Here is a 56959-nt window from a genome sequence, read left to right as displayed (position 1 = left end):
GCACATCCCGCAAGGACGGCCACGACGACGAGACTGGCAAGCAATTTCACGGTTGTCCCCCACGCTTTGGACCTGCGTTATCGGCAGCAATGGCGAATGATTTACCCCTCCTGGGCAAATTCACGCAGCGGCAAGGCAGACAGCCTTTCCTCGCGACGGCGAACTGGTTTAAGCACCTACTGCGCACGTTCGCCAAACCTTATTCGTACGACGTGTGCGCGTTCATCGCCTACCGCCGTCAACCGCTTTCCTTAGACGTTTGCGCAGCGGCACATCCATGCCGCTCACGAACGCGCAAATTATGGTTCCTTCATAGTGGATTTATTTTCCATTAAACTGGAACGCATGGACGTCACCGAACTCATTGCGGCCCGCGTGCGCGAACTTCGCGCGGCGCACGGCCTTTCACTCGACGCGCTCGCCGAACTGAGCGGCGTCAGCCGCTCGAACATATCGCTGATCGAGCGCGGCGAAAGCAGTCCCACGGCGGTGGTGCTCGACAAGCTGGCCACGGCGTTCGGCGTCACGCTTGCGTCGTTGTTCGAAGAAAGCGCGGCTACGCAGGACGAACCGTCGCCCGTCTCACGCGCACGCGCGCAGACGGTATGGACCGATCCCGGCTCCGGCTACGTGCGCCGCCATTTGTCGCCGGCTATGCGTTCGCCCATTCAACTCGTCGAGGTGCACTTTCCGGCCGGCAAACGCGTGGCGTACGACACGGGGGCACGCGAAGTCGAGATCAATCAGCAGGTGTGGGTGATCGAAGGGGCGATGGAAATCACGCTGGGCGAAGAGCGCTGGCGTCTTGAAGCGGGTGACTGCCTCGCGATGCGGGTGGATTGGCCCACGGTGTTTCGCAACCCTACGCGCAAGCCCGCACGCTACCTCGTGGCGCTGACCACGCTTGCCTCCATGCCCACACGGAGAAACGGATGAGCGCGAACGTAACGGTGATGCGAGTCGGGGCCAACGAAAGCGCGGCATGCGTCGAGGCGCTGGCCGATGTGTTGATCGACTGCGTGGCGGGCGGGGCGTCGGTGAGTTTCATGTGGCCGCTGTCTCGCGACAAGGCCATCGCGTTCTGGCGCGACGTGGCCGAAGGCGTGGCGCGCAACGAGCGCGTGTTGCTCGTGGCGCAAGGCGAGGACGGCGAGATCGTCGGTACGGTGCAGTTGATTCTCGCGCAGCCCGAGAATCAGCCGCATCGTGCCGACGTGGCGAAGATGCTCGTGCATCGCAAGGCGCGCCGCCGCGGCGTTGCGCAACAGTTGATGGCCGCCGTGGACCATGCGGCGCGCGAAGCGGGCAAGACGGTGCTTGTGCTCGACACCGTGACCGGCGGCGATGCCGAGCGCCTCTATCAGCGCGCCGGATGGGAGCGCGTGGGAACGGTGCCGAACTACGCGCTCATGCCCGACGGCACGTTCTGTGCGACGACGTTCTATCACAAGCAGCTTTGAACGCCCGTTGTGCGCGGTACACGCACAACCAGGCAACCAGGCAGCGGCACGCACGTCGTCAGTCCACGGGCACCTGCGCCACGTTCACGGCCACGTTGATGCCCGCGTTTCGATCATGGTTGCGATACACCGCGGCGCAGGCCACCAGCACGAGCATTACGCAGAACTCCGCGACGAGACTCGCCGTTGCGGCATCGAGATACAGGCCGGAATGGTGGAGCGTCTGCGCGAACACAGCACCCAGGGCCGCAGAGCCCAGCCCGAACGACGCTTGTTGCACCGTGGCCAGCATGGCACTGCCGGCGCCCGCCTGTTCGTGCGGCACGTCTGTGAGCGAGATGCGGTAATAGCTGCTCACGATGAACGCCTGGCCGGCACCGATCAGCATCGTGGCCGGTGCGAGATTCAGAATGCCCGGGTGAGGCCACACCTCATGCAGTGTCGCGATCAGTGCGAGCAGGCCCGGCATCTGGATCGCGCAGCCCAGCATCAACGTCTGAGTGCGTCCGAACTTTGTGACGGCCCGTGCGGTGAAGAGCGACGCGACGAAGTACGAGCCGCCCAGCATGATCAGCGTATTGCCCGAGTGAACCGGCGAGAGCCCCGCGCCCGCCTGGAGCGTGAGCGCGAGCACGAACATGAAGCCGCTCCAGCACGAGAAGAACAGGATCGCGACGACAAGGCCAAAGCGCACGCTAGGCAGGCGCAACAGCGTGGGCGGCAGCAGCGGCGATATTCCGCGGCGTTCCTGGACCAGCTCCGTCTTCCACAGCAGCACGATGAGCGGCACCGCCGCGACGAGCAGCGCGATGCACGGCGCTGACCAGTGCAGCGAAGGGCCCATCGAAAGCGGCAGCAGGATGGCGAGAATCACCAGCGCGAGCAGCAGCGTGGCGGGACGGTCGATACCTGCGGCGTGATCGCGGCGTGTTTCCGGAATCCACCGCGAGCACGCGAGAATGGCCGCACACACCGGCAGGTTGATGAGAAACACGCTGCGCCAGCCGCTGCCCGCAATGTTGGCCGACACGAGAAAGCCGCCCAGCACCTGCCCCACGATGAACGCGAGCCCGCCGATGGCGCCGTAGAACCCGATGGCGCGCGAATGGGCGTGGCCTTTGAGGCTCACGTGGATGGTGGCGAGAATCTGCGGCACGAGCAGCGCTGCAGCCACGCCTTGCAACGCGCGCGCCGCGAGCAGCAGCGCCATCGAATTGGCGAGCCCGCACAGCAGCGACGAAATGCCGAACAGCAGCACGCCGATGTTGAAAATGCGTCGCCGGCCGAAGTTGTCGCCCAGCCTGCCGCCCATCGCGAGGCACACGGCGAACGCCACGCCGTAGGCGGCCACCATGAGTTCGAGCCCGGTTTCGGTGGCATGCAGCGAATGGGCAACGGCGTCGAGCGCCACGTTGACGATCGAAAAATCGATTTGCGGAAGCAGCTGGCCAGCCAGCAGCACGAATAGTCCAAGCTGGCTGAGCTTGGGGTGAGGATTCTGCGCGGTCATCGAAAGCCTTCCTTCAATGCGTTTGGAAAGCTAGTATGGAGAGCGTTTTAGACTGGTACCAGAGTTTGTTTAGACTGGTATAAGTTGTGTCAGGCTACGATGGAGCGACCTCGAATGAATGCCACGCCGGAACTGTTCCTCGCCGATTCGCCGGACGAGGGCGATATCGTCGATACGAACCGCCTGCTGCAGCTGGCCGGCTTCCTGCGGGCCCGGCGCGAGAGTCTGGACCCCGCGCGGCTCGGGCTGCCGCGCATCGGCCGGCGCCGCACGCCGGGTCTGCGCCGCGAGGAGGTGGCGCAGCTCGCGGGCATCGGCATTACCTGGTACACGAAGCTCGAGCAGGGGCGCCCGATTCGCGTATCCGCGAAGGTGCTGGACGCTGTAGCGGCCGCCCTGCAGTGCAGCGAGACCGAAACGCGCCATCTCTTCACGCTTGCTGGCGTGACGCGGCCGGCCTCGGTGACCACGAAGCCGTCCTGCGAAAGGCTTTCGGAGGCGTGGCAGCGCGTGCTCGATCAGATGAACCCGTTTCCGGCGGTGATTCAAAGCGCGCGGTTCGACATTATCGGTTTCAACGCGGGATATTGCAGGCTCGTCGGCATCGATCTCGCGACCATCCCGCCTGAAGATCGCAACTGCCTTTACCTCGCGTTGACGCACCCGACGTGGCGCGCGTGCCTCGGTGACTGCGACGAAGCGCTCGACCGCATGGTGGCGCTCTTTCGCGCCGCGATGGCCGAGCACATGCAGGACCCGGCCTGGGAAAGGCAGTTGCAGCGCTACATGAATGTGTCCGCGGAGTTTCGCGAGTTGTGGCCGCGCCATCAGGTAGTCGGCATCGAGAACCACGTGAAGCGGTTCCGTCATGCCTCGGTGGGCGTGTACAGCATGCAGCAGACCAACTGGTGGTCCGCGGCGCAGAACGGCGTGCGCCTGCTCGTCTACATGCCCGCAGACGAAGAGAGCGAGCGGCTCTGGAGGCAACTTTCCGCGTCGTAGTTGTCCAACTGGACACGCGGCAACGTTCGCGAACATTCAATCAACAATTACTCGTCGGAGGAAAGCACCCATGCCCATGCGTCGACGTCAGTTCATCACGGGTTCCAGCGCCATGCTGGCAACAGGCGCCCTTGCACTGGCCGGCTGCACCACCACGCCGCCAGGCACCGGCAACACGCAGGCCGACAACACCGAGAAGCGTGCCAACATCAACGCAGGCGTGGACGCCACATTGGCACGCCTCTACAGCACGGTCCACGGTTCGCAGGAGTTGGTCGCGAAGTCGCGCGGCGTGCTGGTGTTTCCGTCGGTCATCGCGGCCGGCTTCTGGTTCGGCGCACAGTACGGCGAAGGCGCGCTGCGCGTGGGCGACCAGACCACGGGCTACTACAGCACGCTGGGCGGTTCGTTCGGATTGCAGATCGGCGCGCAGTCGAAGGCACTCGTCTTCGCGTTCATGACGCAGGAAGCGCTGGACAGCTTCCTCAAGAGCCAGGGCTGGTCGGCGGGTGCGGATGCAACGGTTGCGCTCGCGAAGATCGGCGCCAACGGCAATCTGGACACATCGACGGCCATGAGCCCCGTTGAAGCGTTCGTGCTCACCAATGCGGGTTTGATGGCGGGCATCTCGCTTGAAGGGACGAAGGTGTCGCGACTCATGATCTGAGCGCGCCGCTCGATCGTCGAAGTCAAGCAAGCCAGTGCAGGTTAGCGCCTGCACTGGCTTTTTTGTGTGCAGAGCTTCTGCCAACGCAGAGGCAATACGGATCACGAAATAACTTGTAAGAGAATGTAATTGAAAGTCCCGCTTCATCCACGGGACGTAATGGCCATGCAGATTGGCACCTCGGTCGGAGATGTTCCCAATAGTTCTACCAATAACGAACGAGGTGACGAATGGAACGGACATGGAAGCGCTCTGCGGTAGCCGCGGCCAGCGCGATAGCCCTTGGGCTCGCGGGCATGCAATCCGCTCATGCTGCTCAGGACGAGCAGCATGAGCACCACGAAGCGAGGCAGGTGAAGCACGTGCTTCTCATCAGCTTCGACGGTCTACACCAGCAGGACGTGGCCCGCTGCGTTGCCGGCAATACCTGCCCGAACCTCGCGTTGCTCGCTCAGTCAGGCGTGACGTACACCAACGCTCACACGCCGGGCCTTTCCGATTCGTTTCCTGGCCTCGCCGCGCTCGTGACCGGTGGTTCGCCGAAGACCGCGGGCCTCTTCTACGACGTCTCCTACGACCGCACGCTCTACGCGCCCTCGGACACGCAATGCCAGGGCAAGCAAGGCTGGAACGTCGTGTTCGATGAAACGACGGGCATCGATGCCGAGAATGGCGGCGCGCTCGTTCACCTCGATGGCGGCGGTGCCTTCAATCCGCAGGCTATTCCGAACGCGAAGATCAACGGTGTGTGCACGCCCGTGTATCCGCACAACTACGTCAAGACGAACACCGTGTTCGAGGTGGTGAAGCAGCACGTTCGTGGCGCGCGAACCGCATGGGCAGACAAGCACGCGTGGGGCTACGACTGGCTGAACGGTCCGTCGGGCAACGGCGTGGATGACCTGGCTCGCACGGAAATCAATTCCATCGACCCCGCCACCGGTTCCGATTACACCGACACCTACAAGCACACCGAGCAGTTCGACGACTTCCACGTGGCCGCGCTCATCAACGAGATCGACGGCAAGGACTCCACGGGCAAGACGAATGCGTCCGTCCCCACGCTGTTCGGCACGAACTTCCAGACGCTCAGCGTTGCGCAGAAGGCGGTAGTCGCCAAGGGCGGCGGGTATCTGGACGCGAGCTTCACGCCGGGCCCGCAGGTGGCGGACGCCGTGGCGTACCTCGACAAGTCGCTGGGCCGCATTGTCGATGAACTGAAGCAGCGCAACCTCTATTCGTCGACGCTCGTCATTGTGACGGCCAAGCACGGCCAGTCGCCTACGGATCACACGAAGCTCGTGAAGAACGGCGACACGCTGACGGCGCTGCTCGAAGCCAACAACTATCTGGACCCGAACGGCAACTTCGGCCAGGCCAACACGAAGACCGGCAACCTCAATGACGGAAGCGGTCTGGTGGGCACGGGCTTCGTGCAGACCGACGACGTGGGCCTCGTCTGGCTGCGCGACCCGAGCCAGCTGAACGCCGTGGTGAAAACGCTCCAGGACAACCTGAGCTGCAACGCGCCCGGCATCTGCGCGGACGGTCCGCAGGCGTACATCCTGTACGGACAGAGCGTGAAGGCGAAGTTCGGCGACCCGTCGCTGGGCCGCACGCCGGACATCGTCGTGCAACCGAATCCGGGCGTGATCTACACGTCGAGCAAGAAGAAGGACGAAGAGCACGGCGGCAACGCGCCCGACGACAGCCACCTGGGCCTCGTCGTGTCATTCCCGGGTCTGCACCACGCCGGCCGCACGAATCCGGACTACGTGCTGACCACGCAGGTGGCGCCGACGATTCTGCGCGCGCTCGACGTCGATCCGGATCTGCTGCACGCGGTGGCTGCGGAAGGCACGCGGGCGCTGCCGGGGCTTGGGCTGGGTCGCGAAGAGTAAGAGGATTGCGGCGAGGCGGCGGACGGGCCCGGCTCGTCTGCCGCGAGGCGACGCGACGTAGCGATCAGCGCCGCCCGTCCATCGCGGCGGCCGGGGTGCGATACGAACGCCGGCCGCCCGACGATTCGGCGAACTGCCAGGCGAAGAGCCCCGGCACGTAGATGAGCAGGTCGCGCACGCGCCGCGCGCCGGCCAGCGCGAGCGAGGTGGCCGGGTCCAGCCCGAAGGCCGAGCCGATCAGCACGAATCCCCCTTCCTGCACGCCCAGTGCGCCCGGCACGAAGAACGCGGCGCTGCTCACGGCCTGAATCAGCGATTCGATCACTACCGCTTCAAGGAAGCTGATGTTCGCGCCGAGGAAGTGCACCGCAATCCAGATTTCGAGCGCGGTGCCGAGGCATTGCAGCGTCTGCCAGAAGAACACGTAGCGCAGCACCACGCCGTGCCGCCGCCAGACGAGCTTGATGGCGCGGTCGATATGCGCCGAACTTCCGGCGAGCGCCGTGAGCTGTCCGCTGGCCACACGGTTGAGCAGCTGCGAAAGACGCTCGAAGGGATTCGCGTGCTGCACGAGCGCGAACAGCAGGAGCACCGGGGCGAGCGCAAGCGTGCCCCAGAACAGGTTCGTGGCCAGATGGAGCGAGTCGCCCACGGTGTGCGCCACCAGATAGCCGATGGCGGCGATCGTGAACAGCAACTGGCTGATGAGCGTGAGCTGCATGTCGACCACGAGGCTCGCCATCGCCGTGGATGCGCGCAGACCGCGCTGGCGCAGCAGCCGGAACGACGTGATCTCGCCGCCAATGCGCGCCACCGGCAACATGCCGTTCACCGATTCGCGAATCCAGACGAGTTGCAGCATGCGCGCGAAGCTGGGACGGTTGGCGCCGCGGATCAGCGTTTGCCAGTCGCGTGCGTTGGCGAGCATCGGCAGCACGTGCACGATCGCGGCGAGCACGAGGCCTGGGCCTGCCGCGCGCATTAGCGCCAGTACGGCGCCGGGGTTGTCACGCCAGAAAAGCCAAAGGGAAATAACGAGTCCGGCAAATGCCGCGATGCGGCCGAGGTGTTTCTTCATGCCGCATCCGTGGGCAGTAATTCAGTCATTCGGTGTTTCCATCAGCCGGGCGTTGCGTCGGCCTGTCGGGCGGGGCTCATTGCGGGTTCACTGCGGGCTCATTTGTCCTGAACCGGGTAGAGCAGGCCTTTGCCGTCCACCTCGAAGCTGACGCCCCGCCATATCACGCGTGTCGAGCCGAAACTCGCCACAAAAATGGCAAACGAGAGGATATCCCACAGCGGCAGCAGCCAGAGATCGCGGCAGGGTTGCCGCAAGGTGCGGTCCGCCTGGAGCTTCAGCGCGAAACGCACCACGAGCGCCGCCGCCACGAGTGCCCACGACCACGCCGCCCCGCCCGCCAGCGCAAGCGCAACAAGCGCGAACGGCAGCGGATGCGTGAGCGCCGAGCCGAGGTGTCCCGCAGGGTCCACGGCGCGGATCGTGCGACTCCAGCGCAGTTCGTGCGAGACGAGCCGCCCGAACGTGGTTTCGGCACAGGCATGCGTGACGGCAACGGGCGGAATCGCTACGGTCTGGCCCGTGGCGCGTACCGCTTCGCCGATCGCGTGGTCTTCGGCCAGATGGTGCGCGAACGGCAGGTAGCCGCCGATCGCCTCGAGCGTGTCGCGCCGCATCGCAATGGTCTGGCCGAAACAGGGCTTCGCGAGACCCAGCGCGAGCCCCACCACTACGCCCGGCAGGAACTGGTAGTTGGTGGCGTTCGCCGACAAACGTGGCCAGAAGCCGGGGTCCGGCTCGCCGCGATAGGCGCACGTCACGAGCCCGACGCCGGGCCGCTGCAACTCGCCCACCACGTCGCGCAGGTAATGGGTGTTCACGCCGACGTCGCTGTCCGCGAACACCAGCACGTCGTGCCGCGCGTGCGGGAGCATGTTCACCGTGTTGCTGATCTTGCGATTCGGCCCGTAGAGCCGCGAATCGATCACGACGCCAATGTCGGCCTGCGGATGCAGCGCGCGCAACGCTTCCACCGTTTTGAGCGCCGGGTCGTTGCGGTCATGCACGCCGAACAGGAATTGCACCGGCGCCGGATAGTCCTGCGCGCAGAAGCCTTCCAGATTTTCGAGCAGCGCATATTCATGCCCGTGCAGCGGCTTCACCACCGTGACAGGCGGGTAATGCGTGGGCGCGGCCCGGGGTCTCGCGAAGAAACGCGGCAGCAGCACGGTGGCCGCAATCGTGTAGCAGACGGCAAAGGCGGCGCACAGGCCGCAGGCGTAGCCGATCCACGTCAACGTGCTGGAAAGCGCGTGCGCGGCGCCTTCCGTCGCAATGAGCGCACTCACGGCGATCAACCCCGCCGGGCCGAGGAGCCAGAGCAGGCTCGGCGAAAACGGCCATACCGGTTGGCGTTTCTGGGCGGGCTCTAGTTCCATCCGCTGTTCCCAAGGAGAGGGTTGGGTAAATCCCATGTCCCGGCACGCCACGAGAAAGCAATGGGCGGCAACGCGGGACGCAGGGCGAGGCGGTATTCAGCCATCCGTACTGCGACGCCAATATGAATCTTCATGCGGTTCGCGATGGGCGCCGGGCGGCCGGAGGCAGAACGTGCGAGCAATCGGCACGCCATCTTACCGCGTAATGCAGGGGAGATAGGTTCGCGAGGGCACGTCGGGAGATTGTGCGGTGTCTTGTCACGTCGTTTGTGTCGGTTGGTCGGTCTGCGCGGTGGTGTGGGCAGCGGTGTGGGCAGCGGCAGCAGGCGCTGGCCGGGATCGGGATACGGTCGGCGGCTGTTCTGCGGCGAACCGTTCGCGGTAGGCCTGGGGCGTCACGGCGATGGCGCGCATCAGGCTGCGCCGCAGGGTTTCTTCGCTGCCGAATCCGCAGCGCGCCGCAATGCGCTTGACCGGCAGCTGTGTTGCGCTCAGCAAGCGGCGTGCCGCCTCCACGCGCATCTGCTCCACGGCTCGGGCGGGCGTGAGTCCGGTTTGCTCGCGGTAATGCCGCATGAAGCTGCGCTCGCTCATGCCGGCGCGGGCGGCGAGCACCGCGACCGTGAGGTCCGAAGCGAGGTGCTCGGCCATCCACGCGTGCAACTCGGCGAAGCGCTCGCCTTTCTCCTTTTGCAACGAGAGCGCCGTGCTGAACTGCGCCTGGCCGCCCGGGCGCTTGAGAAACACCACGAGATGCCGGGCCACGTCGAGCGCGAGCTGTCCGCCCAGGTCGTCTTCCACTAGCGCCAGCGCGAGGTCGATGCCGGCCGTGACGCCGGCCGACGTCCAGATGGCGCCGTCGCGCACGAAGATGGGATCGGGCTCCACGCGCACGGCGGGAAAGCGGTCGGCCAGTTCCGTGCAGCGCGTCCAGTGCGTGGCCACGCGGCGTCCGTCGAGCAGGCCGGCTGCCGCGAGCAGGAACGCGCCCGTGCAGACCGATGCAACGCGGCGTGCGTGCCCCGCGCGTTCGCGAACCCAGTTGGCGAGCGCCGTGTCCCGCGAGGCGGCGTAGACGCCGTTGCCGCCGGCGACGATCAGCGTGTCGCACGGCCCGCTTGCTTCGGGCAACGGCGACGCCCCAAGCCCAAGCCCCGCCGACGACACCACCGTGCCCGGCTGCGCCGCGATCACGCGAGGCGCGTACGGCAGCGGCAACCCGGCGGCACGCGAGAGTTCGTTCGCGGAGGCGAACACCTGGAATGGCCCGGTGACGTCGAGCAACTGCACGTCGGGGAAGGCGAGCAGGTCGATGGTGCGCGGGGCGGACGGCGGGTTGGCTTCGGCGGGTGGTGGTTGGGTCGGCATGGCGGGCGGTGTGATGGCGGTGGCTTTGTGGCGGTTTCTTGGCGGCCTCTTGGTGGCGGCGCGGAGCGAAGCGCCGTCTGAACCGCAGGTTGGCGAAAACCGAGGGTTATATGGCAATACTGCCATACGGTCGCGGCGTAGAGTCGGTTCTGTCCATCCATCGCTTGAAAAAGAGGTTCGCCATGTCGCTACAGATCGGTCTTTTGGTGTTTCCCCGCGTGCAGCAGCTTGACCTGACAGGTCCGTACGACGTGTTCGCGTCGCTGCCCGACGCCGCCGTCCATCTTGTCTGGAAGGACCGCGCGCCGCTCACGTCCAGCAGCGGTCTTGTGCTCGTGCCGGATACCACGTTCGATGCGTGTCCGCCGCTCGACGTCATCTGCGTGCCCGGCGGCGCGGGCGTGGGCGCGCTGATGGAGGATGCCGAGGTGCTGGACTTCCTGCGCCGGCAAGCGAGCGCCGCTCGCTTCGTGACCTCGGTCTGCACGGGCGCACTGGTGCTCGGTGCGGCGGGTTTGCTGCGCGGGCGGCGCGCCACCACGCACTGGGCCTTCCACGAACTGCTGGAGCCGCTGGGCGCGATTCCCGTGCGCGAGCGCGTGGTGCGCGACGGCAACCTTTTCACGGGCGGCGGTGTGACGGCCGGCATCGATTTCGCGCTGACGCTGGCGAGCGAACTCGTGGACGAGAACACCGCCCAGGCCGTGCAGCTGCAGCTCGAATACGCGCCGGCGCCGCCTTTCAACGCAGGGCGGCCGGACACGGCACCCGCCGCGGTGGTGGCTGAGGCGCGCGAGCGCGGGGCCGCGCTGTTCGCGCAGCGCAAGGCGATCGTGGACCGAGTTGCGGCGAAGCTCGAAGCGGCGTGGTCCGAAGGGCGTGTGGCATAAGGCGGCAGCGCGTGGGTCGCCCTACGTCGATGCGCCTGGCGTTGCGGGCTCAGGCTAGACTTCCCGTTGCCCCAGTAAGGAGGAGAGCCCGATGCAACGCAAAATGCTCAACGCTTCGCGCTTGCAGGAAGAAGTGACCCGGCGCCTCGGCCGGCTTCACAACATCGCCGATGAGGGCGTGAAGATCAGCGTGCCGCGTCCCCAGTTGCAGGAGCCCGACGCGACGGGCTGCAACTGGACCATGAAGCATTTCGGCAACGCAGCCGGTTTCGAGCGCGACATCGAAGCCGTGTTGAAGGCGGTGCGCGCCGAATACAACCTCGCGACGGAAAAGAAGGACGCCGGCAATCCGTTCGGGGATTTTCCCGGCAGTTGAGCGCGTCGAGGTCACTGCGGCGGGATTCACCGCCAGTCGACCCACTAAAAGACGCACGAAAAAAAAGCCCGACTGAGTCGGGCTTCAAGAACTGGCTGCACCCCGCGCGGGGGCGCAGCCCCTGCAAAACGCTTACGCGGCGAGCAGCTGGCGCAGCACGAACGGCAGAATGCCGCCGTGCTTGTAGTAGTCCACCTCGATCGGCGTGTCGATACGCAGCAGCACCGCCACGCGTTGTTGCGTGCCGTCCTTGCGATTGATCACGAGCGTCACTTCCTGTTGCGGCTTGAAGTTGTCGCCCAGACCTTCGACGTCGAACGTTTCATCGCCGGTGATGCCGAGCGACTGGATGCTGTCCGCGCCCTTGAACTGCAGCGGCAGCACGCCCATGCCCACGAGGTTGGAGCGGTGGATGCGCTCGAAGCTGCGCGCCACCACGGCCTTCACGCCCAGCAGCTGCGTGCCCTTCGCGGCCCAGTCGCGCGACGAACCCGTGCCGTATTCCTCGCCTGCCAGCACCACGGTGGGCGTGCCTTCGGCGATGTACTTCATGGCGGCGTCGTAGATCGACATCTGTTCGCCGCTCGGTTGGTGGATCGTCAGGCCGCCTTCCACGCGCGTGCCGTCCGCCTTGGCCGGGATCATGAGGTTCTTGATGCGCACGTTCGCGAAGGTGCCGCGCATCATCACGTCATGGTTGCCGCGGCGCGAGCCGTAGCTGTTGAAGTCGGCCTTCTGCACGCCGTTTTCTTTCAGCCACTTGCCTGCGGGCGAGTCTTCCTTGATCGAGCCTGCGGGGCTGATGTGGTCCGTCGTCACCGAGTCGCCGAAGATGCCGAGCGCGCGTGCGCCCTTGACGGTCGGAATCGAAGCGGCCGGCTGCATCGAGAAGTCTTTGCCGAAGAACGGCGGCTCCGCGATGTAGGTGGACTTCGGCCAGTCGTAGACCTGGCCCGCCTCGCCCTCGATCTTGCTCCACAGGTCGCCCTTCTTCGTGAGCTGCGCGTAGTTCTTCTGGAACGCGTCGGCGTCCAGCGCGAACTTGAGCAGCGCGTTGACTTCGTCGCTCGACGGCCAGATGTCGCCGAGGTAGATGTCGCGGCCGCCCTTGCCCTTGCCGACCGGCTCGGTCATGAGGTCGCGCGTGATGTTGCCCGCAATCGCGTAGGCCACGACGAGCGGCGGCGAAGCGAGGAAGTTCGCGCGGATGTTCGGGTGAATGCGCGCTTCGAAGTTGCGGTTGCCCGACAGCACCGCAGCCGCGACGATGTCGTTCTTCGTGATGGCTTCGTTGAGCGCCGGGGTGAGGTCGCCCGCGTTGCCGATACAGGTCGTGCAGCCGTAGGCCGCCACTTCGAAGCCGAGCTTCGAGAGGTACGGCAGGAGGCCCGTCTTCGTCAGGTATTCGGTGACGATGCGCGACCCCGGCGCCAGCGACGTCTTGATGTGCGGGGCCACCGTGAGGCCGGCTTCCACGGCCTTCTTCGCGAGCAGGCCGGCGGCGAGCAGCACGCTCGGGTTCGACGTGTTCGTGCACGACGTAATGGCGGCAATCAGCACGTCGCCGTTCTTCACCTTGACGCCGTCCGAGGTGGTGTATTCGGTGTTCAGGTCGTCGGCCTTCTTCGCGAAGCCGTTTTCAGCGACGGGCTTCGAGAACAGGTCGGTGAAGGTCGACTTCACGTGGCCAATCTCGATGCGGTCCTGCGGACGCTTCGGACCTGCCAGTGAGGGCGCCACCGTGGCCAGGTCGAGCGTGAGCGTCTTCGTGTAGTCGATCTGGCCGGCCTTCGGAATGCCGAAGAGCTGCTGCGCCTTGAAGTAGTTCTCGAAGGCGGCAATTTCGGCTTCGGTGCGGCCCGTGCCCTTGAAGTAGTCGATGGTCTTTTCGTCCACCGGGAAGAAGCCCATGGTCGCGCCGTACTCGGGCGCCATGTTGCCGATGGTCGCGCGGTCCGGCAGCGAGAGCGACTTCGTGCCTTCGCCGAAGAATTCGACGAACTTGCCGACCACCTTCTCCTTGCGCAGCATTTCGGTGATGGTGAGCACGAGGTCGGTAGCCGTTACGCCTTCGATCAGCTTGCCCTTCAGTTCCACGCCCACCACGTCCGGCGTGAGGAAGTACACCGGCTGGCCGAGCATGCCGGCTTCGGCTTCGATGCCGCCCACGCCCCAGCCCACCACGCCGATGCCGTTGATCATCGTCGTGTGGCTGTCGGTGCCGACGAGCGTGTCCGGGTAGTAGACGGTGTCGCCGTTATCGGCCTTCTTGTGCACGCCGCGCGCGAGGTATTCGAGGTTCACCTGGTGGACGATGCCCACGCCCGGCGGCACGACCTTGAACGTGTCGAATGCCTGCATGCCCCACTTCATGAACTGGTAGCGCTCGTTATTGCGCTGGAATTCCAGCTTCATGTTGAGATCGAGCGCGTCTTTCTGGCGGAAGTAGTCGATCTGCACCGAGTGGTCGACCACGAGATCCACCGGCACGAGCGGCTCGATCGCCTTCGGGTCTTTGCCGGCGCGGTTCGCGACGCCGCGCATGGCCGCGATGTCGGCGAGCAGCGGCACGCCGGTGAAGTCCTGCAGCACGACGCGCGCGACGACGAACGGAATTTCGTCCACGCGCGCGGCGTTCGGCTTCCACTTCGCGAGCTGTTCGATGTGTTCTTCCGCGATCTTCTTGCCGTCGTAGTTGCGCAGCACCGACTCGAGCACGATGCGGATGGAGACCGGCAGCCGCTCGATCTTCACGCCGAGCGCCTTGCCGAGTTGCGGCAGGGAGTAGAACTTCCCTTTGCCGGAACCGCTGTCGAATTCCTTGAGCGTTTTGTGGAGGTTATGGGCCATGGTGTTTTCCTTCGTTTAATCGCGGAAATGACATTGCTACACGTTTGCCTGGTACACGTTCAAATGCGAACTCAAATGACGTACAGATCGACGTACTCGTTGACCGGCATGGCTTCGAGCCGGGCCTGATCGAGCGACGCGTCGAGAATTGCCTGCTGCTGTTTGCCCGGGAAGCGGCGCGCCAGATTCGTCCTGAACTTCTCGACGAGCAGCGGGATGCCTTCGGCGCGGCGGCGCTTGTGGCCGATGGGGTATTCGACCACGACTTCGGGGAGCGTCGTGCCGTCGGTGAACTCGATGGTCAACGCATTGGCGATGGAGCGCTTGTCCGGGTCGTGATAATCCTTCGTGAACTGCGGGTCTTCCACGCATTGCATCTTCGCGCGCAGGGCGTCGATGCGCGGGTCGGCGGCCACGCTGTCTTCGTAATCCGCCGCCGTGAGCCGGCCGAAGATGAGCGGCACGGCGACCATGTACTGGATGCAGTGGTCGCGGTCCGCCGGGTTGGCGAGCGGCCCTTGCTTGTCGATGATGCGGATCGCGGCCTCGTGGGTGCGGATCGTGATCTTCGCGATGTCGTCGACGGAACGGCCCAGCGACTGCAACTGGCCGTGCAGCGCCATGGCCGCTTCGGCTGCGGTCTGGGCGTGGAATTCGGCGGGAAACGAGATCTTGAAGAGCACGTTCTCCATCACGTACGAGCCGTACGGACGCTGAAAGCGGAACGGATTGCTCTTGAAGAGCACGTCGTAGAAGCCCCACGTTTTCGCGGTGAGCACCGACGGGTAGCCCATCTCGCCGGTCTTCGCGATGAGCGCGAGACGCACGGCGCGCGAGGTGGCGTCGCCCGCGGCCCACGACTTGCGCGAACCGGTGTTCGGCGCATGCCGATAGGTGCGCAGCGCCTGGCCGTCGACGAAGGCGAGCGAAACGGCGTTGATCAGTTCGTCGCGCGTGAGGCCGAGCAGTTGGCCGACCACGGCGGTGGAAGCCACCTTCACGAGCAGCACGTGGTCGAGGCCGACCTTGTTGAACGAGTTTTCCAGCGCGATGCAGCCCTGGATCTCGTGCGCCTTCACCATGGCGACCAGCACGTCGCGCATGACGAGCGGCGGCTTGCCCGCGGCTACGGCGGTGCGCGAAAGCCAGTCGGCCGTGGCGAGGATGCCGCCCAGGTTGTCCGACGGATGGCCCCACTCGGCGGCGAGCCACGTGTCGTTGAAGTCGAGCCAGCGGATCATCGCGCCGATGTTGAAGGCGGCCTGAACGGGGTCCAACTGGAATGGCGTGCCGGGCACCTTCGCGCCGTGGGGCACGATCGTGCCGGGCACGACCGGGCCTAGCAGCTTGGTGCAGGCAGGGTAGGAGAGCGCTTCGAGTCCGCAGCCGAGCGTGTCGATGAGGCAATGACGCGCCGTCTCCAGCGCGAGCGCGCTGTCGAGACGGTAATCCAGCACGTAATCGACCATGTCGGTCAGTACGTGGTCCGGCTGGGGGCGGACGTTGGAAATCGGCGCGGACATCGTGGCTTTCCGTTGAGTCGCTCGAGGCGCTCCGCTTACTGGCTTGCGCCCACCGGTGCAGCAGCGCCGGTGCCTGCGCGGTTCAGCGCGTTGGCCTGCGTCGGCGCCGGCGAGCCTTGTTCCATGGCCAGCGTCTTGCATTCGTCGGCGAGACGCGAGCTGTCCTTGTCCGAGAACAGCATGGCCTTGGCCGGGATGACGACGAGGTCCAGACCGCTGGCGGCGTCGTGGAAACGGTCTGCGCCCGTGGTGGTCACTTCGCGCGGCAGTCGGTAATTCTTGTTGCCCCAGTGAACCGTCACGATCTGGTCGCGCTTCATGTCGCCCTGAAGCATGAACGACAGACCTTCGTTACAGGACCACTTTTCCGAGCCGTCCGGAATCGGATCGACCTTCGCTTCCTTCGCGGGGTTCGGCTTGCGCTTGATCAGGCGGCGCTTCGGCGCAGGTGCCTTCGGCTTGGCGGCCGGCTTGGCCGTCGACGTGCCGCCCTGGGCGAGCGCATCGGTGCCGGTCAGCAGCAACGTCGAGGAAAGGACGCCGACAACGGTGGCGATCAGCAGTTTCTTCATGAGAGTGAGCCTTTCTATCTAATCAGTTAAACGTGAACGACCGAGGTTTCAATGCTTGTGTGCGGCCATTGGGTTGAACTGCACGCGCCCCGAGAGCGCACAGCGGACGCTATTTTCTCCTATTTAGCGCCACAAATTTCAAATTCTCCGGTCCCGTGTAATTCGCGCTGGGGCGGATGATCTTGTTGTCGATGCGCTGCTCGATGATGTGGGCGCTCCAGCCCGAGGTGCGCGAGATCACGAAGAGCGGCGTGAACATGGCCGTGGGCACGCCCAGCATGTGATACGAGACCGCGCTGAACCAGTCGAGGTTGGGGAACATCTTCTTGGCGTCCCACATCACGCTTTCGAGCCGCTCGGCGATGTTGAAGAGCTTCATGTCGCCGGCTTCCTTCGAGAGCTTTTTCGCGACGTCCTTGATGACCTTGTTGCGCGGGTCCGAGATCGTGTAGACCGGGTGACCGAAGCCGATCACCACTTCGCGGTTCGCCACGCGCTGGCGGATGTCGGCTTCGGCCTCGTCGGGCGTCTGGTAGCGCGACTGGATTTCGTAGGCGACCTCGTTGGCGCCGCCGTGCTTCGGCCCGCGCAGCGCACCGATGGCACCCGTGATGGCCGAGTACAGGTCCGAGCCCGTGCCCGCGATCACGCGGCCCGTGAACGTGGAGGCGTTGAACTCGTGCTCGGCATAGAGGTTGAGCGAGACGTGCATCGCGTCGACCCACGACTTGCGCGGCGCGGTGCCGTGCAGCAGGTGCAGGAAGTGGCCGCCGATGGAGTCGTCGTCGGTTTCCACCTCGATGCGCCGGCCGTTGTGCGAATAGTGGTACCAGTACAGCAGCATGGAGCCGAGCGAGGCCATCAGGCGGTCGGCGATGTCGCGCGCGCCGGGCACGTTGTGGTCGTCCTTCTCGGGCAGCACGGTGCCGAGCACGGAGACGCCGGTGCGCATCACGTCCATCGGGTGCGCGGAGGCGGGAATCCACTCGAGCGCGGCCTTCAGGTTGGCGGGCAGGCCGCGCAGGGCCTTGAGCTTCGTCTTGTAGGCGGCCAGTTCGGCGGCGTTGGGCAGCTTGCCGTGCACGAGCAGGTGGGCGACTTCCTCGAATTCGCAGGCGCCGGCGATGTCGAGGATGTCGTAGCCGCGGTAGTGCAGGTCGTTGCCGGTGCGGCCCACGGTGCACAGGGCGGTGTTGCCGGCGGTCACGCCCGAAAGTGCGACGGATTTCTTGGGCTTGAAGCCGCTGGCGGTGTTTGGCCCCGCGGTTGATGCCGCCGCTGGCTTGGCCGCGCCATTGGCGCCGTTCGAATGCCTGGTCTCGCTCATCTGCCTTGCTCCTTGCGGTGCGGCCTGCGCGGGTGGTTTTCGGTCGGCCGGCTTACTTCTTCTGGCCGAACAGCGCGTCCAGTTTCTGTTCGTACGCGTAGTAGCCGATGCTCTCGTAGAGTTCGGTGCGCGTTTGCATCGTGTCGAGCACGGCTTGCTGCGTACCGTCGCGGCGAATCGCGTGGTACACGTTTTCCGCGGCCTTGTTCATGGCGCGAAACGCCGAGAGCGGGTACAGCACGAGCGACACGTCCGCGCCGCGCAACTCGTCCACGGTGAACAGCGGCGTGGAGCCGAATTCGGTGATGTTCGCGAGCACCGGCACCTTTACCGCCTGCGCGAACTGGCGGTACATGCCGAGTTCGGTCATCGCCTCGGGGAAGATCATGTCGGCGCCGGCTTCCACGCAGGCTACGGCGCGCTCGATGGCGGCATCGAGCCCTTCCACCGCCAGCGCGTCCGTGCGGGCCATGATGACGAAGTCGGGGTCGATACGCGCGTCCACGGCGGCCTTGATGCGGTCCACCATTTCAGCCTGCGCGACGATCGCCTTGCCGGGGCGGTGCCCGCAGCGCTTGGCGCCCACCTGGTCCTCGATGTGCATGGCGCCTGCGCCGGCCTTCGTCAGCGCCTTCACCGTCCGTGCGATGTTGAATGCGGACGGGCCAAAGCCCGTATCGACATCCACGAGCAGCGGCAGGTCGCAGACGTCGGTGATGCGGCGCACGTCCGTGAGCACGTCGTCGAGTGTCGAGATGCCGAGGTCGGGCAAGCCGAGCGAACCGGCCGCCACGCCGCCGCCCGACACGTAGATGGCCTTGAAGCCAGCACGTTTGGCGAGCAGCGCGTGGTTCGCGTTGACTGCGCCCACCACCTGCAGCGGACGCTCGGCCTCCACGGCGGCGCGAAACGCGGCGCCGGCGGAACGGTAGTCTGTGGTCTCGATCATGGTGCGTGCTCCTCGCCGGGACGGCCCGGCCCGAACAGCGACGCCGCTTCCGGCGGCACGGTGCGGCCGGTGGCGCGCGCACGGCGCAGCACCGACCAGTAGTAGCGGTAGCTCGCGCGGTCGTGCAGCGTGTCGCGATGGCGCGTCGGGCCCCATTGCGCGGCCTGGGCGGCCAGCAGGATCTCGGCGGCCGTCACGATTTCTTCGTCGCGGGGCGCGAACGCCGCGACGATGGCGGGAATCTGCGCCGGATGGATGCTCCACATGCGCGTATAGCCGAACTCGCTGCGGGCGCGCGCGGCGTCGCCGGCCACGACGCTCATGTCGCGCACTTCGGTCGTCACGTTGTGCGACGGCACTTTGCCGCGCGCATGGCACGCCGCGGCGATCTCGAGCTTGGCCCGGCGCACGAGTGGGTGGTCGAACTGGCCGGGCGAGCGCATCGCGGTGTCGGGAATGGCGCCGTCGTGCGCCGAGACGAAATCCATCAGCCCGAAGCTGAGCGCCTGCACGCCGGGCAGCGCGGCGAGGTCGAACACGCGCGCGAGCGCGCCGTGCGTTTCGATCAGCAGGTCGACGGGTACGGGCTGGGCGATGCCGAATTCGACGCGCGTGGCTTCGATGAACGCGCACATTTCGGCGGCATCGGCGACGCTGCGGATCTTCGGCAGCGTGATGTACGCCGGCGCGCGTCGGGCTGCACGCAGGATCAGGCGGACGTCGTCGCGCCAGTGGGGATGGTGGAAGTCGTGAATCCGTACGCCGACGCGGCCAAAGCGGTCGTGCTCGCTGCCCACAAATGAGGCGACGAGTTCGGCGTGTTCGGCCTCGCGGCCGACCTGGGCGCCGTCCTCGCAGTCGAGCGTGATGTCGAACACGGGGCCTAGTTCCTGCTGTAGCGCCAGCGATTTGAGCATCAGCTTTTCACTGCCGGCGTAGTGATCGCACACGGGCAGGAGGGTGGGCGGCGCTTCGCCGTCAAACAGCACTTCGGCTGGAGTCAGGGCGCGCATCTTCGGCGTCGGGTCTGAATGGAGGGTGGACGAACCTGATTCGGATGCGCTCTGGTCGGCTGGCCTGCTTCGTCACGCGTGAAGCTGCGCGGCGTTTGGTCGCAGCGCCGAAGCTACCGGCGGGGCGCCCGGCAATGGCCGCGGCGCCTGCGTGCAAGGTCGGATAGAGCGCGTCCGGATCGGATCGGGTACACGGGCACAGCAACGTGAAGCAGCGCGCTTCAGCTCACGTGCCCGGATGCTTGACAGCCATGTGCAAAAAAACCGGAACCCGCGGCACAGCAACGGAGTTCCGGTTGGTTTGCATGTGAGGCTTAGCCGAGCAGGTGCTGCACGCCGTCGCGCTCTTCGAGCAGCTCGGCGAGCGTGCCGTCCATCTTCTCGCGCGAGAAGGCGTCGATTTCGAGGCCTTCAATGCGCTTGTACTCGCCGTTTTCGCAGGTCACCGGCACGCCGTAGATGATGTCTTCGGGAATGCCATACGAGCCGTCCGACGGAATGCCCATCGTGACCCACTTGCCGTTCGTGCCGAGCACCCAGTCACGCACGTGGTCGATTGCCGCATTGGCCGCCGACGCTGCCGACGACAGGCCGCGCGCTTCGATGATGGCCGCGCCGCGCTTGCCGACGGTCGGGATGAAGACGTTGCGGTTCCATTCGTCGTCGTTGATCAGCTTCAGCAGCGACTGGCCTTCGACCGTCGCGAAACGGAAATCGGGGTACATGGTGGGCGAGTGGTTGCCCCACACGGCCAGCTTTTCGATGGAGGCCACCGGCTTGCCCGACTTCGCGGCGAGTTGCGAGAGCGCGCGGTTGTGGTCGAGGCGCAGCATGGCCGTGAAGTTCTTCTTCGGCAGATCCGGAGCCGACTTCATCGCGATGTAGGCGTTCGTGTTGGCCGGGTTGCCGACCACCAGCACCTTGATGTCGCGGCTCGCGACTTCGTTCAGCGCGCGGCCTTGCACCGTGAAGATTTCAGCGTTTGCCGAAAGCAGGTCTTTGCGCTCCATGCCCTTCGAGCGCGGACGGGCGCCCACGAGCAGCGCGACGTCGGCGTCCTTGAACGCGACCTTCGGATCGTCCGTGACCACGACGCCCGCGAGCAGCGGGAACGCGCAGTCTTCCAGTTCCATCACGACGCCCTTGACGGCAGCTTGCGCCTGCGGGAGGTCGAGCAGTTGCAGGATGACGGGCTGGTCTTTGCCGAGCAGGTCGCCGTTGGCGATGCGAAAGAGCAGCGAGTAACCGATCTGACCTGCGGCGCCGGTGACGGCAACGCGCTTTGCGGGCTTAGCCATTGAGAAATCTCCAGGAGGATGCGTTAGACGCCAGAGTAAAACGCCATTCTATATGGGCGTTACGCCTGGCGTTCATGAAACGGACGAACAGCGCGGCAGAGCGCAGGCGGCGGGCGCGCGCAGCGCCATCCATGCATCGTTGCCGGTCTTCGCGACAGCGCTTTCGGCACGTCCGGCGGCATCTGGAGGAGGCCGCGGCGGGGCGGATCGAAACTTCTACTGCGTGAATGCGACACCTTGTGCAGGGTAGCGCCGGTGCGCTGCCCTGCGTGCTCGAAAGCCTTGCTGGACAACGTTCGCCGGCAACCCGCGAACCCTGGCTCGACCTGGAGTGTAGGAGCGGGGCAGGCCAAAGTCAACAGTATCTTATGTCTTATATAAGACATATGTATTGAGCTGGAAAAGCTGGACGCCGATATGCGCTTTATGTTGAAATGCGCGCATGAATGCGAACCCGGCGAGCACTGCTAACCCCCCTGGCCAGGATGGCGCCGGCACCGGCGCGTCCTCGTCCGGCTCGCCTACGTTCAGCCCGCTGTACCAGCAGATCAAGGGCCTCATTACGCAGAGCCTCGAATCCGGCGAATGGAAGCCCGGTGAAATCATTCCCAGCGAGATGGAACTCGCCGCCCGCTACAAGGTAAGCCAGGGCACCGTGCGCAAGGCGATCGACGAACTTGCCGCGGAAAACCTGCTCGTGCGGCGCCAGGGAAAGGGCACATTTGTTGCAACCCACAGCGAGGACCGCGCCCAGTTTCGCTTCCTCAGGTTGCTTGCGGATGACGGCGCGGAGCATCCGCACGTCAGCAAGCTGCTCGAGTGCCGCCGCCTGCGCGCCACGGCCGACATTGCCCGCCAGCTGGAACTGAAGCCCGCTGACCCTGTGGTGCTGATCCGGCGGCTGCTGCAATTCGACGGCGAAACCACCGTCCTCGACGAAATCTGGCTGCCCGGAGGGTTGTTCCGCGGCCTTACGCTCGAGCGCCTTTCCGAGTACAAGGGCCCGCTTTACGCGATGTTCGAATCCGAGTTCGGTACGCGCATGATTCGTGCGTCCGAGAAAATCCGGGCCGTCGCTGCCGACCCGGCCGTGGCTGAGCAGTTGCACGTGCCACCGGGCTTTCCGCTGCTTTCCGTGGAGCGTGTGTCGTACACGTACGGCGACAAGCCGGTCGAGGTGCGGCGTGGTTGGTATGTCACGAACGGGTACTACTATCAGAACGATCTGAGCTGAACGGCCGCATGTGTGCAGCTTTGCGCGCGTGCGGCGGATCAGTGGAAGAGAAGCGGGCCGAAGCAGGACAGAAGCGGAAAGACGCGCCTCTTTATAGCGCAAACAGCAACGGTCATTGCAGGACTTTCGCTGCAGCGCGCAAAGAAAAGGCGCTAAAATTGCGGATTGGTGTGACTACAAAAGTAGGGGTCTAGCATGGCTGAAGCCGTAAAAAAACCGAGGCCGGAATTCCGGAACATCGGGCTCGGGCAGATATTGTTCGCGTACCGTCTGCCTCTCGCAGGGCGCGTATCGATCCTTCATCGCGTAAGCGGTGCATTGCTGTTCATCTTCCTGCCCTTCCTGCTGTATCTGTTCGATCAGAGCCTCACCTCAGAACTCAGCTTCGAAGTGTTCAAAGGCTTCCTGTCCAGCGTCATCGTCAAGCTCATCGTGCTGGTCCTCTCCTGGGCCTTCCTCTTCCACTTCTGCGCCGGCGTCCGTCACCTTCTGATGGATACCAACCACGGCGCGGTGTCCAAGGAAAAGGGCAAGCAGACCTCGGTCGTCGTCCTGATTGTTTCCTCGCTCCTTACTCTTGCCGTTGCGGCAAAACTCTTCGGGGTGTTCTGAAAAATGGCAACCAATAACCGCATCGGCCCGAAGCGTCTTGTCGTCGGCGCGCACTACGGTCTGCGCGACTGGCTCGCGCAACGTATTACCGCCACCGTCATGGCGGTCTACACCATCATCCTGCTCGTCTGGTTCTTCGCTGCGCAGGATTTTTCCTACGACGGCTGGGCCTCGATCTTCGCCACGCAATGGATGAAGCTCGCCACCTTCGTCACGCTGCTCTCGCTCTTTTATCACGCCTGGGTTGGCGTGCGCGACATCTGGATGGACTACGTCAAGCCGGTTGGCGTGCGGCTGGTGCTGCAGGCCCTGACGATCCTCTGGCTGCTCGCATGTGCGGGCTACGCTGCGCAGATTCTCTGGAGAGTGTAAAAGAATGGCTGCAATCAAAAGTTCTCTGCCGCGTCGCCGCTTCGACGTGGTGATCGTCGGTGCAGGCGGCTCGGGGATGCGCGCGTCGCTGCAACTCGCACGTGCCGGCCTCTCGGTCTGCGTGCTCTCGAAAGTGTTCCCCACGCGTTCGCACACGGTCGCGGCGCAAGGCGGCATTGGCGCCTCGCTCGGCAACATGAGCGAAGACAACTGGCACTACCACTTCTACGACACCATCAAGGGCTCCGACTGGCTGGGCGACCAGGACGCCATCGAGTTCATGTGCCGTGAAGCACCGAACGCCGTCTACGAACTTGAACACTTCGGCATGCCGTTCGACCGTAACGCGGACGGCACGATCTACCAGCGTCCGTTCGGCGGCCACACCGCGAACTACGGTGAAAAGCCGGTGCAGCGCGCCTGCGCGGCTGCCGACCGTACCGGCCACGCGCTGCTGCATACGCTGTACCAGCAGAACGTCGCAGCGAAGACGCAGTTCTTCGTCGAATGGATGGCGCTCGACCTGATCCGCGACGCGGACGGCGACGTGCTCGGCGTGACGGCGCTCGAAATGGAAACGGGCGACGTCTACATTCTCGAAGGCAAGTGCACGCTGTTCGCCACGGGTGGCGCGGGCCGCATCTTCGCGGCGTCCACCAACGCGTTCATCAACACCGGCGACGGCCTTGGCATGGCGGCGCGTTCGGGCATTCCGCTCGAAGACATGGAGTTCTGGCAGTTCCACCCCACCGGCGTGGCCGGTGCGGGCGTGCTGATCACGGAAGGCGTGCGCGGCGAAGGCGGCATTCTGCGTAATGCGAACGGCGAACGCTTCATGGAGCGCTACGCGCCCACGCTGAAGGATCTGGCGCCACGCGACTTTGTGTCGCGCTCGATGGACCAGGAAATCAAGGAAGGCCGCGGCGTGGGTCCGAACAAGGACCACGTGCTGCTCGACCTTTCGCACATCGGCGCCGAGACGATCATGAAGCGTCTGCCGTCGATCCGCGAAATCGCGCTGAAGTTCGCGAACGTCGACTGCATCAAGGAACCCATCCCCGTTGTGCCGACCATTCACTACCAGATGGGCGGCATTCCGACGAACATCCACGGTCAGGTGGTGGGCACGCAGAAGGGCCACGAAGACCCGATCAACGGCTTCTACGCCGTGGGCGAATGCTCGTGCGTCTCGGTGCACGGCGCGAACCGGCTGGGCACGAACTCGCTGCTCGACCTCGTGGTGTTCGGCCGCGCAGCGGGCAACCACATCGTGAAGCACGTGAAGGAAATCAAGGAGCACAAGCCGCTGCCGGCCGATGCCGCCGATTTCTCGCTCGCGCGTCTCGACAAGCTCGAAAAGTCCAGCTCCGGCGAATACACGCAAGCCATTGCCAACGACATCCGCTCGACCATGCAGAAGCATGCCGGCGTGTTCCGTACCTCGGCGCTGCTCTCGGAAGGCGTGGGCGAAGTGGCCGAACTCGCGAAGCGCGTGGAGCACGTGCATCTCAAGGACAAGTCGAAGGTGTTCAACACGGCACGCATCGAAGCGCTGGAACTCGCGAACCTGATCGAAGTGGCACGCGCGACGATGGTGTCCGCTGAAGCCCGCAAGGAAAGCCGTGGCGCGCACGCGCACAGCGACTACGAGCATCGCGACGACGAGAACTGGCTGCGCCACTCGCTGTGGTACAGCGAAGGCGACCGCCTCGAATACAAGCCGGTTCACATGAACCCGCTTAGCGTCGAGTCGGTACCGCCGAAGGCGCGTACGTTCTAAGCCAAAGCCAGATCAAAAGGAATCGGAAATGGCCAAACGAATTTTTGAAGTCTACCGCTACGATCCGGACAAGGACGCCGCCCCGCGCATGCAGACGTACGAGCTCGAAATCGAGCACGAGCGCATGCTGCTCGACGCGCTGGTGAAACTGAAGGCGCTGGACGAGACGCTGTCGTTCCGCCGCTCGTGCCGTGAAGGCGTGTGCGGGTCGGACGCCATGAACATCAACGGCAAGAACGGTCTGGCGTGCCTCACGAACCTGAACGACCTGCCGCAGAAGATCGTGCTGCGTCCGCTGCCGGGCCTGCCCGTGGTGCGCGACCTGATCTGCGACTTCACGCAGTTCTTCAACCAGTACCACTCGATCAAGCCGTACCTCATCAACGACACGCCGCCGCCCGAGAAAGAGCGTCTGCAGTCGCCGGAAGAGCGTGACGAGCTGGACGGCCTGTACGAGTGCATTCTGTGCGCGAGCTGCTCCACGTCGTGCCCGAGCTTCTGGTGGAACCCCGACAAGTTCGTGGGTCCGGCCGGGCTGCTGCAAGCCTATCGCTTCATCGCGGACAGCCGCGACGAGGCAACCGGCGAGCGCCTCGACAACCTCGAAGATCCGTACCGTCTGTTCCGTTGCCACACGATCATGAACTGCGTCGACGTTTGCCCGAAGGGGCTGAACCCGACGAAGGCGATCGGCAAGATCAAGGAACTGATGGTTCGCCGCACCGTTTGACAGGACCCGTCGTGATGGAAGGACCTTCTCACCAGTCCGATCCTCTTCGCCGCGCGCGCCTTCGCTGGCGCGCGCGGCGCGGCCTGCTCGAAAACGACCTGATTTTCGAGCGCTTTTTCGGCCGCTACGAGCATGACCTCAGCGATGCCGATGTCGGCGCGCTCACGCGCCTTTTCGAGCTGAGCGATAACGACCTGATGGACTTGCTGCTTGCACGCAAGGAACCGGAAGGCGACCTTGCCGACCCGGACGTTAAACGGGTGCTGGAGCGGCTGCGCGCGGTCTGAACCGCAGGCGAGCCGGGCCTCACGGGCTTGCTCCAGGCGTGCAACATATATCGAAATCCAGTTTCTACACTTCGATTGAGGATGAGCTATGACCCCGTCAGATGTTAAAGCCACGCTATCGTTCAGCGATAACTCGCCGAGCGTCGAAATGCCGATTTACAAGGGCACGATGGGCCCGGACGTAATCGACATCCGCAAACTGTACGGTCAGACCGGCAAGTTCACGTACGACCCGGGCTTCATGTCGACGGCGGCATGCAATTCGGCGATCACGTACATCGACGGGGACAAGGGCGAACTGCTGTACCGCGGCTACCCGATCGACAACCTCGCGCAAAACGCCGACTTCCTCGAAACCTGCTACCTGCTGCTCAAGGGCGAATTGCCCAACCAGGCCCAGAAGGACGAGTTCGTGAAGACCGTCACGAGCCACACGATGGTCCACGAGCAGATGCATCTCTTTTTCCGCGGCTTCCGTCGCGACGCGCACCCGATGTCGATTCTCGTGGCTGCGGTGGGCGCGCTCTCGGCCTTCTACCACGACTCGCTCGACATCAGTAACCCGCGTCATCGCGACGTGTCGGCGATCCGCATGATCGCCAAGCTCCCGACGCTGGTGGCGATGGCGTACAAGTACAGCATCGGTCAACCGTTCGTGTACCCGCGCGACGACCTCTCGTACAGCGCGAACTTCATGCGCATGATGTTCTCGAACCCGTGCGAGGAGTACAAGGTCAACGACGTGCTGGTGCGCGCGCTCGACCGCATCCTCATTCTTCACGCGGACCACGAGCAGAACGCATCGACCTCGACGGTGCGTCTCGCGGGCTCGTCGGGCGCGAACCCGTTTGCGTGTATCGCGGCCGGTATCGCCTGTCTCTGGGGCCCGGCACACGGCGGCGCCAACGAAGCGGCGCTCAACATGCTCGAAGAGATCGGCTCGCCGGACAACATTCCCGAATTCATCCGCCAGGTGAAGGACAAGAACTCGGGCGTGAAGCTGATGGGCTTTGGCCATCGCGTCTACAAGAACTACGACCCGCGCGCGAAGCTGATGCGCGAGACGTGCCACGAGGTGCTCGAAGAACTGGGCCTGCACGACGATCCGCTTTTCAAGCTCGCGATGCAGCTCGAAAAGATCGCGCTGGAAGACGAATACTTCGTGTCGCGCAAGCTGTACCCGAACGTGGACTTCTACTCGGGCATCGTGCAGCGCGCGCTGGGCATTCCGACCTCGATGTTCACCTGCATCTTCGCGATGGCACGTACGGTGGGCTGGATTGCGCAGTGGAACGAAATGATCGCCGACCCTGAGCAGAAGATCGGCCGTCCGCGCCAGCTGTTCATCGGCGCCGCGCCGCGCGAGGCGAAGCCGATCGCGAAGCGGTAATCGAGGCCGTCACCGCATTGCTCTGAACCAAAATCGCTCCCTCTGCTCGAAGCCTCTACAATCGGCGGCGTGCGTCGGCTAAACGCGGCGCACGCGATGCATTCGGCAGACACGGCACAGGAGCGATGCAATGCAGGATCCAGAAGCACTCGGCGGTGTAACGCACGCAGGGGGCGTGGACCACGCCCCGTCTCCCCAGCACGATGCAGACGGCGCGTTCATCCCGACAGAGGCCTCGCATGTCGCCAGCATGACCCAGCACGTGCTGAAGTCCGGCGACACGTTTATCGTCAACGACTCGCTGGGTGACATCACGGGCCACGACGACGGTCTCTTCGTCAACGACACGCGCGTGCTCTCGTCGCTGAGGCTCACCTTCGGCGGGCGCGCGCCGTCGCTGCTCTCGGGCAGCGTCAGCAACGACAACACGGCGTTCACCGCGCATCTCACCAACCGTCCGCTGCCGCCGCTCGGCGGCAGCAGCACCCCCGAAGGCGTAATCCACGTTCAGCGTGTGCGCGTGCTCTCGGGCACCGTGCTCAACGAGGCGATCGAACTCACCAACTACGGCACGAGCGATGCTGTCGTGCCGCTTTCCATCTCGTTCGCGAGCGACTTTCGCGACATGTTCGAAGTGCGCGGCCTGAAGCGCGAGAAGCGCGGCAGTATCGAGCCCGCTCGCATCGAGAACGACGAAGTGCGGCTCGACTATATCGGGCTCGACCGTGTGGCACGGCGTGTGCGCATCGCGTTTTCGCCCGCGCCCGACAAGCTGTTCGGCGACCGCGCCGATTATTCCGTGCGGCTGCCGGCGCAGGCGTGCGTATCGGTCTATCTGTCGGTTTCCGTGCACGTGGAGGCGCTGCCCGACGCACCACGCGACACGCCGAGCGCGGGACCGGTGCAGCCCGCGCATCTCGTGAGCGAGGCGCACCTCTCGCAGATCGACGCGGCGCGCCCGCGTGTGGGCCGGGCCGCCGTGCGTGCGGCGATGGTGGATGCCCACCTCGTCATGCGCGAGCGCAGGCGCACGACGGCGCGCGTGCGTTCCAGCAATCCGCTCTTCAACGGGTGGATCGAACGTTCGCTTGCCGACCTGGGGCTCCTCACGACCGATCTGGCAAGCGGTCCGTATCCGTACGCGGGCATTCCGTGGTTCTCCACTCCGTTTGGCCGCGATGCCGTCATCACGGCGCTGCAGAGCCTCTGGATGCAGCCGGCGCTTGCGCGCGGCGTGTTGCGCTTTCAGGCCGAGCACCAGGCGCGCGAGAACTCGCCGTTCCGTGACGCAGCGGTCGGCAAGATCATCCATGAGATGCGCAAGAGCGAGATGGCGGCCACGGGCGAAGTGCCGTTCGCGCAGTACTACGGCGGTGTGGACACCACGCCGCTCTTCATCGTGCTGGCGGGCGCCTACGCGGCACGCACCCACGACCTCGCGCTCATCGACGAACTGTGGCCCGCGCTGGAACGCGCCGCGAACTGGGTGGCCGGCGTATGCGATCGCAATCGTTTCGGGCTGCTCGATTATCAGCGCGAGTCCGAAGGGGGCCTTGCGAACCAGGGCTGGAAGGACAGCCACGATTCGGTCTTCCACGCGGACGGCCGCTTTCCCGAAGGCCCAATCGCGCTCGTCGAGGTGCAGGCCTACGCGGCTGCGGCATTCGACACGATGGCGCATTTTTCGGCCCTGCGCGGCCTCGGTAAGGACGCCGCCGCCTGGGCTGCACGCGCCGCGAAGATTCGCGCGTGCGTGGAGGAACGCTACTGGATGCCCGAATCGGGCTTCTACGGCATCGCGCTGGATGGCCACGGCGAACTGTGTCGTGTGCTCGCATCGAATGCAGGGCATTTGCTCGCGTTCGGCTTGCCTGCGCCGGAGCGCGGCAAGCAGGTGGTGGACGCGCTCGACTCCGCGCTGTTCCACACGGGCTGGGGCGTACGCACGCTGGCGGCGGGCCAGCCGCGCTTCAATCCGATGGCCTATCACAACGGGTCCGTGTGGCCGCACGACAATGCGCTCTGTGCGCGCGGCCTTGTGCGCTACGGCGGCAAGGCCGTGGCCGTGCGGCTGCTGCAGGCGCTGTTCGAAGCGGCCGTGACCTTCGACATGCGTCTGCCCGAGCTTTTCTGTGGCTTCCCGCGCCGCCGCGGCGAACCGCCTACGGCTTATCCCGTCGCGTGTCTGCCGCAGGCGTGGGCGGCCGGCTCGCCGTTCATGATGCTTGAAGCGTGCCTCGGCATCACGATCGACGCCGCGAGCCGCGAGGTGCGCATCGAGCAGCCCATGCTGCCCGAGGGCATCGACTGGATCGAGGTCGGCGACCTGCAGGTGGGCGAGGGCTCGGTCTCCATCGTGTTCCGGCGCATGGACGGCAAGGTCGTGGCATCGGCGGACAAGGGCGACGTGAAGGTCGTCGCGGTGCTGTAGGGGCGCGTTCGCATTCCGGTGAACGTGGGCGGCGCAACTCAAGGCCGCTCACGCACGGAGTCTTGCATGTCGCCCGATGCCCCGGTGATACCATTCGTTGCCGCCGCCACTTCGCTGTCGCCGCATGCCCGATACCTTCGACCAGCTCGCCGTTCTGATTCGTGCCCGCTTTGCCGGGCTGAGCCCGCAATTCCAGACGGGCGCGGCGTTTCTGCTCGATCATCCCGACGAAGTGGCCGTGCTCTCGATGCGCAAGGTGGCCGATCGCGCCCAGGTGCAGCCGGCGTCGCTCGTGCGGCTTGCGCAGCAACTCGGCTTTCCCGGCTGGAACGAGATGCGCGAACTCTTCGTGGCGCGCGTGCGCACGCGGCCCGAGCCGCTCACGAATCGCGCCCGCTCGCTCGTTGCGGGTAACGCCAAACAGTCGCTCGCACACGATCTGCTCGTCGCGCAGCAACACAATCTCGATGTAACGGCCGCGCAGAACGAACGCACCTTGATCGAGGCCGCGCGCATTTTGCGTCGCGCGCGCCACGTGCACGTGGCCGGTTACCGGTCGTGCTATGCGGTGGCCTTCGGGCTCGTTTATGGCTACCGGTTTTTCCGTTCGTCCGTTTCGTTGCTCACAGGCGAAGCGGGCACGCTCGACATGCAGCTGCGAGCCATCGATCGCGACAGCGCGACGGTTGTGATCAGCTTCGCGCCGTATTCGGTGGAAGCGGTGCGCGTGGCCGAAACCGCGCTCGAAAAGGGCAGCAAGCTGGTTGCGATTACCGACAGCGCGGTGTCGCCCATCGCACTCAACGCCGACAAGTTGCTGATCTTCTCGCACGAGAGCCCGTCGTTCTTCCCGTCGCTCGTCGCGGCCACCGCGATTGCCGAGTCGCTCGTGGCGCATCTGCTCGCGCTGGAAGGCGCGGGTGCTGTCGAGCAGCTCGAGCAGGCGGAGCGTTCGTTGCACGCGAAAGGCGACTACGTGCCCTGACAGGCGGCGTTTCGACGTTCCGTCCCGCTTGCTTCGTCCTTCACGCTTCGTCTCTTCATAAGCACTTTCCTGCGGCTTTGCGCGCACGGTATGGCCGCATTCGGGCGCTGTTCTTGCTCCCTGGATCGCAGATTCGGTCGTGTTTGAGCGTACGCGCGTTTGCCTGTGTTGCCGCTTCGATCTCATTTGACAACAAATGTTGTGATACAGTGCGGCAATGCAACGGAGGAGCCGCATGTCTACCGTCTTTCACCGCATGCCGAAGCAGCCGCTGCCCGTCGCCGTAGCCGGCGACGGTATCGAGATCATCGATTCGACGGGCAAGCGCTATATCGATGCAAGCGGCGGCGCGGCCGTTTCATGCCTCGGCCATAGCCATCCGCGTGTGATCGAGGCGATTGCGCAGCAGGCGCGGCAACTGCCTTATGCGCATACCTCGTTCTTCACGAACGAAGCTGCCGAGGCGCTTGCTGACCGGCTTGCCGCCGCCGCGCCGCAAGGGCTTCGCCATGTGTATTTCGTTTCGGGCGGCTCCGAGGCCATCGAAGCCGCGCTCAAGCTCGCGCGCCAGTACTTCGTGGAGCGCGGCGAGCCGGCGCGCCGCCACTTCATTGCGCGACGTCAGAGCTATCACGGCAACACGCTGGGCGCGCTTGCGATTGGGGGCAACGCCTGGCGACGCGAGCCGTTCCTGCCGCTACTGATCGAGTCCCACCATGTGAGCCCGTGCTTCGCGTACCGCGAGCGGCGCGACGGAGAAACCGACGACGCCTACGCACAGCGTCTTGCCGACGAACTCGAGCAGAAGATTCTCGAACTCGGTCCCGACACGGTGGCGGCCTTCGTCGCCGAAACAGTGGTGGGCGCCACAGCGGGTGCCGTGCCGCCGGTGCGCGACTATTTCCGGAAGATCCGCGCCGTCTGCGACCGCTACGGCGTGCTGCTGATTCTCGACGAGATCATGTGCGGCATGGGCCGCACCGGCCATCTGTTCGCGTGCGAGGAGGACGGCGTCACGCCGGACCTGCTCACCATCGCGAAGGGGCTGGGCGCGGGTTATCAGCCGATCGGCGCGACGCTCGTGAGCGAGCGCATCTACGAAACCATCGTGGGCGGTACCGGCTATTTTCAGCACGGCCACACCTACATCGGTCATGCCACCGCCTGCGCGGCGGCACTGGAAGTGCAGCGCGTAGTCGCGGAGGATCGCCTGCTCGACAACGTGCAGGCGAGGGGAGAGCAACTGCGCGCCCGCTTGCTCGAACGTTACGCGCGGCATCCGTATGTCGGCGACGTGCGGGGCCGCGGGCTCTTCGTGGGTGTCGAACTGGTGCACGATCGTGCATCGAAAGCGCCGTTCGATCCTGCACTCAAACTGCATGCCGCGATCAAGCGCGAGGCATTTTCGCGCGGTCTGATGGTGTATCCCATGGGCGGCACGGTGGATGGCAGGTTCGGCGACCATGTGCTGCTGGCACCGCCGTTCATCTGCACGGCCACTGACATCGACACGATCGTCGAACGCCTCGCCGAAGCGATCGAAGCCGCGTTGCGAAAGAGCGGCGTCGCGACCGGAACGAGCTGAACGGCGGTGCATGATGCTGCGAGCGGTTGTCTGCGCGGCTCTCTATCTGCGGTATGTCTGCGGTATGTTGCCGGCATGTTGTGCCGATATGCGGCCGCGTGATTCAGGCGAAGCGAACCTTTTCAGTCAAGGCACTGCCCTTCATGAGCGAACGTCTTCCCCTATTCGATCTCTCGCACGCAACGCCCGCGCAGCGCGCCGTGCTCGACGAGATCCTCTCCGGCCCGCGCGGCAATCTCAACGGCCCGTTTCTCGGCTGGATCCACAGCCCGGCACTGGCTCAGCACGCACAGCGCCTCGGCGCCTTTTGCCGTTATCAGACGGGCCTGCCGCTGCGGCTTTCCGAACTCGCGATTCTCGTGACGGCGGCACGCTGGCGTGCCCAGGCCGAGTGGCACATCCACTATCCGATCGCGCTCGAAGCCGGGGTGCCGCCGGCGCTCGCCGAGGCACTGCGCCAGGGCAACCCCCCCGAATTCGACGATCCCGACGATGCATTGATCCACGCCTTCGCGTCGGAACTCTACGACATGAAGCGCGTTTCCGATGCCACCTACGCGAAGGCCGTGGCCCGCTTCGGCCATGAAGTGGTGATCAACCTGGTCGGCCTGCTTGGCTACTACGCGCTGGTTGCGATGACGCTGAACGTCTTCGAGATGCGCGCCCAGGGGCAGGACACGTTGCCGTTCGCAGAATAGTGCAGGTTCACGGCGGGGCCGGACCAACCGGAAAGATTCTGCAGCGGGCGCCGAAAACACAGCATCGGGAAGAACCGCCTATGATGAAGTCCGGTTCGCGCCCACGCTCGCCGGCGTGTGTGCCTGCGATCGATGCCTGCGCCACTCCCCCGGGGCGCGACCGTTGCGGCGGGCATCGCTTGCGCGAGACGGGCCCCGCCGGCGCGGCACACACTGGAGAGTGCGATGAAGCGCAAGGCATCGGCAGTCTGGCAAGGCGGCCTGCAGGACGGCAAGGGCTCCATTTCCACCGATAGCGGCGTCCTCGAGGACACCCAGTATTCGTTTTCGACGCGCTTCGAGAACGGCATCGGCACCAATCCCGAGGAACTGATTGCGGCAGCGCACGCTGGCTGCTTTTCGATGGCGTTGTCCGCCGAACTCGGCAAGGCCGGCATCAAGCCGGAGCGCATCGGGACCACCGCGACCGTCACGCTCGACAAGGCGGGGGCAGGCTTCGCCATTACCGCCGTGCACCTCGACGTGACCGTGAAGATTCCGGGCGGCGACAAGGCTGCATTCGACAAGGCCACGGCCGATGCAAAGGCGGGGTGCCCGGTCTCGAAAGTGCTGAACGCCACCATCACGATGGACGCGAAACTGGAAAGTTGAGCGAGCCCATCGGGCAGAACGTGCGCTCCGCGGTTCCGCCCCATTTGCTGCCTCATTGCCGCCTCATTTGCCGCCGTATCGCCACTGCATTGCCACCATCGCGGCCATGCAGCCGTTGTGCAGCCGTTGCGTAACCGCCGGCGCGCCGGCGGCGCTCTCTCTGACACTCACTTCCCAAGGACAACAACCATCATGACGACCGAGGCAACCCGACCTTCGGGAGAGGGGGCCGCAGGCGGTGCCACTGGCCCGTTGGCCCATGACCCCATCAGCCACGTGGAAAGCCAGACGGAAACCCACGCGGAAAGCCAGGCGGAAAAGGCCCGGCGCTTGCGCGCCTTGCACGAAGCGCCGGGCGCATTCGTGATTCCTAACCCCTGGGACATCGGCTCGGCGCGGCTGCTGGCCGCGACAGGCTTCAAGGCGCTCGCCACCAGCAGCGCCGGCTATGCGTTCTCGCGCGGCGTGCCCGACAGCGCGGTGGGCCGCGAACAAATGCTCGTGCACCTCGCAGAAATCGCCGCGGCCACCGACCTGCCCGTGAGCGCCGATCTCGAGAACGGTTTCGGCGACGCGCCCGAAACCGCGGCGCAGACCATACGCCTCGCCGCCGGGGCGGGTGTGGTGGGCGGCTCGATCGAAGACGCCACCGGCCGTGCCGACGATCCCATCTATCCGTTCGAACTGGCCGTGGAGCGTGTGCGTGCGGCCGTGGAGGCGGCGCGTGCATTGCCGTTTCCGTTCACCTTGACCGCGCGCGCCGAAAATCACCTGCACGGCCGCGACGACCTGCGCGACACGATTCGCCGCCTTCAGGCTTACGAGGAGGCCGGCGCCGACGTGCTCTACGCGCCAGGCCTGCGCTCGCGCGAGGACATTGCGGCCGTGGTGAGCGCGCTTACGCGGCCCGTCAACGTGTTGATGGGATTGCAGGGCGCCGTGCTGAGCGTCGCCGAACTGGAGGCGCTGGGGGTGAAACGGATCAGCGTGGGCGGGTCGCTCGCGCGCGCCGCATACGGGGCGTTCCTGCGCGCCGCGCGCGAGATGCACGACCGCGGCACCTTCACCTACGCAGCGGACGCCGTGAGCCACGTCGAAATCAGCGAACTGCTTTCGCGTGCGCCGCGCCAGACGCCGGCGGGCTGAAATACGCCATGCCCCTGCTCACCGGTGAACCGCTCTTTTACAGATAAATGCATAACGATTAAAGAAATGCTGGAAAAACGTTTTCGATATGCGTGAGATATTGTGCAGTGCGCCGTAAATACCATTGCCTGACAAAATCGCCATCATGAAAACAGTATGATTATTTGTTGATTAATACCGGGTGCGCAGCCAGCGTGCGCATTTCGGCATGTTTTACGGACGTTCGTTCGAGAATACGTAAGACCTGCCGCCGCAAGGCCCGCTGCGGCGCCATGTCGCGCGGGGCGGCGCGTGGCCTGGCGCGTTTTTGCCCGCACCCAGGATTTCCCCAGGTATATTCATCTGCCTGTAAATCGAATTTATAAAAATCGCTTGCAGACGGTTATTGGCATTGTTAATCTTGGCTGGCCTTTTAACGCTTCGTGCCGGTCGGCGCGAAGAAAAGCGAAAAAGGCGCAAGGCAAATTCGCCATGCCACCCCGCCACGGGCTTCAAGTCACGGTTTTCCATTGGGGATCCTCATGTCCAGCGCAACCCTGATCGACATGCAGCAGGAGCAGAACATCGGCATCGGTGACGTCGTCGCGCTCAGATCGGGCGGGCCGCGCATGACGGTGACCTACGTGGGACCGGTGGGGTTCGCGAACGGGGACTGGCTCGTGTGCCAATGGTTCGACGAGCAGGGCGAACTGCGGCAGGACATGTTTGCGCAGGACCGTGTGCGGCTCGAGCCGCGGTCCATTCCGCCCGGCTCGGTGCAGATGCATCAGTATTTCGGCATCGCAACCGTCGGGCGCATGTGACATACGTGGCGAGGCAGCGCGGCGGCCGACGAACCGTCGCGCGCTGTCTTGCGCTGTCTCGTGCCAACGCCTCAGCCGTCGCGCCCGGTCTAGACCGCCTTCGCCATTTCGGTCGTCTGCGACCAACCCAGCCGTTCATACAGTGGCCGCCCCATGTCGGTGGCGTGCAGCACCGCATAGTGAAGACCGCGCGCGCTGAAGGTGTTGTCGGCCCACTTCATCAACGCGTGCGCCAGTCCACGCTGCCGGTACGCCGGTTCCACATAGACGTTCAGCACGTAACCGCGCCGGTCCTGGTCCGGATGCAGCGGGTGGGGCGGCCACGCTATTTCCATCAGGCCGATCCCGGCAACGGGCCGCTCGCCGTCCATCGCCACGAACCCGAAGTACGAACCGTCGTTGAGACGCGGGGCGAGCCACGCACGAAACGCCGGCGTCATGCGCGCGAGGTCCTCGGGGTCTTTGCCTGCCTCGAGGAACATCGCGTGCCGGTGATGGCACACGAGGTCGAGGTCGTCCGGTGTGAGCGGGCGGATGGGCAACGCAGCCGCGTCTACAGACGCGTCCCGCGTCATTTCTGCGCTTCCGTTGCCATGCGGGCGGCGAGGCCGATCAACACCGTGCCCATCAGCCAGCGCTGAAGCGCGAGCCACGCCGGCCGCCCGGCAAGGAACGCGGCGATCGAACCGGCCGTCATGGCCACGACTCCGTTCACCGAAATGCTGAGCGCAATCTGCACGGCGCCGAGTGCGAGCGACTGCTCGAGCACGCTGCCGTGCAGGGGATCGATGAACTGCGGCAGCAGCGAGAGATAGAGCACCGCGATTTTCGGGTTCAGCAGGTTGGTGACGAAGCCCATCGCGAAGAGCTTGCGCGGGCTGTCCGCGGGCAGATCGCGCACCTGAAACGGCGAGCGGCCGCCCGGACGCAAGGCCTGCCACGCAAGCCACAGCAGATACAGCGCGCCGCCGAAGCGCAGCGCGTCGTAGGCGAACGGCACGGCGAGCAGCAGCGCGGTGATACCGAACGCGGCGCACAACATATAGAACACGAAGCCGAGCGCCACGCCGCCGAGCGAAATCAGCCCTGCCGTGCGCCCCTGGCAGATGGAGCGCGAGATCAGGTAGACCATGTTGGGTCCGGGCGTGAGCGCCATGCCGAGGGCGACGGCGGCGAAAGCGAGCAGGTGGGTGGTTTGCGGCACTGCGGGCTCCTGTCGGGTGAGGTGGTGAGGGGCGGGTTCCGCGGAAGGCGCCCGCACTTCATCACGGGCGGACGTGAGATGCATTCGGGTGCTGATTATTTCATGCACCCGAGAAGCGCGCTCGACATGCACTGGCCATTCGCTATTTCTGCGCCCGGTCGCGTGCAGCGGTGCGCCTCACACGTGTACTGACCCGCTCGGCGAGTGCACGCGAAAACCGCCCCATGCTGAGCAGACGCCGTTTCTCCGTTACGTCCACAGCGACGTTTTCCGGCGGGTTCGGCTGCAGCGACCAGTAGAGCGCGAGCAACCATCCGAATACGGTCCAGCCCATCACAGCGTTGAAGAGGGCGATCGTGAGCACGTCGCGGCGCTTGCGCCGGTCCGCAAGAATCGACGGCAGGAAGTAGAGGGTCAGCGCGGCGAACACCTCGACCGCCTGAACGAGCAGATTGTTTCCCATAGCCCTCCCTTTGAATGGTGCAGGGCAGTGCACCCTGAATGTGCCGATTTTCGCGTGAACGGGATGCCGGTGCCCAGTGCCGTCAGGCTCGCCTCGCCTACACGCGCGGCTTCCCGCGTGCGCGGCGCGAACCACGCCGCCAGACGGATCGGTCTATCATGGGCGTTTTCATTTGCAGGGTCAGCCCATCATGATCTCCGACACGAAAGAAGCCCATCAGGTGAATCACGACACGCTGCGCGAATTCGTCGAGCGTAAGTGGAACGACGAGATCGTGCCGGCACTGACCGACTACATCGCGGTGCCCGCGAAGAGCCCCGCGTTCGATGCCGACTGGGCGCGCCACGGTTACATCGAGCGCGTGGTGGCCGACGCCGCGCAGTGGGCCGAAAAACAGCCGGTGCGCGGCCTCACGCTCGAAATCGTGCGCCTGCCGGGCCGCACGCCGGTGATCTTCTTCGAAACGCCCGCCACGCGCTCGGGCAGCACCGACACCATCGTGCTCTACGGCCACCTCGACAAGCAGCCGGAGTTTTCGGGCTGGCGCAACGACCTGGGGCCGTGGACGCCCAAGCTCGAAGACGGCAAGCTCTATGGCCGCGGCGGCGCCGACGACGGCTACGCCATCTACGCGAGCATCACAGCGCTGGCCGCGCTCGACGCCCAGGGTATCGAACGGCCGCGCTGCGTGGGCTTGATCGAGACCTGCGAGGAGTCGGGCAGCTACGACCTGCTGCCTTATGTGGACGCGCTGCGCGAGCGGCTCGGCAACGTCGGCCTCGTGGTGTGCCTCGATTCGGGCGCGGGCAACTACGACCAGCTGTGGCTCACCACGTCGCTGCGCGGGCTCGTCGCGGGCGACCTCGAAGTGCAGGTGCTCGACGAAGGCATTCACTCGGGCGGTTATGGCGGCATCGCGCCGTCGAGCTTCCGCGTCATGCGGCAGCTCTTCGAACGGCTCGAAGACGCGGCCACGGGCAACCTGCTGCCCGAAGGCTTTCACTGCCCGATTCCGCCGCAGCGGCTGCACGAGGCCGAGGCCACCGCGAAGATTCTCGGCGACAGCGTCTGGAAGAGCGTGCCCTGGGCGTGCGGACAGGACGGCCGGCCGGTGCTGCCCACTACCACCGATCCGCAGCAGGCGCTGCTGAACTCGACGTGGCGTCCGTCGCTTTCGGTGACCGGCGCGGCGGGCTTGCCGTCGCTTGCCGACGCGGGCAACGTGCTGCGTCCGCGCACGGCGTTCAAGCTTTCGCTGCGCCTGCCGCCACTCGTGGATGCGGCTACGGCCGTGGCGCAACTGAAGTCGCTGCTCGAACTCGATCCGCCCTACAACGCGAAGGTCACGTTCAAGCCCGACGCGGGCGCGGCTACCGGCTGGAGCGCGCCGGACCTCGCGCCGTGGCTGTCGTCTGCACTCAACGACGCCTCGCGCGAGCACTATGGTGCAGATTGCGCCTACATCGGCCAGGGCGGCACGATTCCGCTCATGAACGTGCTGAAGGCGGGCTTTCCGAACTCGCAGTTCATGGTGTGCGGCGTGCTGGGACCGAAATCGAATGCACATGGCCCGAACGAATTCCTGCATGTGCCGTACGCGAAGAAGCTCACGGCTACCGTGGCCGAAGTGATCGCGGCCGCGCCGTGACGTCTTTCCGGCGCGTCGTGCCTGCGAGGGCGCCGCGCCGGCTTCTCATCTTTCCACTGCATTTGCCACCCAGGAGCGACTCCGTCCATGAACGACGCCACCCGCACGACTGCCGCTGCCTCGCCACGCATCCTGCCCGACCGGCTGCACGCCTATGTGCGGGCCATCTGGGAGCATGCCGGGAGTGCCGCGCAGGAAGCGCGGCTGGTGGCCGACCATCTCGTGGCCGCCAACCTGGCGGGCCATGATTCGCACGGCGTGGGCATGATTCCGCGCTATGTGGCGTCGCTGCGCGAGGGCGAACTGAAGCTGAACCTGCACGCCCAGGTGGTGCGCGATGTGGGCGCGGTGCTGACCATCGACGGCGGCCGCGGCTTCGGCCAGGTGGTGGCCGCCGAGGCCATGGAGCGCGGCATCGAGCGCGCCGCGAAGCTGGGCGTCTGTGCGGTGGGGCTGCGCAACGCGCATCACATCGGGCGTATCGGGCATTGGGCGGAGCAGTGCGCCCAGGCGGGGCTCGTCTCGTTCCACTTCGCCAATGTGGCGGGCGACCCGCTCGTCGCGCCGTTCGGCGGCATCGACCGGCGCATCGGCACGAATCCGTTTTGCGCCGCCTTTCCGCGCACGGGCAAGCCACCGCTCGTGCTCGATTTCGCGACGAGCGCAATTGCCTACGGCAAGACGCGCGTGGCCTACAACCAGGGCAAGCGCGTGGCGGGCGGTGCGCTGATCGATCACGCGGGGCGGCCCACCGTCGAACCGAAGGTGATGCACGAGGCGCCGTTCGGCGCGCTCATGCCGACGGGGGGAGAAGCCAGCGGCCACAAGGGCTACGGGCTCGCGGCAATGTGCGAGATTTTCGGCGGGGCGCTTTCGGGCGGCTACACCACGCATGCCGACACGCTGGAAAAAACGAGCGCGATCGTGAACTGCATGCTGTCGGTGATCGTGGACCCGAACGCGTTCGATGCTGGCAATGCCGAAGCCGAAGCCGAGGCGTTCATCGAGTGGGTCAAGGCGTCGCCGCGCGCCGAGGGCGTGGAGCGCATCTACGCGCCGGGCGAGCCGGAGCGCGAGATGCGCGCACAACGCGAAGCGCACGGCGTGCCCGTGGATCCTGCGACGTGGCAGCAGATCCACGACGCCGCGGTAGCGGCCGGCATGCCCGCCGAGGAGGCACGCCGCTGGGCGGCCGGCGTGGATTGAATACGCGGCGGCGCAACGGCCTGCCGACGTGGGGCAAGGTGAGGGCGCCGGCTTCCTGCGCTGCCGCATCACGATCCTTGCTCTTCGTGCAAGCAGGCCACGCGCAATTCGCGGGCGCAGCGAAATTCGATATGCGGCAAGCATAAATCCCGTTCTCTTTCAATGAGCTTTACGGCGAAAAAGGCGCGCAAAAAATAATTAAAGCCCTTTCGCCCGCTTACCAATATCTCTCTATTGCGTTTCAAACGATCGCATCGCTTTTTGCGCGTGAGATGAACCTCCGTGCAAGGCGAGCGATCGCCCGCCTCCCGGCACCAGGAAAGGCGCGCCGTACAACAGGGGCCGCCCTGGCTTTTGTGCGCCAGCGCTCATGACCGATCAGGGTTTCTACTCGATTATGTGACGTAACCATCCTCTTCGAATGGATGCCTGTTTTAGGCTCGTATTGCTTTACCCCCATGAAATCACCTAAACAGGACCGATCAAAATGAGCCTCCAAAATCACCACGCTTGCCGCCCGTTCGTCGATGCCGGCCATCTTTCCCAGCTCTGTGCCTACTACGAAGAAGGGCGCAACGTCATGTGGATGATGCTGCGTTCGCAGCCTCGTCCGTGCTTCAACCTCGAACTCGTCCACGACATCCTGGCGCTCGCCCGCGCCGCCCGGCAGTCCGGACTCCCCATCGATTTCTGGGTCACGGGCTCGCTCGTGCCGTCCATGTTCAACGTGGGCGGCGATCTCGATTTCTTCTCCGAGGCCATTCGCGCGGGCAGACGCGAGGAGATGATGGCCTACGCGCGCGCCTGCGTGGACTGCGTGCACGCGGCCTCGCGCGGGTTCGACACGGGCGCGGTATCGATCGCGATGGTGGAAGGCACGGCGCTGGGCGGCGGCTTCGAAGCCGCGCTCGCGCATCATTTCTTGCTCGCGCAGAACGACGCGCGGCTCGGCTTTCCCGAGATCGCCTTCAACCTGTTCCCGGGCATGGGCGGCTATTCGCTCGTGGCGCGGCGCGCCGGCATGCGGCTCGCCGAAGAGCTGATCGGCGGCGGCGAATCGCACACGGCCGAATGGTATGCGTCGCGCGGCCTCGTGGATCAGCTGTTCGAACCGGGCGAGGCGTACACGGCGACGCGCACCTTCATCGATACGCTGCGGCCCAAGCTGAACGGCATTCGCGCGATGATCCGCGCGCGCCAGCGCGTGCTGCAGCTTTCGCGCGCGGAGCTGATGGAGATCACCGAAGACTGGGTGGACGCCGCGTTTTCGATCGAGGAAAAGGACCTCGCGTTCATGGAACGGCTCGTCACGCTGCAGAACCGGCGCACGTCCGCGACGCGGATGCAGATGGCGCAAGCGGTCTGAGCGGCGTTCTTCCTGTTTCGTGTTTATTTCGTGTTCGTTTTGCGTTTGCCTTGGACGAGCGGCTTTGCGGGCGGCGTTACGTGACGCCGCCCGTAACAGCCGCGATGTTCTGCGCCACATGGCGCGCGCGTGGTGACCGCTGAGCGCGCGCCATAGCCGCGACTGGCGGCCTCGCGCCTTGATCCCGCAAGCCCGTTGCCCCGCCGACGTGCTCACCGATTGATATGGCACGCATTCTGCTGAGAGACGCCGCCTTCTCAACCGCAGTACTCACTCGAAAGGTCGGCGACATGAAAAAGAGCTTCACGCTTGCGGCTGCCGCGCTTGGCGCAATGGCGGCTTTTGCAATGGCACAAAGCAGTGTGGCGATAGCGGAGACAACGACAGCAGGCTTGCCGGTAGGGGCAATCAGCGGCAACAGTGGTGCCGCCAGCGATGGCAATAACGTGACGGTCGGCGGCGCGGGCAGCGCGAGCATCGGCTCGGGCGGCGGCAGCGTGAGCGCGAGCCTCACGCTGCCGATGGGCGGCGCGAGCATCGGTCTGCCGGGCGGCGCGCTGCCCGGCGGAAGCGATCCGCTTGCGCCTGTGACGGGGGCGTTGGGTTCGTTGCCGAATCCCACGAGCGGCGGTAACCCGCTCGCGCCGATTACGAGCGTGTTGGGTTCGTTGCCGAACCCAGCGAGTGGCGGCAATCCGCTGGCGCCGATCACGAACGTGTTGGGTTCGTTGCCGAATCCCACGAGCGGCGGTAACCCGCTCGCGCCGATTACGAGCGTGTTGGGTTCGTTGCCGAACCCAGCGAGTGGCGGCAATCCGCTGGCGCCGATCACGAATGTCCTCGGCTCACTGCCGAATCCCACGAGCGGCGGCAACCTGCTGGCACCGATCACGAACGTGCTGGGCTCGTTGCCGAACCCCGCAAGCGGTGGCAACCCGCTGGCGCCCATCACGAATGTCCTCGGCTCACTGCCGAATCCCACGAGCGGCGGCAATCCGCTCGCGCCGATCACGAACGTGCTGGGCTCACTGCCGAACCCCACAAGCGGCAATCCGCTCGCCCCCCTCACCAACGCCCTCGGCGGCGTCACCAACGGCGGCAGCCCGATCGCGCCGATCACGAGCATTCTCAGTTCGCTGCCGAACCCGGCGAGCGGCGGCAATCCGCTCGCGCCTCTCACGACCGCACTCGGCGCCCTGACGAACGCCGTGCCCGCGCCGGGCAGCGGCGGCGCGTCCATCGCGCCGCTCGCCACGGCGCTCAACACGGTGGCGGGTTCGAGCGCCAACGCGGCCGTTGCCGGGGCGGGTGCGCTCGGCGCGGGCTTCGGAGCAGGGGGAAGCGCACTCGGCGGCGCGATTGCCGCGACGGGCAACGCCATCGGCGTGGGCGCGAACGCGACAGGTGCTGCGGTGGCGTCCGGCGCCAATGCGCTCGGGGCGTCGGCGGGACCGTCCACGGCGAGTCTGCTTGCACCGGTCACGGGGCTCGTGGCCTCCGTGACCAACACGGCGTCTCATGCGGGCGGGGGCACCGTGAGTCCGCTCAGCCCCGCGACGAGCCTGCTCAGTTCGCTCAACGGAGCTTTGCCGAAGTGATGAAGTAACCGCACCCTCGGGTGCGGACACGCACGCCGGGCACGTCCGTACCCGGCGTTTCGCTGTTCCAGACGCTGTTGCCGAGAATCGTCCCGTGCCGCCTCAGGCGATCAACCTCGGCCGCTGCCGTTCCCGCAGCCACGCCTCGAAATCCGCGGCCGGCATGGCGTGCGCGTAGAGATAGCCCTGCACGTAGTCGACACCCAGGTCCTGCATGAACCGCTCTTCCGCCACGGTCTCGATGCCCTCGGCCACGACCTTGAGGTTCAGTTCCTGTGCGACGGCCACCATGGACCGAACCAGTGCCTGCGATTTCGGCTTCTCATGAATCGCATGCACGAAACTGCGGTCGAGCTTGATGACGTCGAGCGGAATGCGGCCGAGCTGCGAAAGCGACGAGTAGCCGGTACCGAAGTCATCGAGGTGCACTTGTGCACCCAACTGCCGGAATTGCTGGATGCGTTCCAGTGCAGCCGCTTCATCTTCGATCAGGCAGCTTTCCGTCAACTCGATGTCAATGAGGCACGGGTCGAGCTTCGCCTGCTCAAGCGCTTCGCGAAAGTGCCGTACCACGTCGGTATCGGCAAGCTGCCGCGGCGACACGTTGATGGCCACGCGAAGGTTCAGGCCGCGCTCCTTCCAGATCGCGGCCTGGTCCGCGGCCGTGCGCATGACCCACTGACCCAGCGCGCCGATCAGACCGGACTCCTCGGCATAACGGATGAACTCGCCCGGCATGATCTGGCCGCGCTCGGGTGAATTCCAGCGCACGAGCGCTTCCACGCTCTGCACGGTGCCGCTCGCGAGGGTGATCTTCGGCTGATAGCAGAGCGTGAGCTGCCCTTCGTCGAGTCCGCGTCGCAGGTTGGTATCGAGCCACATGTACTCGGCAACCTTGCGGTTCATCTCGGGCGAAAACACGCGCCAGGTGCGTTTGCCTTCATCTTTTGCCACGTACATGGCCGTGTCGGCGCAGCGCACCATCGTTTCCAGCGTGCCCGCGTGATCGGGGCACAGGGCAATGCCGATCGAACAGCCCGTGTAGACCTCGACGAGCCCCAGGCTGAACGGCACCCGCAGACGCTCCAGGATGCGCTGCGCCGTGGCCTCGAGCGCGGCCCGGGTCGTGGGCGCGGCCAGCACGATGAATTCGTCGCCGCCCAGCCGGGCGAGGGTATCGCCCGGATCGAGGCAGGCGCGTATCGCGTCGGACACGTCTTTCAACAGCCTGTCGCCGAACAGGTGGCCGTAGTGGTCGTTGACCCGCTTGAAGTTGTCGAGGTCGAGAAACAGAATGCCGACGGCCTCGTCCGCGGACCGGTCGGCAATCGCCGCGCGAATCTTGTCGTGAATCGCGTTGCGGTTCGGCAGGCCCGTGAGCGAATCGGTGTTGGCGAGTTCGGTGAGCCGCGTCTGCGCACGACGCTCTTCGGTAATGTCGGTGCCCGAGCAGATCAGGTATTGCTCGTTCACGCCGCTGCCGCTTTGCACGAACTTGTTGCGAAAGAGGAAGAGCCGGTCGCCATGAACGGTCTTCACCCACCGTTCCACTTCATACGAGACGCCGCGATTGAAAAAGCCCGAGATGTTCTGGCTCGACGCCGCACCCGCTTCCTCGGACATGAACAGCGCCCACACGTTGCGGCCCACCACGTCCTCTTCCTTCATGCCGGTGAGTTCTTCGGCAAGGCGGTTGAAGCGCTGGATGCGCCCCGCGCGGTCGACGATCACGACCACCGAATTCACCTCGGAGACCACTTGCTCCGCGAACGAGAGCCCGTGCACGAGGTCGCGCGCCACGGACTCGGTATCCGCCCATTCCGACGCGGTGCCGGCCCACGCGTTCGGGCCCAGCTTGCGGCCCACCAGATGCAGCCGCACGGGCTCGCCGAAGAGGCGCAGCTCGAGTGTGAGGTGAGAGGTGACGCCGGTGAGCTGGCGGATCTGCGCCGCCTGATGCCCCGAGAGCGCAATGGCGACGTCGGCGGGCCCAGGCCCGGTTTCGGGCGTGAGCTCCAGCGCGTTGCTGTCGCCCGAGAGCCGCCAGCAAGGGCTCGTCGTGCCGAAGCGGGCATACAGCAATGAGTCGGATTGGTCGTCGTTCATAAGTCCCCGTCGCGGAAATCCAGATGACCTGCGTCGAAACAGCGTTGAAGTGCGAGTTGCGGTGCGGGTGCGCGGATAACGCCGAGCTTGCGTCGACTGCTTCGATTGTAGCGAAGCGCTCGCTTGTTATGGCCCCGCCGTGGTATCGGCATCCATTTCGCATGCCTGAAGGGCGCTGGGCCCTTATTTCATGCGGTTTTCTTGCCATAAGCAATACGCGAACCGCGATCTTCGCGACCCGCGAAGTCTGCGGCACGGGGATGACTCAAGTCACAGGAGCGATTTTTGCGGCTGCCTCTTGCTTCTTTTCGCTTCCTCACCCCGCCAATACGACTTGCTTCGCATGGCTGCACATCGTTTCGGACCATCGCGCTGCGGGCGATTGCGGCCCGCGGCGCCCCCGTGCGATGCTCGCGAGGCGAAAAAGCGCGCTATTCGCATAACGCCCAATATCGCAAACAAATAACGCCCACGGAACAACCGAAAGAGCGCGCGACGGAGACCGGTCCGGTTGTCTACCCAGCAAGGAGGAGACATGAGCACACCGTCGCACGTCCGTTCCCCGTCGGGCATCGCCACTACTGAAGCAGAAAGCCGCGATGCCGCGCGCGCGCCTGCGCACAGAAGCGCCGCCGCACGTGGAGCGATGGCACGATCGTTCGTTATGCAATGCATTTCGATGCACGCCGCGCCTCGCGCCCTGGCGGCCGCCGGCCTGCTTGCGTTTGCGACGGCAGCAGGCGTCGCCTTTGCCGACACCCAGGTGGGCCAGCCGCTGCCCCCGCCGCCGGATCAGCTCTATGGCGACCTCTTCGTCGCGGTGCAGACGGCGCAGATCTACCCCGACCAGAAGACTTTCGTCGATGCCACGCCGAACGCCGCGCCGGCCGCCATCGTGCAGGCCTACGAGCAGCAGAAGAACCAGCCGGGCTTTTCGCTCGCGGCTTTCGTGAACCAGTACTTCACGCCGCCCAGCGAGCCCGTGATTACGCCGCCCAGCGAGCCCGTGATTACGCCGCCCGCGAACCAGACGCTGCGCGAACACATCGACTGGCTGTGGCCGGCGCTCACGCGCACCACCACCAGCGCGCCGCCGTACAGCTCGCTGATTCCGATGCCGAAGCCGTACGTGGTGCCGGGCGGCCGCTTTCGCGAGGGCTACTACTGGGACACCTATTTCACGATGCTGGGGCTCCAGGAGTCGGGCCATGAGGATCTGGTCGACAACATGCTCGACAACTTCGCCTACATGATCGACACCTTCGGCCACATTCCGAACGGCAATCGCACCTACTACCTGGACCGCTCGCAGCCGCCGTTCTTTTCGTACATGGTGGAACTCGCGGCGAACCAGGAGGGCGGCAAGGTCTACCAGAAGTACCTGCCGCAACTGCGCAAGGAGTACGCGTACTGGATGCAGGGCGAGACCGGCACGGCGCCCGGCACAGCCACGCGCAACGTGGTGGTGATGCCCGACCACACCGTGCTCAACCGTTACTGGGACGAACTGGATACGCCGCGCGACGAGTCGTATCTGGAAGACGTGCAGACCGCGCAGCAGGCAACGGGCCGCCCCGCGAGCGACGTCTACCGCAATCTGCGCGCCACGGCCGAGAGCGGCTGGGACTTCAGCTCGCGCTGGTTCGGCGACAACCAGACGCTCGCCACGGTCCGCACCACATCGATCGTGCCCGTGGACCTGAACAGCCTGATGTTCCATCTCGAACTCACGATTGCGCGTGGCTGCGGCGAGTCGCTCGATTTCCGCTGCGTGGGCGAGTTTGTGGGGCGCGCAGCGAAGCGGGCCATCGGTATCAACCATTACCTCTGGAATCCGAAAGGTTACTACGGGGATTACGATTGGCAGCTCGGCAAGCCGCGCGACAACCAGACGGCGGCGATGCTGTATCCGCTTTTCGCAGGCGCCGCGTGGCCGGACCGCGCGCAGAAGACCATTCAGGCGGCGCGCAATGTGCTCGTGCAACCGGGCGGACTCGTGACGACGACCTGGAACACCGGCCAGCAATGGGACGCGCCGAATGGCTGGGCGCCGCTGCAATGGATCGCGATTCAGGGCATGAAGCGCTATGGCGCATCGGATACCGCACAGCAGATCGGTCTGCGGTTTCTCTCCGATGTGAAGGGCGTGTACGCGTCCCAGCAGAAGCTCGTGGAGAAGTATGTGGTGGAAGGCGCGGGCACGGGCGGTGGAGGCGGCGGCGAGTATCCGCTGCAGGACGGCTTTGGCTGGACCAACGGCGTGACGTTGAAACTGCTCGACCTGTACGCGCCGGGGCAATGACAGGGTGACTTCGTGACTTCGAAAAGCGCAGGCGGAAAGGAGGAAAAGGCCTCATGACGATCGATCGCATGGGCAGCGTACCGCGCGGCCCGATCACGACGGGCGGCACGGACGAAACCGCGCAGGCGCAGCCGGCAACACCACGCACCGCGCCACCGCCGTCTACGGGGGCGGCGCGGCACGCGGTACTGGGTGCGTTGACGGGCGACTCGCCGCGCGTGGGGCCGGGGTCCGGCACAGGGCCGCGCGCCGGTGCAGCGCCCAACACCGGGCCGACGGGCGCCGCGCCTCACCCGGACGGCGCTTCCCGTGTCGGTGGCGTCGGTGGCGTCGGTGGCATCGGTGGCATCGGCGGAAATCGCGCAGCCGGCGGCATCCGGCGCGCGGACGAAAAGCTGCGCACGCTCTTTCGTGCCACGAAGCGCGCGGGCGAGGCGGGCATCGGCAAAGCCCGCGAGCAGGCGAGCGCGCTGAAGACGCGCTTCTTCAGCTTCGCGCGTCCGCTGCGTACGCGCGTATCGACGGGCTGGCCGCCGCAGGGCGGCTACGGCACGCCGTACGCGTCGTTCGTGCGGCCTGCGCCGTGGTCCGTGCGCTACGGCTCGCCCTACGGTTCCTCGTATGGATCCTCATATGGGTCCTCATACGGCGCCTCTTTTGCGACGATGACCGGCACCCGCCTGATGTCGGACGCGATGTTTGCGCTGGCGGCCGGCGGTGTTGGAGCGCTCGGTGCGGGCGGGCTCGGGATGGGCTCGTCGTTCGGCATGGGGATGCTGGGCTTCGGACTCGCGCCGCTCGTCACGGCCGGCGTGTCGTCGCTGCTGGCGGGCGCCATTGGCTACGCCGTGTCGCGCCGTCAACGCTTCGCGCAGCCTGGCTACGGCTGCATGTACAACGCGCACGGGTTTCCCGCGCAGGGGCCGTATGGCCCCGACCTGAACAGCATGTGGCAGCAACCGATGCAGCGGCCCATGCCGAGAGTCGTGCAGGGCACCGTGGTGTGACTGCCGAGGCTGCGGGCTGATTGATGTGTGCGGCAATGAGCCTGCACATCCACCCGCGCCCGTCTATTTGGCCGGCGCGTGCTGCTTCGCGATCTGCTGGCGACACCAGTCGAGATACCTGGGGTACATCTGCGTCGCGGGCACGTTTGCATACTTGCCGTATAGCGCCTCGACGAGTTGAGGCAACTCCGTCAACGCGAGCATGCGCGAGTCGTAGGGCATCTGCTGTGCTGCGAGGTGGATGCGTTGCAGTTCGTCCTCCTTCGATATGCCCGAGTCGCGCGCCTGCGCGATCGCCTGGGCGGAACGGGCCTGGCCTTTGCAGATGCCGTCGGCGTAATCGTCCGCATGCGCGGCGCCCGCGCACGTGACGGCGAGCGCCGCAGCGCAGGCGATGCGCAGCGCGAAGCGAGCGGGGTTCGGCAACGGGCTGAGGCGTGATTTCATCGGGCCGGGGTGATGATCGAAAGAGCGGTCTGGACCGTCGATGATAGGTAGGCCGCACCCCTCATGCAAACCGCGCGCTTCGCTTCGTGCGCGCCGCGTTCGCTCACCCGGAACCCGTTCACGCCGGCAAGGCGCTCACCCTCGCTACGCGCCCAGCTGCGGTGGCTGCCGCCGGTCCAATGCTTCGAGCACGTCGAACGAAACATTCTCGGTCACGATCTCGCGGTCGCCCGTCGCACTCGTGCGGGTATGCAATTGCGCGAGCACGTTGAGTCCCACGCTGCGCGTGTCCGTGCTGCGTTCTTTCACCTTGAGTTCGATCGGCATCCACGAATCGGGGTCGCCCAGAATCTCGGCGTTGCGTGCTTCCACCTGCTCGCGCAGTCGTTCGTCGCCGCCCGACTGCGCGAGCGCCGCCGTGTTCGCATCGATGCGCAAGGCCGCGCCCTCGCGCAGACGAAAGCGGTGCATGTACGTGAGGTTGGGGCGCTGGTTCTTGCGCACGTCGGCGAGATGCTGGTCGATGCGCTTGCCGGCCGCCACGCGAGGGTCGTCGAGCGGGCCGCTGGAAGACGCGGTGCCCGCCTTGTTGCGCTGCGCCACCTCTTGCGCGGCGAACAGGTCGATCAATTCGGGCCGCCCTGCGTCAAGCGCTTCGGTGTAGTGCTTCGCGTCGAGGTATTCGACGTCGAGCATGCACGCGCGGTGGTTCAGCTTGCCGTCTTCGCGCACGAGTTGCAGCTTCGCGGAGCGGTTCTTGTCGCCGAGCGTCATCGTGCCCATGGGCGCGTCGAGCGAGAACATGCCGATGCTCGAATGGCTGTTCGGATCGAGCGGATGCGAAAAGCTCGGCTTGAAGCCGCCACGCAACTGCCAGCGCGAGCCGAGTCCTACGCGGTGCTGTTCCACCTGCATGCGTCCCGTGCGTTCCACCGAATCGACGGACTGCTTCGAATGTTCCCAACCTGCGCCCAGGGTCGGCCCCACGCTCACCGAAAGCTGCTTCGCGTGCTTGCCCGTGACGGGGTCGGTCTCGGTATCGGCGCCAAGGCTCGCGGCCTTGAACATGGCCGTGGCATCCACCGTCACGCCGCGGCGCGTGGTTTTCTGCTGGCCGTCGGTCCAGCTCACGGAGACGTCGGGGTCGTCGAAATACTGTTGCGCGAGGCGGTTCCACACGCCGTTCGAGCCGTCGTTGTGTTCGAGCGTGGCTTCGTGGAACACGTGATCCACGATTGTGCCGAGCTTGGCGCGCATCGCGTCGTCGTCGTAGCCCGAGCCGTCGGGCTTCACGCGGCGCGCCACGCGCAGCGACACGCCGCGCGGCTCCTGCAGGTCCTGCGAATGGAGGATGGCGCTCGCCACCACGCCCGCGCGCAGCGACGTCACACCCACGTCGAAGTCGTAGCCCACCAGCACGCCCGCGCCGTAATGCTGCTGCCGGCTGTGCGCGGTGCCGACGAACATCTCCACGCCGTGCGTCGCGCGGCTCACTTCCACCACGGCCTCGCGCGTACGCGAGGCGCGCACGTCGATGCGCGGCGAGACCGGAATGCCGTGGCCGTGCGTGAACGCGTGCACGGTTGCATTGAGGCCGCGCGTGCTCACGCCCTGGCGCCCGCCGTCCGTGAGCCGCAGTTTCGCGCCCGACTGCAGGTTCGCCACCACGTCTTTGAGCGTGTCGTGCACGTCGTCCACGGTGTTCGCGGGGCGCTTGTCCTGGGCGGGATCGGCGAGCGTGCGCAGCGTATCCACCTCGTTCCAGAAGTCCGATTCGGCGCCTACGTGGGCCACCTTGCCCCACACGGCGAGCCGTTCGATGTCGAAGCGTTGCTTCGCGATCTTGCTGAACGGCTTCGTTTTCGCGAGCTGGTCGGGCGGCATCGACTGCCAGAGCGCCACGTCTGCTTTCACGCTCGCGAGTGTTTCGGCGGAGGGCACGTCCGCTTCGGTCAGGCCATCGCACATTTGCGCGGCGCGTTGGGCCACGGCGCCGAGCGCGTCCTCGTCCATGCGGCCGCGCGCAAAGCCGCCGCGTTCGAGCCACACGTCGAGCGCCGCGAGTTCCACGAGCGATTGCGCGGGCCGCGCGTGCGTGAATGCGGTGGCCGGCTGCATTGCGTCGTGCTGTGCGAGCGCCGTGCGCGCGGCGCCCATGCCCCTGGCGAGCGCGGCGCGCTCCTGCTCCACGGTCTTGCGCGGCAGGCCTTGCGTGCCGAAGGTGAGCGCGGAGAGCGGCGACGCGCGCTTCGCGGCGAACATGCGCGGCAGCAGCGTCTTCCAGCGGTTTTCGCCGACGCGGTTGATCGTCTTCGCGGAGAACTTGTTCAAACGCTCGCGGGCCTGCGAGAGATCGCTGCCGCGGCCATCCGCGGTGAAGCCCTGGCGCCACGCGAAGAACGCGCCTTTCTGGTCCGGCGTGAGCGCATCGCGGCCGTGCTCGAGATGCGTGGCCGCGGCATCGAAGGCACGCTTTGCGAGCGCGTCGGGGCCGGGCACGGAGGCATCGAGTGGACCCGTGCCTTCGGCGAGTCCCACGCTTTCGGCAACGGCGGCCGGCGACGGATCGCTGTGGCGCGGATAGCTCGTGCCGGGCGCGTGCGGGTCGAGCGCGTCCGTGGCTTGCAGCAGCACGCGCGTGGCCGTGCGCTGCGGGTCGCCGGCGAAGGGTTGGCCCACGGCGCTGCGCAATGCGTCGAGCGCGGCGAAGCCTTCGCCCGAGCGCGCGAGCGTGCGTGCGACGAGCCAGGCTTGCCGGTCCGCGGCGCTCGTCGAGCGCGCCGTGTGCGGTGCGTTGAAGTCGAGCATGCCCACGCGTTCGAGCGCGAGATGTGCGCCGTCGATGTCCGTGACGCCGGCCTGGCGCAGCGCCTGGGCCATCAGTGCGCCGCGGGTGGCGGCTTCGGCGGCGCTCGCGGGCGTGGGCGGGTCGGGCTGCGGCGTGAGGGCGTAGAGCCGGCTTGCGAGGCCGGGGACGTCGAGCAGCCGGTCAGGCGGACACGCGAACTGGCCGTGCACGTAATCGAGCAGGCGCTCGCGCGTGGTGCAGGCATCGAGCGCAGGCGGCGCGGGCACGCGCAGCTGGGCAGGAGCGCCTGAAGACTGCGCGTTTGCAGAAGCAGCGGGCTTCGACACCGTGCGGCCGATGGCGCCCGTCACGAGACCGTCGGTACTCGCGAGCATCGAGCCGCCCACGCGGGCGTGCCGCGGCGGCTGGGTTGTCGCGTAGCGCTTCGTGCCCTGCACATAGTTCTCGGGCCCCGATGTCTTGCCGTGCGTGCTTTGCTGATAGATCGCCGTGCCGACGTCGAAGCGGCGCGCGCGCAACGTATCCATCTTGCGCGCCATCGTGGACTTGAGCCGGTCCAGCACACCATGCGGCACGGCGGGCTGCGGGCCTTCGAGCTGATGCGAAGGCGCGGTGCTGGGCGGCTGAGCCGGGGCATTGCCCGTTGCCTGCGTTGCACCTGCGGCGGAGGGCGAGGTGGGCGAGGTGGGTGAGGACCCCGGCGCCGTTTCGACGAAGCCCGGCGTGGGCGGCAGATTGATCCGGCTATGGTCGGGCATGGAAGCGGTGCGTCGCAGCGCAGCAAACGAAACCGGCTTGCACTATGGTCGCCGAATGTGACACGCCGCAGCATGGTGCGAAAAGGGCGCTCGCGGGGCGAAGTGCACTGTAACGGGAGGGCATGCGCGGAAGCGCGCGGCGCATGCGTGTTCACGCTTTGGGAATGCGCCCGTGGCGGCGCGGGTTTCGCGGGCACCGTGCACGACCTTCGCTTCGAATGCGCAATGGAACGGGAAATGCTTGATTCGCGCGCTCCTACCCACGGGAGCCGTGCCATGACCTCTCAGCTCACCACCCGGTTTTCGCACGTCAGGCCGCAGGAGACGCCGTTCGAAGGCGAGGGCCTGCGCGATTTCTTCCTCTATCGCGATCTCGGCATTGCGCAGGCGACCGGCGGCAAGGTGATCGCGCAACTCGTGAAGGCCAACCACGCGCCGGAGCAGGGCACGGGCTGGCATCGTCACGAAGCGGACTTCCACATCGTCATCATGCTGAAGGGCTGGGCGCGCTTCATGTACGGCGACAAGGAAACGCTCGTGGCGGCGGGCGACTGCGTGCATCAGGCACCGGGCATCGTGCACTACCTGTTCGACTACTCCGAAGACATGGAGTACCTCGAGATCGTGAGTCCCGCAGACTTCAAATCGATCGACGTGGAAGGGCCGTGCGAGGTACCCGCGCCTACGCCGTGGGCGAGTGCCGCCGCGACGTCGTAGGGCAACGCGGTCAGCGGTGCATGCCGGCGCGCGACGGTTAGCGCGTCACGCTTGCCTCGTCATGCGCAGGCGGCGGTGCGCTCGAACCCAGGCTCGGACTCGGGTGGACGACGCTCAGGTGGACGACGCTCAGGTGGACGACGAGGCCGCCGCTTTCGCGAGCGCGGCCTTCGTGAGTGCCTGCGCCTCGATGAGCGCATGCAGGCTCACGAATTGCCCGGCGGTGCCGTCCGCACTCGAGGCGAGGCGACTCGCGCGCGGCTCGTTGTCGTGGATCGTGGCACGCACCAGCGGATAGATCTGCGTTTCCCACTTGCGTCCGTTGAACACGCCGTAGTGGCCCACGCCGGTCTGCACGTGATGCGTCTTCATATACGGACGCAATTGCGAGCAGAGTTCCTGCGCGGCCACGGTCTGGCCCACGGAACAGATATCGTCCTTCTCGCCTTCCACCGTGAGCAGCGCTGTGCGGCGAATCGCAGCCGGTTCCACGAGCCGCCCGCCCACCTTCAGTTCGCCGCGCGGCAACGCGTATTGCTGGAACACCGTGGCGACCGTCTCCAGATAGAACTCCGCCGTAAGGTCCGTGGTTGCGAAGTATTCGTCGTAGAACGCGCGAATCTGGTCGGCCTTCGCGGCATCGCCTTTCGCGCGCTCGAAATACAGGTCGGAAAACGACGTGGCGTGCCGCTCCATGTTCATCGACATGAACGCGGTGAGCTGCACGAAGCCCGGATACACGCGTCGCTGCGCGCCCGCGAAGCCCGGCGGCACCACGCCGATGAGATGCTTCTCGAACCATTCGATCGGCTTGCTGTTGGCGAGGTCGTTCACGCGCGTGGGATTGACCCGGCAGTCGATAGGCCCGGCCATCAGCGTCATGCTGGCCGGTTGCGCGGGATCGTCGGTGGCTGCCATCAGCGAGACTGCGGCGAGCGCGGCGACGGTGGGCTGGCAGATGGCCACGAGGTGCGAGTCCGGGCCGATGCGATGAATGAACGAGACGAGATGCTCGACGTATTCGTCGAAGCCGAAACGCCCCGCGGAAAGCGGGATGTCGCGCGGGTTGTGCCAGTCCGTGATGTAGACGTCGTGGTCCGCGAGCATGGTGCGCACCGTGCCGCGCAAGAGCGTGGCGAAGTGGCCCGACATGGGCGCGACGATCAGCACGCGCGGCTGCGGTGCGGCCATTTCCTTGCGAAAGTGCAGCAGCGAGCCGAACGGCGTGCGCTTCGCCACTTCTTCCACGACGGCAACACGTTCGCCGCCCACCTCGACGGTATCGATGCCGAAGCGCGGGCGGCGATGCGTAAGACCCGCCACCTCGATCAGTTCGCACAGCGCGGTGAAGGTGCGCCCGTACGGCGTGGCCGCGAGCATCGGCCATGTGTCGCAGGCGGCGCGTGCGAACGACGCCCAGGCGCGCAGCGGCCGCGTGAGGTCGGCGATGGCTTGGTACGACGGGTAGGCAAGCAGATTCATGGCGTGTGCGCGGTGGGGCAGGCCCGTGGTGCAAAGGCAATACGTGTGCCAGTGGGCGGCAGTGGGGGCGATAGTGGGGGCGGTAGTGGGCGGTGCGTGTGGGGAATCGGCACGCGCTGCGCTGGCCCGCCCCGAGGCCGCGTTTCTTCGATGCCGATTGGCATGGTGCTTGCACCATCGCGGCCATTCGTGCTCGCCGCGCAGGCAGTTCGTTTTGCGCAGCATCCTGGTGCGTATGGTGCCGTTCGAGTGCGGCCGGCACCTTGCCGGACAGCTCCCGGTGCATGCACGCACCGAACGAAACGGAGACCCCTATGGCCAAAACCGCGAAGACGACATTGACGGTCAGCAGCTACAACTACTCGTCGTGGTCGCTGCGGGGCTGGCTGCTCGCGAAGCTTTCGGGGCTCGAATTCGAGACAGTGACGGTGCCCATCGATGCCGCCGCGCGCGCCGAACTGCTGTTGCTTTCGCCGTCCATCCTCGTGCCGTGCCTGGAACACGACGGCATCAAGGTATGGGACACGCTCGCCATTGGCGAGTACCTCAACGAGATTCGTCCCGACGCAGGCCTGCTGCCGCGCGAACGCAAGGCCCGCGCGCATTGCCGCTCCATCTGCGGCGAGATGCATTCGGGCTTCAGTGCACTGCGCTCCGCATTGCCGATGAATCTGCGCGGCTATTTCCCGGGCTTTCGTATCTGGTCGCGTGCGCAGGACGATATCGAACGCGTGCTCGCGATCTGGCGCGAGTGCCTGGCCGGCTACGGCGGCCCGTGGCTCTTCGGCGAGGAGATCGGCATGGCCGACGCGATGTACGCACCCGTCGTCACCCGCTTTCTGACCTACGACGTGAAGCTCGACAAGGACATTGCGGAGTACTGCATGCGCGTGCTCGCGCAACCGTTCGTGGCCGGGTGGATCGGGATCGCGAAAGCGGAGACCGAAGACATCGACGAACTCGATATGGAGTTTTAACGCACAACCGGCGCTTTGTTCTATCGCTCCTTGCCCTGCGAAATCTCGTCATACCGCGCCTGCAGGTCCGCTGCGCGCTCGATCTCGCCCGCCTTCGCCGAGCACACGATCAGCCCGATCAGCGCGTGCTGGCGTCCGGTGTTGTCGGCGCAGGCATTGGCGAGGTCGTAGGCCTGTTGCCAGGCGGCCGCGACTTCGTCGAGCGGCGCCTGCACGAGCGGCAGTGTTCGCGCGAGGGCCGCGTACAGGCGCATCTCGTCGCGCACGCGGCGCGGCGAAGCGTCTTCGGCGCGCGCCACGGCCGCGCGAATGGTGCGCACGTATTCGTGCGTGAGGCCGAGCGCACGCCAGAGCGGCTCGGAGCCTTCCACGAGCGCGAGCACGAGATCGAAGCGGTCCGCGTGGATGGCCCAGTCGAACGCGCTGCGTAAGTCCGCAACGTCGTTGCGGTCCAGTACGGCGTGACGCGTGTCGGCCACGCGATCGCGCCGTGCCGCGAGCCGCGGCACCAGCGACTGCGCATGGGCCGCGGCGGCGCGCGAGAATTCGCCGCCTTGCCAGAGCGCGTCGAGCGCGAAGGCGCGCACGGGCGCGGGCAGGCGCAAGGTCGGGCCGGTTTCGTCGTCGATCTGCTCGACGAAGCCCGCTTCGATCAGATCGGCCACATGCGTGTCCACGTCGAAGTCGGCGCGTGTGGCGACGGGGTTGTCGAGGGTGTTACCGAGGGGGGTGCCGATGGCGTTGCCGAGGATCACGCGGTTCGGCGCCGCGCATTCGGCCAGCAGGCGCACGGCCGAGCAGCGCGAGAACTCCCCGGGAAAAACGGCGAGGCGCATGAGGCACTGGCGCGGCGCGTCCTCCAGTTCCGCGACAGCGAGATCGAGCACGGCGGCAAGCGGCGCCGCGCGCGATACCGGCACGTAGAGCGCGCCCGCACGGTGCACCATGAGGTCGTCCAGCGCGCGGGCGAACGCGATCAGCGCGGCGTCGAGCGTGAAGCGC

At 65.8% G+C, this 56959-nt stretch carries 48 protein-coding genes and 1 pseudogene (1 of these 49 cut by a window edge); 29 read left to right on the top strand and 20 right to left on the bottom strand.

Features of this window, described 5'->3' with window-relative positions:
• A protein-coding gene (locus tag PXJ20_RS27840) for a hypothetical protein (RefSeq protein ID WP_017773221.1) crosses the window boundary here: on the bottom strand, positions 1 to 44 show its beginning. 334 nt of this gene lie to the left of the window's left edge; 44 of the gene's 378 nt are visible here — the first part of the coding sequence; its start codon is at positions 42 to 44; its stop codon lies beyond the left edge, outside the window.
• Positions 45 to 345: 301 nt separating this feature from the next.
• Between PXJ20_RS27840 and PXJ20_RS27835 the strand changes: the two genes are divergently transcribed.
• Together PXJ20_RS27835 and PXJ20_RS27830 are read left to right on the top strand one after the other, a co-directional pair.
• Positions 346 to 936, top strand: coding sequence for a helix-turn-helix domain-containing protein (locus PXJ20_RS27835; RefSeq protein ID WP_421031458.1), 591 nt, complete (start codon positions 346 to 348; stop codon positions 934 to 936).
• A complete protein-coding gene (locus PXJ20_RS27830) occupies positions 933 to 1460 on the top strand; it encodes a GNAT family N-acetyltransferase (RefSeq protein WP_126879315.1) in 528 nt (175 codons plus the stop codon). The genes PXJ20_RS27835 and PXJ20_RS27830 overlap by 4 nt, the downstream gene beginning before the upstream one ends.
• 58 nt (positions 1461 to 1518) lie before the next feature.
• Here PXJ20_RS27830 and PXJ20_RS27825 read toward each other — a convergent pair whose 3' ends face one another.
• Complete coding sequence (locus PXJ20_RS27825; protein ID WP_421031457.1) at positions 1519 to 2970, bottom strand: MFS transporter; 1452 nt, start codon at positions 2968 to 2970, stop codon at positions 1519 to 1521.
• Between the two features lie 114 nt (positions 2971 to 3084).
• On the opposite strand from PXJ20_RS27825, the gene PXJ20_RS27820 reads away from it, so the two are divergent.
• From PXJ20_RS27820 to PXJ20_RS27810, 3 genes are all read left to right on the top strand, one after another.
• Positions 3085 to 3972 carry a helix-turn-helix transcriptional regulator gene (locus tag PXJ20_RS27820; RefSeq protein WP_277599065.1) on the top strand — a complete coding sequence of 296 codons (888 nt, stop codon included), beginning with the start codon at positions 3085 to 3087 and terminating at the stop codon, positions 3970 to 3972.
• 76 nt (positions 3973 to 4048) lie between these two features.
• Complete coding sequence (locus tag PXJ20_RS27815) at positions 4049 to 4639, top strand: BPSL1445 family SYLF domain-containing lipoprotein (protein ID WP_126879322.1); 591 nt, start codon at positions 4049 to 4051, stop codon at positions 4637 to 4639.
• 230 nt (positions 4640 to 4869) lie between these two features.
• Entirely contained in the window at positions 4870 to 6540 is a 1671-nt protein-coding gene (locus PXJ20_RS27810; RefSeq protein ID WP_421031456.1) for an alkaline phosphatase family protein, read from the top strand.
• 64 nt (positions 6541 to 6604) lie between these two features.
• On the opposite strand, the gene PXJ20_RS27805 is transcribed toward PXJ20_RS27810, so the two are convergent.
• The 3 genes from PXJ20_RS27805 to PXJ20_RS27795 all read right to left on the bottom strand — a co-directional run bounded on the left by PXJ20_RS27805 (position 6605) and on the right by PXJ20_RS27795 (position 10365).
• On the bottom strand, positions 6605 to 7618 hold the full coding sequence (locus PXJ20_RS27805; protein WP_017773228.1) for a lysylphosphatidylglycerol synthase domain-containing protein: 1014 nt from the start codon (positions 7616 to 7618) through the stop codon (positions 6605 to 6607).
• Positions 7619 to 7716: 98 nt separating this feature from the next.
• Positions 7717 to 8997, bottom strand: coding sequence for a bacteriohopanetetrol glucosamine biosynthesis glycosyltransferase HpnI (gene hpnI, locus PXJ20_RS27800; protein WP_017773229.1), 1281 nt, complete (start codon positions 8995 to 8997; stop codon positions 7717 to 7719).
• Between the two features lie 258 nt (positions 8998 to 9255).
• On the bottom strand, positions 9256 to 10365 hold the full coding sequence (locus PXJ20_RS27795) for a GlxA family transcriptional regulator (RefSeq protein ID WP_421031455.1): 1110 nt from the start codon (positions 10363 to 10365) through the stop codon (positions 9256 to 9258).
• A 182-nt stretch (positions 10366 to 10547) separates the two neighbouring features.
• Between PXJ20_RS27795 and PXJ20_RS27790 the strand changes: the two genes are divergently transcribed.
• On the top strand, positions 10548 to 11255 hold the full coding sequence (locus PXJ20_RS27790) for a DJ-1/PfpI family protein (RefSeq protein WP_421031454.1): 708 nt from the start codon (positions 10548 to 10550) through the stop codon (positions 11253 to 11255).
• Positions 11256 to 11346: 91 nt separating this feature from the next.
• Complete coding sequence (locus PXJ20_RS27785; RefSeq protein ID WP_421031453.1) at positions 11347 to 11631, top strand: hypothetical protein; 285 nt, start codon at positions 11347 to 11349, stop codon at positions 11629 to 11631.
• Between the two features lie 132 nt (positions 11632 to 11763).
• On the opposite strand, the gene acnA is transcribed toward PXJ20_RS27785, so the two are convergent.
• From acnA to PXJ20_RS27750, 7 genes are all read right to left on the bottom strand, one after another.
• The gene (gene acnA, locus PXJ20_RS27780) at positions 11764 to 14481 is read right to left on the bottom strand and encodes an aconitate hydratase AcnA (protein WP_421031452.1); all 2718 of its coding nucleotides are present in this window, start codon (positions 14479 to 14481) and stop codon (positions 11764 to 11766) included.
• Between the two features lie 71 nt (positions 14482 to 14552).
• Positions 14553 to 16004, bottom strand: a complete 1452-nt coding sequence (locus PXJ20_RS27775) for a bifunctional 2-methylcitrate dehydratase/aconitate hydratase (RefSeq protein ID WP_421031451.1) — start codon at positions 16002 to 16004, stop codon at positions 14553 to 14555.
• A 35-nt stretch (positions 16005 to 16039) separates the two neighbouring features.
• The gene (locus tag PXJ20_RS27770; protein WP_017773235.1) at positions 16040 to 16576 is read right to left on the bottom strand and encodes a hypothetical protein; all 537 of its coding nucleotides are present in this window, start codon (positions 16574 to 16576) and stop codon (positions 16040 to 16042) included.
• Positions 16577 to 16685: 109 nt separating this feature from the next.
• Complete coding sequence (prpC, locus tag PXJ20_RS27765) at positions 16686 to 17903, bottom strand: bifunctional 2-methylcitrate synthase/citrate synthase (RefSeq protein WP_421031450.1); 1218 nt, start codon at positions 17901 to 17903, stop codon at positions 16686 to 16688.
• 52 nt (positions 17904 to 17955) lie between these two features.
• A complete protein-coding gene (gene prpB / locus PXJ20_RS27760; RefSeq protein WP_421031449.1) occupies positions 17956 to 18852 on the bottom strand; it encodes a methylisocitrate lyase in 897 nt (298 codons plus the stop codon).
• Positions 18849 to 19865 carry an HpcH/HpaI aldolase/citrate lyase family protein gene (locus PXJ20_RS27755; RefSeq protein ID WP_421031448.1) on the bottom strand — a complete coding sequence of 339 codons (1017 nt, stop codon included), beginning with the start codon at positions 19863 to 19865 and terminating at the stop codon, positions 18849 to 18851. The genes prpB and PXJ20_RS27755 overlap by 4 nt, the downstream gene beginning before the upstream one ends.
• Before the next feature lie 314 nt (positions 19866 to 20179).
• Positions 20180 to 21163 (bottom strand): malate dehydrogenase, encoded by a 984-nt coding sequence (locus PXJ20_RS27750; RefSeq protein ID WP_017773239.1) that lies wholly within the window; start codon positions 21161 to 21163, stop codon positions 20180 to 20182.
• A gap of 442 nt (positions 21164 to 21605) precedes the next feature.
• Between PXJ20_RS27750 and PXJ20_RS27745 the strand changes: the two genes are divergently transcribed.
• The 14 genes from PXJ20_RS27745 to PXJ20_RS27680 all read left to right on the top strand — a co-directional run bounded on the left by PXJ20_RS27745 (position 21606) and on the right by PXJ20_RS27680 (position 35867).
• Positions 21606 to 22397: a GntR family transcriptional regulator gene (locus tag PXJ20_RS27745; protein WP_413215837.1), complete on the top strand. Its 792-nt coding sequence runs from the start codon at positions 21606 to 21608 to the stop codon at positions 22395 to 22397.
• Positions 22398 to 22592: 195 nt separating this feature from the next.
• Positions 22593 to 23009 (top strand): succinate dehydrogenase, cytochrome b556 subunit, encoded by a 417-nt coding sequence (sdhC, locus tag PXJ20_RS27740; protein ID WP_017773241.1) that lies wholly within the window; start codon positions 22593 to 22595, stop codon positions 23007 to 23009.
• Between the two features lie 3 nt (positions 23010 to 23012).
• On the top strand, positions 23013 to 23381 hold the full coding sequence (gene sdhD / locus PXJ20_RS27735) for a succinate dehydrogenase, hydrophobic membrane anchor protein (protein WP_017773242.1): 369 nt from the start codon (positions 23013 to 23015) through the stop codon (positions 23379 to 23381).
• 4 nt (positions 23382 to 23385) lie between these two features.
• Entirely contained in the window at positions 23386 to 25161 is a 1776-nt protein-coding gene (sdhA, locus tag PXJ20_RS27730) for a succinate dehydrogenase flavoprotein subunit (protein WP_017773243.1), read from the top strand.
• A gap of 28 nt (positions 25162 to 25189) precedes the next feature.
• Positions 25190 to 25891: a succinate dehydrogenase iron-sulfur subunit gene (locus PXJ20_RS27725; RefSeq protein ID WP_017773244.1), complete on the top strand. Its 702-nt coding sequence runs from the start codon at positions 25190 to 25192 to the stop codon at positions 25889 to 25891.
• 14 nt (positions 25892 to 25905) lie between these two features.
• Entirely contained in the window at positions 25906 to 26178 is a 273-nt protein-coding gene (locus PXJ20_RS27720) for a succinate dehydrogenase assembly factor 2 (protein ID WP_017773245.1), read from the top strand.
• 88 nt (positions 26179 to 26266) lie between these two features.
• A complete protein-coding gene (gene gltA, locus PXJ20_RS27715) occupies positions 26267 to 27568 on the top strand; it encodes a citrate synthase (protein ID WP_421057454.1) in 1302 nt (433 codons plus the stop codon).
• 130 nt (positions 27569 to 27698) lie between these two features.
• Positions 27699 to 29999, top strand: a complete 2301-nt coding sequence (locus PXJ20_RS27710; protein ID WP_421032211.1) for a glycogen debranching N-terminal domain-containing protein — start codon at positions 27699 to 27701, stop codon at positions 29997 to 29999.
• A gap of 124 nt (positions 30000 to 30123) precedes the next feature.
• Positions 30124 to 30984 carry a MurR/RpiR family transcriptional regulator gene (locus tag PXJ20_RS27705; protein ID WP_017775625.1) on the top strand — a complete coding sequence of 287 codons (861 nt, stop codon included), beginning with the start codon at positions 30124 to 30126 and terminating at the stop codon, positions 30982 to 30984.
• A 235-nt stretch (positions 30985 to 31219) separates the two neighbouring features.
• Entirely contained in the window at positions 31220 to 32569 is a 1350-nt protein-coding gene (locus tag PXJ20_RS27700; RefSeq protein WP_421032212.1) for an aspartate aminotransferase family protein, read from the top strand.
• A 143-nt stretch (positions 32570 to 32712) separates the two neighbouring features.
• Entirely contained in the window at positions 32713 to 33267 is a 555-nt protein-coding gene (locus tag PXJ20_RS27695; protein WP_421032213.1) for a carboxymuconolactone decarboxylase family protein, read from the top strand.
• Between the two features lie 225 nt (positions 33268 to 33492).
• A complete protein-coding gene (locus PXJ20_RS27690; protein WP_017775628.1) occupies positions 33493 to 33918 on the top strand; it encodes an OsmC family protein in 426 nt (141 codons plus the stop codon).
• Positions 33919 to 34110: 192 nt separating this feature from the next.
• Positions 34111 to 35064, top strand: a complete 954-nt coding sequence (locus PXJ20_RS27685) for an isocitrate lyase/PEP mutase family protein (protein ID WP_421032214.1) — start codon at positions 34111 to 34113, stop codon at positions 35062 to 35064.
• 521 nt (positions 35065 to 35585) lie between these two features.
• On the top strand, positions 35586 to 35867 hold the full coding sequence (locus PXJ20_RS27680; RefSeq protein ID WP_017775630.1) for a YodC family protein: 282 nt from the start codon (positions 35586 to 35588) through the stop codon (positions 35865 to 35867).
• 89 nt (positions 35868 to 35956) lie between these two features.
• Here PXJ20_RS27680 and PXJ20_RS27675 read toward each other — a convergent pair whose 3' ends face one another.
• From PXJ20_RS27675 to PXJ20_RS27665, 3 genes are all read right to left on the bottom strand, one after another.
• Positions 35957 to 36442 carry a GNAT family N-acetyltransferase gene (locus PXJ20_RS27675; protein WP_421032216.1) on the bottom strand — a complete coding sequence of 162 codons (486 nt, stop codon included), beginning with the start codon at positions 36440 to 36442 and terminating at the stop codon, positions 35957 to 35959.
• Complete coding sequence (locus PXJ20_RS27670) at positions 36439 to 37071, bottom strand: LysE family translocator (RefSeq protein WP_017775632.1); 633 nt, start codon at positions 37069 to 37071, stop codon at positions 36439 to 36441. The genes PXJ20_RS27675 and PXJ20_RS27670 overlap by 4 nt, the downstream gene beginning before the upstream one ends.
• Positions 37072 to 37213: 142 nt before the next feature.
• Positions 37214 to 37534 (bottom strand): superinfection immunity protein, encoded by a 321-nt coding sequence (locus PXJ20_RS27665; protein ID WP_017775633.1) that lies wholly within the window; start codon positions 37532 to 37534, stop codon positions 37214 to 37216.
• A gap of 190 nt (positions 37535 to 37724) precedes the next feature.
• On the opposite strand from PXJ20_RS27665, the gene PXJ20_RS27660 reads away from it, so the two are divergent.
• The 4 genes from PXJ20_RS27660 to PXJ20_RS27645 all read left to right on the top strand — a co-directional run bounded on the left by PXJ20_RS27660 (position 37725) and on the right by PXJ20_RS27645 (position 43352).
• Positions 37725 to 39182, top strand: a complete 1458-nt coding sequence (locus tag PXJ20_RS27660; protein ID WP_026121628.1) for a M20 family metallopeptidase — start codon at positions 37725 to 37727, stop codon at positions 39180 to 39182.
• Between the two features lie 87 nt (positions 39183 to 39269).
• Positions 39270 to 40388 (top strand): malate/lactate/ureidoglycolate dehydrogenase, encoded by a 1119-nt coding sequence (locus tag PXJ20_RS27655; protein ID WP_421032217.1) that lies wholly within the window; start codon positions 39270 to 39272, stop codon positions 40386 to 40388.
• Positions 40389 to 40875: 487 nt separating this feature from the next.
• On the top strand, positions 40876 to 41754 hold the full coding sequence (locus tag PXJ20_RS27650) for a crotonase/enoyl-CoA hydratase family protein (RefSeq protein WP_017775636.1): 879 nt from the start codon (positions 40876 to 40878) through the stop codon (positions 41752 to 41754).
• Between the two features lie 290 nt (positions 41755 to 42044).
• Positions 42045 to 43352 carry a hypothetical protein gene (locus tag PXJ20_RS27645; RefSeq protein WP_421032218.1) on the top strand — a complete coding sequence of 436 codons (1308 nt, stop codon included), beginning with the start codon at positions 42045 to 42047 and terminating at the stop codon, positions 43350 to 43352.
• Positions 43353 to 43454: 102 nt separating this feature from the next.
• On the opposite strand, the gene pdeR is transcribed toward PXJ20_RS27645, so the two are convergent.
• The gene (pdeR, locus tag PXJ20_RS27640; protein ID WP_017775639.1) at positions 43455 to 45458 is read right to left on the bottom strand and encodes a cyclic di-GMP phosphodiesterase; all 2004 of its coding nucleotides are present in this window, start codon (positions 45456 to 45458) and stop codon (positions 43455 to 43457) included.
• Between the two features lie 679 nt (positions 45459 to 46137).
• On the opposite strand from pdeR, the gene treA reads away from it, so the two are divergent.
• Both treA and PXJ20_RS27630 read left to right on the top strand, forming a co-directional pair.
• On the top strand, positions 46138 to 47760 hold the full coding sequence (gene treA / locus PXJ20_RS27635; RefSeq protein WP_421032664.1) for an alpha,alpha-trehalase TreA: 1623 nt from the start codon (positions 46138 to 46140) through the stop codon (positions 47758 to 47760).
• 53 nt (positions 47761 to 47813) lie between these two features.
• Positions 47814 to 48767 carry a hypothetical protein gene (locus PXJ20_RS27630; RefSeq protein WP_421032219.1) on the top strand — a complete coding sequence of 318 codons (954 nt, stop codon included), beginning with the start codon at positions 47814 to 47816 and terminating at the stop codon, positions 48765 to 48767.
• Positions 48768 to 48830: 63 nt separating this feature from the next.
• Here the strand turns inward: PXJ20_RS27630 and PXJ20_RS27625 are convergent, their stop codons facing one another.
• Positions 48831 to 49214, bottom strand: coding sequence for a hypothetical protein (locus PXJ20_RS27625; RefSeq protein ID WP_277598277.1), 384 nt, complete (start codon positions 49212 to 49214; stop codon positions 48831 to 48833).
• A 144-nt stretch (positions 49215 to 49358) separates the two neighbouring features.
• A complete protein-coding gene (locus tag PXJ20_RS27620; RefSeq protein WP_421032220.1) occupies positions 49359 to 52781 on the bottom strand; it encodes an autotransporter in 3423 nt (1140 codons plus the stop codon).
• 276 nt (positions 52782 to 53057) lie between these two features.
• Between PXJ20_RS27620 and PXJ20_RS27615 the strand changes: the two genes are divergently transcribed.
• On the top strand, positions 53058 to 53498 hold the full coding sequence (locus PXJ20_RS27615; protein ID WP_126877156.1) for a cupin domain-containing protein: 441 nt from the start codon (positions 53058 to 53060) through the stop codon (positions 53496 to 53498).
• A gap of 129 nt (positions 53499 to 53627) precedes the next feature.
• Here PXJ20_RS27615 and PXJ20_RS27610 read toward each other — a convergent pair whose 3' ends face one another.
• Positions 53628 to 54980, bottom strand: a complete 1353-nt coding sequence (locus PXJ20_RS27610; RefSeq protein ID WP_421032221.1) for a polyhydroxyalkanoate depolymerase — start codon at positions 54978 to 54980, stop codon at positions 53628 to 53630.
• 314 nt (positions 54981 to 55294) lie between these two features.
• Between PXJ20_RS27610 and PXJ20_RS27605 the strand changes: the two genes are divergently transcribed.
• Positions 55295 to 55957: a glutathione S-transferase gene (locus PXJ20_RS27605; protein ID WP_017775645.1), complete on the top strand. Its 663-nt coding sequence runs from the start codon at positions 55295 to 55297 to the stop codon at positions 55955 to 55957.
• A gap of 20 nt (positions 55958 to 55977) precedes the next feature.
• Here PXJ20_RS27605 and PXJ20_RS27600 read toward each other — a convergent pair.
• A pseudogene (locus PXJ20_RS27600) lies at positions 55978 to 56959 on the bottom strand (transcriptional regulator); the annotation flags it as partial.

This window comes from Paraburkholderia sp. A1RI_3L, assembly GCF_048957895.1.
Taxonomy (GTDB): domain Bacteria; phylum Pseudomonadota; class Gammaproteobacteria; order Burkholderiales; family Burkholderiaceae; genus Paraburkholderia; species Paraburkholderia kururiensis.
Note: the sequence above shows the minus strand (reverse complement) of the source record. Positions and strands in the feature narration are given on the sequence as shown.

Excerpts from the sequence above, each read along its gene's own strand:
- PXJ20_RS27825 (WP_421031457.1), bottom strand. The coding sequence starts at position 2,970 with ATGACCGCGCAGAATCCTCACCCCAAGCTCAGCCAGCTTGGACTATTC.
- PXJ20_RS27675 (WP_421032216.1), bottom strand. The coding sequence starts at position 36,442 with ATGACGCGGGACGCGTCTGTAGACGCGGCTGCGTTGCCCATCCGCCCG.
- PXJ20_RS27655 (WP_421032217.1), top strand. The coding sequence starts at position 39,270 with ATGAACGACGCCACCCGCACGACTGCCGCTGCCTCGCCACGCATCCTG.
- gltA (WP_421057454.1), top strand. The coding sequence starts at position 26,267 with ATGACCCCGTCAGATGTTAAAGCCACGCTATCGTTCAGCGATAACTCG.
- PXJ20_RS27685 (WP_421032214.1), top strand. The coding sequence starts at position 34,111 with ATGACGACCGAGGCAACCCGACCTTCGGGAGAGGGGGCCGCAGGCGGT.
- PXJ20_RS27615 (WP_126877156.1), top strand. The coding sequence starts at position 53,058 with ATGACCTCTCAGCTCACCACCCGGTTTTCGCACGTCAGGCCGCAGGAG.
- PXJ20_RS27745 (WP_413215837.1), top strand. The coding sequence starts at position 21,606 with ATGAATGCGAACCCGGCGAGCACTGCTAACCCCCCTGGCCAGGATGGC.
- hpnI (WP_017773229.1), bottom strand. The coding sequence starts at position 8,997 with ATGGAACTAGAGCCCGCCCAGAAACGCCAACCGGTATGGCCGTTTTCG.
- PXJ20_RS27610 (WP_421032221.1), bottom strand. The coding sequence starts at position 54,980 with ATGAATCTGCTTGCCTACCCGTCGTACCAAGCCATCGCCGACCTCACG.
- PXJ20_RS27750 (WP_017773239.1), bottom strand. The coding sequence starts at position 21,163 with ATGGCTAAGCCCGCAAAGCGCGTTGCCGTCACCGGCGCCGCAGGTCAG.
- PXJ20_RS27805 (WP_017773228.1), bottom strand. The coding sequence starts at position 7,618 with ATGAAGAAACACCTCGGCCGCATCGCGGCATTTGCCGGACTCGTTATT.
- PXJ20_RS27710 (WP_421032211.1), top strand. The coding sequence starts at position 27,699 with ATGCAGGATCCAGAAGCACTCGGCGGTGTAACGCACGCAGGGGGCGTG.
- sdhA (WP_017773243.1), top strand. The coding sequence starts at position 23,386 with ATGGCTGCAATCAAAAGTTCTCTGCCGCGTCGCCGCTTCGACGTGGTG.
- PXJ20_RS27620 (WP_421032220.1), bottom strand. The coding sequence starts at position 52,781 with ATGCCCGACCATAGCCGGATCAATCTGCCGCCCACGCCGGGCTTCGTC.
- PXJ20_RS27630 (WP_421032219.1), top strand. The coding sequence starts at position 47,814 with ATGACGATCGATCGCATGGGCAGCGTACCGCGCGGCCCGATCACGACG.
- PXJ20_RS27830 (WP_126879315.1), top strand. The coding sequence starts at position 933 with ATGAGCGCGAACGTAACGGTGATGCGAGTCGGGGCCAACGAAAGCGCG.
- PXJ20_RS27755 (WP_421031448.1), bottom strand. The coding sequence starts at position 19,865 with ATGCGCGCCCTGACTCCAGCCGAAGTGCTGTTTGACGGCGAAGCGCCG.
- PXJ20_RS27700 (WP_421032212.1), top strand. The coding sequence starts at position 31,220 with ATGTCTACCGTCTTTCACCGCATGCCGAAGCAGCCGCTGCCCGTCGCC.
- PXJ20_RS27770 (WP_017773235.1), bottom strand. The coding sequence starts at position 16,576 with ATGAAGAAACTGCTGATCGCCACCGTTGTCGGCGTCCTTTCCTCGACG.
- PXJ20_RS27820 (WP_277599065.1), top strand. The coding sequence starts at position 3,085 with ATGAATGCCACGCCGGAACTGTTCCTCGCCGATTCGCCGGACGAGGGC.
- treA (WP_421032664.1), top strand. The coding sequence starts at position 46,138 with ATGCACGCCGCGCCTCGCGCCCTGGCGGCCGCCGGCCTGCTTGCGTTT.
- prpC (WP_421031450.1), bottom strand. The coding sequence starts at position 17,903 with ATGAGCGAGACCAGGCATTCGAACGGCGCCAATGGCGCGGCCAAGCCA.
- acnA (WP_421031452.1), bottom strand. The coding sequence starts at position 14,481 with ATGGCCCATAACCTCCACAAAACGCTCAAGGAATTCGACAGCGGTTCC.
- PXJ20_RS27665 (WP_017775633.1), bottom strand. The coding sequence starts at position 37,534 with ATGGGAAACAATCTGCTCGTTCAGGCGGTCGAGGTGTTCGCCGCGCTG.
- prpB (WP_421031449.1), bottom strand. The coding sequence starts at position 18,852 with ATGATCGAGACCACAGACTACCGTTCCGCCGGCGCCGCGTTTCGCGCC.
- PXJ20_RS27650 (WP_017775636.1), top strand. The coding sequence starts at position 40,876 with ATGAGCCTCCAAAATCACCACGCTTGCCGCCCGTTCGTCGATGCCGGC.
- sdhD (WP_017773242.1), top strand. The coding sequence starts at position 23,013 with ATGGCAACCAATAACCGCATCGGCCCGAAGCGTCTTGTCGTCGGCGCG.
- PXJ20_RS27790 (WP_421031454.1), top strand. The coding sequence starts at position 10,548 with ATGTCGCTACAGATCGGTCTTTTGGTGTTTCCCCGCGTGCAGCAGCTT.
- PXJ20_RS27605 (WP_017775645.1), top strand. The coding sequence starts at position 55,295 with ATGGCCAAAACCGCGAAGACGACATTGACGGTCAGCAGCTACAACTAC.
- PXJ20_RS27725 (WP_017773244.1), top strand. The coding sequence starts at position 25,190 with ATGGCCAAACGAATTTTTGAAGTCTACCGCTACGATCCGGACAAGGAC.
- PXJ20_RS27835 (WP_421031458.1), top strand. The coding sequence starts at position 346 with ATGGACGTCACCGAACTCATTGCGGCCCGCGTGCGCGAACTTCGCGCG.
- PXJ20_RS27795 (WP_421031455.1), bottom strand. The coding sequence starts at position 10,365 with ATGCCGACCCAACCACCACCCGCCGAAGCCAACCCGCCGTCCGCCCCG.
- PXJ20_RS27775 (WP_421031451.1), bottom strand. The coding sequence starts at position 16,004 with ATGTCCGCGCCGATTTCCAACGTCCGCCCCCAGCCGGACCACGTACTG.
- PXJ20_RS27690 (WP_017775628.1), top strand. The coding sequence starts at position 33,493 with ATGAAGCGCAAGGCATCGGCAGTCTGGCAAGGCGGCCTGCAGGACGGC.
- PXJ20_RS27625 (WP_277598277.1), bottom strand. The coding sequence starts at position 49,214 with ATGAAATCACGCCTCAGCCCGTTGCCGAACCCCGCTCGCTTCGCGCTG.
- PXJ20_RS27660 (WP_026121628.1), top strand. The coding sequence starts at position 37,725 with ATGATCTCCGACACGAAAGAAGCCCATCAGGTGAATCACGACACGCTG.
- pdeR (WP_017775639.1), bottom strand. The coding sequence starts at position 45,458 with ATGAACGACGACCAATCCGACTCATTGCTGTATGCCCGCTTCGGCACG.
- PXJ20_RS27705 (WP_017775625.1), top strand. The coding sequence starts at position 30,124 with ATGCCCGATACCTTCGACCAGCTCGCCGTTCTGATTCGTGCCCGCTTT.
- PXJ20_RS27695 (WP_421032213.1), top strand. The coding sequence starts at position 32,713 with ATGAGCGAACGTCTTCCCCTATTCGATCTCTCGCACGCAACGCCCGCG.
- PXJ20_RS27680 (WP_017775630.1), top strand. The coding sequence starts at position 35,586 with ATGTCCAGCGCAACCCTGATCGACATGCAGCAGGAGCAGAACATCGGC.
- PXJ20_RS27720 (WP_017773245.1), top strand. The coding sequence starts at position 25,906 with ATGGAAGGACCTTCTCACCAGTCCGATCCTCTTCGCCGCGCGCGCCTT.
- sdhC (WP_017773241.1), top strand. The coding sequence starts at position 22,593 with ATGGCTGAAGCCGTAAAAAAACCGAGGCCGGAATTCCGGAACATCGGG.
- PXJ20_RS27645 (WP_421032218.1), top strand. The coding sequence starts at position 42,045 with ATGAAAAAGAGCTTCACGCTTGCGGCTGCCGCGCTTGGCGCAATGGCG.
- PXJ20_RS27810 (WP_421031456.1), top strand. The coding sequence starts at position 4,870 with ATGGAACGGACATGGAAGCGCTCTGCGGTAGCCGCGGCCAGCGCGATA.
- PXJ20_RS27815 (WP_126879322.1), top strand. The coding sequence starts at position 4,049 with ATGCGTCGACGTCAGTTCATCACGGGTTCCAGCGCCATGCTGGCAACA.
- PXJ20_RS27785 (WP_421031453.1), top strand. The coding sequence starts at position 11,347 with ATGCAACGCAAAATGCTCAACGCTTCGCGCTTGCAGGAAGAAGTGACC.